This window comes from Streptomyces sp. NPDC048288 (genome assembly GCF_043201555.1).
In the GTDB taxonomy this organism is placed as follows: Bacteria; Actinomycetota; Actinomycetes; order Streptomycetales; family Streptomycetaceae; genus Streptomyces.
This window is the reverse complement of the sequence record NZ_JBICZD010000028.1, coordinates 1-57,671: the sequence shown is the minus strand read 5'-3', so window position 1 is coordinate 57,671 and position 57,671 is coordinate 1. Positions and strand designations below refer to the sequence as shown.

The window sequence follows — 57,671 nt, the reverse complement described above, 5'->3', positions numbered from 1 at the left end:
CCAGCAGGAAGAGCCAGGGGGTGAGGCGCCGCGAGAAGGTCATGACGTCCCCGCCGTCTTCTCCGCCGCGGTCCACTTCTTGCCGAGGTCGCCCAGGAAGCCGTCCAGGGTGCCGCCGCGGGCGCCCCGGGCCAGGTCGACCAGCCGCTGGCGGTAGTCGGGGGCGTAGATGCCGACCTCGGACTCGGAGTCGATCAGTTTGACCCTGGCGCCGGCCGTGTCGTCCAGCTCGATCAGCTTCACCCCGGCGTCCTCGTACGGCTTGAGGACGGCGGGCAGCGGCGCGTTCTTCAGCGGGGAGATCGCCAGGTTGTCCGTGTCGTAGCCGGACTTGTCGGTGAACCAGTCGATCCAGGCGCGGGCGGCCGCCTTGTGCTTCGAGTGGACGTTGACGGCCTGGTTGTAGTCGGGGCCGACGGTCCCGCAGAACCTCCCGTCCGTCTGGGCCGGGAAGGGCATGAAGCCGATGTCGTCGGGGTTCACGCCGGCCTGTTTCGCGGCGTCCTGGAACTGGACGACGGCCCAGGTGCCGAGCCACTGGGTGGCGATCCTGCCCTTGGCGAGCTGGGCCTTGGAGGCTTCCCAGTTGGTGGTGGTCGGGTCGTTCTCTGCCAGCCCGTCGTGGACTATGTCATATAGCACTGTGTCCCCCACCCGCAGGTCCGCCCCCTGCGCCCACGGGTCGCCCGCGGCGAGCTTGGTGGTGGCCCCGGTGTCGCAGTGGACCGAGCCGTTGACGAACGTCCAGGAGGACAGCGGCCACTGGGCGGCGTAGTTCGTGTAGTACGGGGTCGCGTCGGTCTTCGCCTTGATCGCCTTGAGGTCGGCGAGGAACTCGGCGGGGCTGGTGGGCCATCGCGTGACCCCGGCCGCCTTCCAGACGCGCTTGTTGTAGACGAAGCCCGGCATCACGCCGATCGGGCTCTGGCCGTAGACCTTGCCGTCGACGGTGGTGAAGCCGGTGAACCGGTACTTCTTCGAGAGGTCGGCCCGGGTGCCGAGGGAGGCGAAGAACTTCGGGTAGTCGCTCTTCTTGATGACCCCGGGGATCATCAGGACGTCGCCGTAGTTCTCCGTGTTCATCCGGATCTTGACTTCGGTCTCGTAGTTGGTCAGCGCCTGGAACTCGACCTTCACCTTCGGATAGACCTTGTTGAACTCGGCCGCGTATCGGTCCAGCGTGCCGTCCTGCTTGAGGTCGGTCCGCTGGGTGAGGACGGTGATGGTCCCGGTCACCTTCGAGGGATCGTCCGGCGCCTTGGCGTCCGCGCCCTTCGTCGCACCGCCGGTACCGGTACAGGCGGCGAGGAGGAGCGCGGTTCCGGTGGCCAGGGCGGCGAGCGTACGTCCGTTCATGTGCGTCCACTCCGTTCGGCAGAGACGGAAGAGCACCTGCGGGGTTGGCTGATTCGGCACTCTGACAGCGCTTTCCTAGACCGGTAAAGTCCCAATCCCGCCAAGGATGCGGAAGGTACGCCCAGTGCTGGAGTAGACCGGTTTAGGGAGTGCGCATGCTGGAGGTCACGCCGTTCGGCGAGGGTTGGGTCCTGGAGTACGAGGGGGGCGGACTGCCGGCGGCGGTGCCGGGCTGCGTGCATACCGACCTGCTCGCCGCGGGGGTGATCCCGGACCCCTTCCTCGGGCGGAACGAGACCGAGGCGGCCTGGGTCGGGCGGCGGGAGTGGACGTACACGACCGGGCTGAGCGCGCCCTCCGGGCACGAGCGGACCGACCTCGTCTTCGACGGGCTCGACACCGCCGCGGAGATCACCCTGGGCGGCCGACTCCTGGGCCGGACCAGGAACATGCACCGGTCCTACCGCTTCGACGTGACCGGGCGGGAGGGCCGCCTCGCGGTCCGGTTCGCCTCCGCGTACACCGAGGCGGCCGCGGTGCGCGACCGGCTGGGCGAGCGGCCCGCCGCCTACACCGAGCCGTACCAGTACCTGCGCAAGATGGCCTGTTCCTTCGGCTGGGACTGGGGCCCGACGCTGGTGACCGCCGGGATCTGGCGGCCGGTGCGGCTCGAACACTGGTCGACGGCCCGGATCGCCCGGGTCCGGCCGGTGGTGACGGTCCGACAGTCCCTGGGCGTGGTGGAGTTGCGGGTCGACGTCGAGCGCATCCGGGCCGGGGCGGGGCTCACGGTGGCGGTACGGGTGGGCGGGCAGGAGGCGCGGGCCCCGGTCGAGGGGACGGGTGCGGTCGTACGGGCGGAGGTGCCGGACGTCCGGCTGTGGTGGCCGCGCGGCTACGGCGAACAGCCGCTGTACGACGTCGAGTTGACGCTGCTCCACGAGGACCGGGTGCTCGACTCCTGGCGCCGGCGGATCGGCTTCAGGACCGTGGAGCTGGACCGGCGGCCCGACGAGCACGGGACCGCGTTCACCCTCGTGGTGAACGGGGAGCGGCTGTTCGCGCGCGGGGTCAACTGGATCCCGGACGACGTGTTCCCGTCTCGGGTGACCCGCGACCGGTACCGGGAGCGGCTCGGCCGGGCCGCGGAGGCGGGGGTGGATCTCGTACGGGTCTGGGGCGGGGGCCTCTACGAGAGCGAGGACTTCTACGACGCCTGCGACGAACTGGGGCTGCTGGTCTGGCAGGACTTCCCGTTCGCGTGCGCGGCCTACCCGGAGGAGCAGCCGCTGCGCGGCGAGGTGGAGGCGGAGGCCCGGGAGAACGTCGTACGGCTGATGCCGCATCCCTCGCTGGCGCTGTGGAACGGCAACAACGAGAACCTGTGGGGGTTCCGGGACTGGGGGTGGGAGGAGCCGCTGGGCGGGGAGTCCTGGGGCGAGGGGTACTACTTGGGCCTGTTGCCACGGATCGTCGCCGAGCTGGATCCGGCCCGGCCGTACACGGCGGGCAGCCCCTGGTCCGGGTCGTGGGAGCGGCACCCGAACGATCCGGCGCACGGCACGCACCACTCCTGGGAGGTGTGGAACCGGGCGGACTACGCGGAGTACCGCTCCGAAGTGCCGCGTTTCGTGGCCGAGTTCGGGTGGCAGGCGCCGCCCGCGTACGCCACGCTGCGGCGGGCGCTGCCGGGCGAGGAGCTCGCGGCGGACTCCCCCGGGATGCTGCACCACCAGAAGGCGGACGACGGGAACGGGAAGCTGCGGCGGGGGCTGGAACCCCATTTCGCCTTCCCCGACGGGGACTTCGACCGCTGGCACTACCTCACGCAGGTCAACCAGGCGCGTGCGGTGGCCGCCGGGATCGAGCACTGGCGCGCGCACTGGCCGGTGTGCGCGGGCACGGTGGTCTGGCAGCTCAACGACTGCTGGCCGGTGACCTCCTGGGCGGCGATCGACGGGGACGGCCGGGAGAAGCCGCTCTGGCACGAGCTGCGGCGGCTGTACGCGGACCGGTTGCTGACGCTGCGGACGCGGGAGCGGGGACTGGTGCTGGCCGCCGTCAACCAGGCCGCGCGGGCGTGGAACGGCGATCTGGCGCTGCGCCGGATGACCGTGGACGGGGTGCTGGTCGGGAGGGCGTTGCTGCCGTTGGCGGCGGGGGCGCGGGCGGTCGCGGTCGTCGACGTACCGCGGGGGCTGCGGCCCGAGGGACCGGCGGAGTTCCTGGTGGCCGACGCGGACGGGCTGCGGGCCCTGTATTTCCCCGTGCCGGACCGGGAAATCCCTTATCCCAAGCCCGAGTTCGAGGTGACCGTCGCGCCGGGCGCGGTGACGGTGACGGCCCGCACCCTCGTACGGGATCTGCTGCTGCAGGCCGACCGGCTGGACCCGGCCGCGCGCGCCGACCGGGGACTGGTCACGCTGCTTCCCGGGGAACGGGTCACGATCGGCGTGAGCGGCTGGGAGACTCCCGACGTGGCCGCCGCCCGGGCCGCCCTGTACTGCGTGGAGCCCGCCCGATGACAGCACCCCGCGTCACCATCAAGGACGTCGCCGCGCGCGCGGGCGTGTCCAAGGGGGCCGTGTCGCTCGCCTTCAACCACAAGCCGGGGCTCGCGGAGGCGACCCGGGACCGGATCTTCGCGGCGGCGCGGGAGCTGGGCTGGGCGCCGGACACCACGGCCCGCTCGCTGGCCGGGGCGCGGGTGGACGTGGTCGGCCTGGCGATCTGCCGGCCGGCGCGGATGCTCGGCCTCGAACCCTTCTACATGGAGTTCGTCTCGGGGGTGGAGAGCGTGCTGACCGAGCACTCCTGCTCGCTGCTGCTCCGGCTGGTGCGCAGCGCGGAGGAGGAGGCCGGGCTGCTGGACTCCTGGTGGAAGGGGCGGCACATCGGCGGGGCGATCCTCGTCGACTTCCGGGCGGACGACCCCCGGGTGGCGGCGGCGCGGCGGCTGGGGCTGCCGGTGGTGGCCGTGGGGCATCCCTCGCTGACGGGCGGGCTGACGTCCGTGTGGACGGAGGACGGCGATGCCGTCAAGGAGGCCGTGCGGTATCTCGCGGCGCTGGGGCACCGGCGGATCGCCCGGGTGGGGGGCGCGGCGGCGCTGGCGCATACGGCCATGAGGGGGGCGGCGTTTGCCGAAGCCGCGCGGGAGTTGGAGCTGGGCGGGGTGTGGCAGGTGACGACCGACTACTCGGGGGAGGCGGGGGCGCGGGCGACTCGGTCGTTGTTGAGTGCGGCGCCGGACGACCGGCCTACGGCGATCATGTACGACAACGACATCATGGCGGTGGCGGGGCTTTCGGTTGCCGCGGAGATGGGGTTGGGGGTGCCGGGGGATGTTTCCTTGCTGGCGTGGGACGACTCGCAGTTGTGCCGGTTGACTCATCCGACGTTGTCGGCGATGAGTCACGATGTGTATGGGTTTGGGGTGGATGTGGCTCGGACGTTGTTCGGGGAGGTGGGGTCACATCCCGTGGCTACTCCGGTACTGACGCCCAGAGGGTCCACGGCGCCGCCCCGGTGAAGGGGCGCTCCGGCGGGCGGCGTTTCGATGTGACCTTCGCCGCTCCCGCCGTCGGGGCTGGGCAGTCACGTTACTCATAAGTAGCATGGGGCCTGAGCGCGCGCTCAGCGCATGCAGCAGTGCCATCCCGCACCCTGGAGGAGAGCCAATCGTGCCTCGTACCGTCAGGGATGTCGTCTTCGTCGACGGCGTCCGTACCCCGTTCGGCAAGGCGGGCCCGAAGGGCATCTACCACGAGACCCGTGCCGACGACCTCGTCGTGAAGGCGATCCGGGAGCTGCTGCGCCGCAACCCCGGTCTGGACACCAAGAAGATCGACGAGGTCGCCATCGCCGCGACCACGCAGATCGGTGACCAGGGTCTGACCATCGGCCGTACGGCGGGGATCCTCGCGGGTCTGCCGCAGTCCGTGCCGGGCTACTCCATCGACCGGATGTGCGCGGGCGCCCTGACCGCCGTCACCACGGTCGCCGGTTCCGTCGCGTTCGGCGCGTACGACGTCGCCATCGCCGGCGGTGTCGAGCACATGGGCCGCCACCCGATGGGCGAGGGCGTGGACCCGAACCCGCGGTTCGTCAGCGAGAAGCTGGTCGACGAGTCGGCGCTGTTCATGGGCATGACCGCGGAGAACCTGCACGACCGCTACCCGACGATCACCAAGCAGCGCGCGGACGAGTACGCGGTGCGCTCGCAGGAGAAGGCCGCCAAGGCGTACGCCAACGGCAGGATCCAGGCCGACCTGGTGCCGATCTCGGTGCGCCGGACCAACCCGGAGGGCGGCGAGACCGGCTGGGGTCTGGTCACCGCCGACGAGCCGATGCGGCCGGGGACCACCCTGGAGAACCTGTCGGGCCTGAAGACGCCGTTCCGTGTGCACGGGCGGGTCACCGCCGGTAACGCGGCCGGTCTGAACGACGGTGCGACCGCCTCGCTGATCGCCTCCGAGGACTTCGCCCGCGAGAACAACCTGCCGGTGAAGATGCGTCTCGTGGCGTACTCCTTCGCGGGTGTGGAGCCGGAGGTCATGGGCTACGGCCCGATCCCGGCGACGGAGAAGGCGCTCGCCCAGGCGGGGCTCAGCATCTCCGACATCGGTCTCTTCGAGATCAACGAGGCCTTCGCCGTGCAGGTGCTGGCCTTCCTGGAGCACTACGGCATCGCGGACGACGACGAGCGCGTCAACCAGTACGGCGGCGCGATCGCCTTCGGTCACCCGCTGGCCTCCTCGGGTGTGCGTCTGATGACGCAGCTGGCCCGCCAGTTCGAGGAGCAGCCGAACGTCCGCTACGGCCTGACCACCATGTGCGTCGGCTTCGGCATGGGCGCGACGGTCATCTGGGAGAACCCGCACTTCGAGGGGGACAAGTGAGCACCACCACCGAGCTTCTGAAGCAGGCCTCGGACCTGTTCCCCGACGAGGTCGTCACGTCGGCGCACGTGCGCCACTTCGACCTGCCGTCCGGGGCCGGCCGCTTCGCGCTGATCACCCTGGACAACGGCCTGGACCACACCAAGCCGACCACCTTCGGCCCGGCCTCGCTGGCGAACCTCGACACCGCCATCGACCAGGTCGAGAAGGAGGCGGCCGAGGGCACGATCGTCGGTGTCGGCATCACCGGCAAGCCGTTCATCTTCGCGGTCGGCGCCGACCTCAAGGGCGTCGAGCTCCTCAAGGAGCACGAGCACGCGCTGGCCATCGGCAAGGGCGGCCACGAGGTCTTCAAGCGCCTCGCGGGCCTCGCGGTGCCGACCTTCACGTACTACAACGGTGCCGCCATGGGCGGTGGCGTCGAGGTCGGTCTGCACTGCACGTACCGGACCGTCTCCAAGGCCATCCCGGCGTTCTCGCTCCCCGAGGTCTTCCTCGGCCTGGTTCCCGGCTGGGGCGGCTGCGCCCTCCTCCCGAACCTGATCGGCGCCGACAAGGCCGTCTCGGTGATCATCGAGAACAGCCTCAACCAGAACAAGCAGCTCAAGGGGCAGCAGGTCTTCGACCTCGGCATCGCCGACGCCCTCTTCGAGGGTGCCGACTTCCTGGAGCAGTCGCTGATCTGGACCGCCCAGGTGCTGAAGGGCGAGATCGAGGTCGAGCGCCCGGTGATCGACCGCGGCGAGGCCTGGGACCAGGCCGTCGCCAAGGGCCGGTTCATCGCCGACTCGAAGGTGCACGGCGCGGCCCCGGCCGCCTACCGCGCCCTGGACATAATCGCCGCCGCCAAGAACGGCGACCTCCAGCAGGGCTACGACGCCGAGGACCTGGCGCTCGCCGACCTGATCATGGGCGGCGAACTGCGCGCCGGCATCTACGCGTTCAACCTGGTGCAGAAGCGCGGCAAGCGCCCCGCCGGTGCCCCGGACAAGAACCTGGCGCGTCCGGTCACCAAGGTGGGCGTCGTGGGCGCGGGCCTGATGGCCTCGCAGCTCGCGCTGCTCTTCCTGCGCCGCCTGGAGGTGCCGGTCGTGCTGACCGACATCGACCAGGAGCGGGTCGACAAGGGCGTGGGCTACGTCCACGCCGAGATCGAGAAGCTGCTCGGCAAGGGCCGTATCAACCAGGACAAGGCCAACCGCCTGAAGGCCCTGGTCACCGGTGTGCTGGACAAGGCCGAGGGCTTCTCCGACGCGGACTTCATCATCGAGGCCGTGTTCGAGGAGATCGGCGTCAAGCAGCAGGTGTTCGCGGAGGTCGAGGCGGTCGCCCCGGCGCACGCGATCCTCGCCACCAACACCTCGTCCCTCTCGGTGACGGAGATGGCGTCGAAGCTCAAGAACCCCGAGCGGGTCGTGGGCTTCCACTTCTTCAACCCGGTCGCGATCCTCCCGCTCCTGGAGATCGTGCGCGGCGAGCAGACCGACGACGCGTCGCTGGCCACCGCGTTCGCCGTCGCCAAGAAGCTGAAGAAGACCGCGGTGCTGGTGAAGGACGCCCCGGCGTTCGTCGTCAACCGCATCCTCACCCGCTTCATGGGCGAGATCCAGAACGTCATCGACGAGGGCACCCCGGTCGAGGTCGCGGAGAAGGCGGTCGAGCCCCTCGGCCTGCCGATGTCTCCCCTCGTCCTCCTGGAGCTGGTCGGTCCCGCCATCGGCCTGCACGTCTCGGAGACCCTCAACCGGGCCTTCCCGGACCGCTTCACGGTCTCCCCGAACCTCGCGGCCGTCGTCAAGGCGGGCAAGCGCGGCTTCTACGTCTACGACAGCGGGAAGCCGGAGCTGGACCCCGAGGTCGCCGCGCTGCTCAAGCAGGGTGACGTGGTCCTCTCCGAGGAGCAGGTCCGGGACCGCGTCCTGGACGCCGTCGCCCAGGAGATCGGGCTCATGCTCGACGAGGGTGTCGTCGCCGAGGCGCAGGACATCGACCTCTGCCTGATCACGGGCGCCGGCTGGCCCTTCCACCTGGGCGGCATCACGCCGTACCTGGACCGCGAGGGCGTCTCGGAGCGCGTGAACGGCAAGAAGTTCCTGGCCCCGGGCGTGGCTTCGGTCCCGGCGTAACGGCCACACGCTGAAGGGGGCCTCCGCGGCGACGCGGAGGCCCCCTTTCGCATGCCCGCGAGGAGGTCAGGCCGCGCCGACCCACTCGGGGTCGGCGGGGCGGGGTGCCGGGAGGGCGCCGACGGGGCCGGGCGGGGCCAGTTCGGCGGCTGAGGCGGTGCCCAGGGCGTCGATGGCGTCGAAGACGCGTTCGCAGTTGCCGCCGCCGCGGTGGACGAAGAACTCCTCGACACGGGCGCGGTGTTCGGGCTGGACGGTGAAGTCGCGGGCGATGGCGGCGATGATCTCGTCGACGGCCTGGTCGACGGTGCGGCAGACCGGGCCGAAGCCGTCCTCGGCGAGGTTGAAGTAGCCGCGCTTGTAGTGCCGCCCGTAGAAGTCCTCCTCGTCGAAGGGGACGTAGACCAGCGGGATGCCCATGTAGGCCACGTCGAAGAACACCGACGAGTAGTCGGTGACCATCAGCGAGCACTCCTTCATCGCCTGCTGCACATTGCGGGTGTGCGGGTCGGCGACCTGGATGGACGGCGAGGAGAACTGGAAGGTGTGCAGGTAGGGGCGGATCTCGTAGTGCGGGAAGAACTCCAGGTCCACGCCGAAGTGGTCGAGGGCGCGGCCGAGCCGGGGGTCGGAGAGGAGGGTCTTGTAGAAGCGGTAGTACTCGGACTGGGTGAAGCTCGTCCTCGCCGGTCCGGCGGACTTCTTGTAGGAGGCGGTGACGATCCACTGCCGCCAGGTCGGCATCAGCAGGATGCGCGGCTTGTCGCGGCGTTCGCGCTGGAGGGCGTCGAAGCGCGGGAAGCCGACCGGCTGGGCGCGGTCGCCGTAACCGGCCTCCAGGGCCATGAAGTCGCGCTCCTGGCGGCCCGCGGTGACCAGCAGGTCGTAGCTCGCGACGCGCTGGTCGGCGCCGGAGGTCACGTCGTTGTAGGTGACGCCGTGCTGGAGGAAGACCCGCTGGTAGCGGACCAGTTCGCCGAAGCGGTGCAGGAAGAGCGCCTTCTTGTAGCCCTCGGGGACCAGGTAGGACTCGGAGTCGTAGGAGCCGATGAGCTTGGTCGCGTGCAGCAGGTACACGCGGTGTTTGAAGGAGCCGAGCTTCAGGATGTTCCCGAACGGGGCGACCTTGGCGTGGTCAGGGCTGGCCGCGTCGATGACGTAGTACACGTTGCGGCGCCTGCGGTGCAGCCGGGCCCATTTGAAGAAGTGGTACGAGTTGTCCTGCGCGGTGTCGGAGCGCTCGCCGACCAGCCAGATCTCCTTGCCGTGCAGGAAGGGGTGGGTCAGCCAGTAGGCGAGGCGCATCCGCCAGCCGGGGTTGCGGGTGCGCAGGATGCGCAGTTCGCGGCCGGTCCGCCACAGCGCGTGGCGCAGCCGGGCGGTGCGGCCGGGGGCGACCAGGCGCAGATGCAGGGCGTCCTGGGCGCCGATGGTCAGCATGTACGGGTAGCGGCCGACCCTGCCGGGGCCCTTGAGGCGGTGCAGGGCGAGGCGGGCCTTCATGACGACGTTGCGGTGCCGGGTGCCGTCCGCGCGGTGCACCCGCAGCCGGAAGTCGCCGACGCCGAAACCGGTCCCGGCGAGCTTCGCGGCGGGGATCTCCGCGTACCAGCCGGCGTACAGGTCCCGGTTGCCCCGGGCGTTGTACAGGTCGCGGCGGTAGACCTGGGTCAGCGGGACGGTGACCTTGGTGTCGCGGACCTGGTAGACGAGTTCGAGGCGGTTGGCCGTCGGGCCCGCGAGGTCCAGGCCGGGGAAGGCCATACAGCCCTCCAGGACCAGCACGTCGTCGCGGGTGCGGACGCTCTCCACGACCACGTTGGGGTCCTTGACCCGGGCCGCTGCGCTGTGCAGCCGGCCGCCGGGGAAGGTGCGGTAGAAGCCGTCGTCGTCGATCTCCACCGCGGGCGGGGCCTCGGCCAGGGCCGGTTCGGGGTCGGCGAACAGCGCGAAGTTGCCGGTCCGGGCCGCGTAGTGGTCGAGCTGCTGGGCCGGGCTGGTGACGAACTCGGTGATGACGTCGTCGGGGATCTGCGCGTAGTGCCGGTGCAGGTCCGGGAACATCTCGGCGAGCTGGGTACGGCCCATCACGTTGCGGGCGTTGCACAGGAAGCCCTTGTAGGTGCGGGCGGCGTAGCGCTGGAACATCCGGCGGATCTCGGGGCGTTCCTCGCCGCTGTAGTGCAGCAGGAAGTGGTTGAGCCGCAGGTGGTCGCGGTAGTTGGCGGGCTTGCTCCACAGCGAGTCCATGATGGACGAGCCGTCGGGGCGGCCCCGGTACCAGTAGACGGGCCGGTCGACCAGGCTCAGGGTGCGGGCGCGGAGCATCGCGGGCAGGGTCAGCCAGGCGTCCTCGAAGTGCACGCCCTCGCCGAAGCGCAGGCCGAGGCGGCGCAGCAGGTCGGTGGAGAAGAGCTTGTTGCAGGCCGAGCCGCTGAAGATCATGTCGGGGATCTCGGCGAAGTCCGTGATCAGCCGGTCGCCCCGGCCGAAGTAGTCCTTCCAGGGGCCGTAGGGCCGGTCGGGGAAGTTGACCAGGTCGCCCATGACGACCTCGGAGCCGTCGCGGCGGGCGGCTTCCAGCAGCGCGGCGAGGGCGTCCTCGCCGAGGATGTCGTCGGAGTCGAGGAAGGTGACGTACGGGGCGGCGACCTGGTCGAGGCCGGTGTTGCGGGCGTTGCCGAGGCCGCCGTTGCGCTGGTGGACGACGGTGACGTTGGCGTAGTGGGCGGCGAACCGGTCCAGCATCTGCGGCGTCTCGTCGGTGGCGCCGTCATCGACCAGGATCACCTGGGTGGTGGCGAAACCGCGCTGGGCGGCGAGGGAGGCCAGGCAGTCGTCGAGGTACCTGGCCACGTTGTAGCAGGGGACGACGACGGCGAGGTCGAAGGGGCCGCTCGGCCGCCGGACGGGCGGGTGGATCCGGTCGCGCCACCACATCCAGGGGGCGTCCGGGTCGTTCTGCTCGGTCTCGAAGGTGCGGCGGCCCGCGGTGGCGGAGCGCAGGGCGAGGTTGCCGCTGACGGTGCGGTAGCCCTCGTACTCCTCGCCGTCCCGGTCGAAGGTGAGGCCGTCCAGGGTGATGTCCCGGACGCTCAGCGCGGAGCGGGAGCGGCTGCGCTTCCACTCCACGACGACCGAGACGTTCCAGACGGTGGCGTCGGCGAGGTCGTCGCCGAGCAGCTTCACCAGGTCGACGCTGCCCGCGAAGGCCAGCAGGCGTTCGTCGACCTCGACCTCGGGGACCGGGACGACCACGTCCTTCTTGGTGTGCCGGTTGCGGACGGCCAGCGAGAGGGAGACCGGGTCGCCGGCACCGATCCGGCCGAAGCGGTTGACGAGTTCACCGGTGTACGACAGCTCGGTGCGCTCCACGCGCCAGGAGTTGAGCTGGGCGAAGAGCGGGAGCTGGGTGACCGGGGCGGCGGCCAGGCCCAGCTCGGTGACGTCCAGCATGCGGCGGGCGTCCGGGAGGTGCAGGTGGTCGGCCGACCAGTAGACCCGGCCGTCCTCCTCGATCAGGTGGGAGGAGAAGACGCTCTTTCGCCGGGTGTAGTCCAGCGTGGTGAGGGCGGCCTCGATCTCCTCGTACATCAGGAAGTAGGCGCGCACCCGGTCCACCGGGCCGCACAGTTCGAAGGCCTCCTCGCTCAGCGAGAACAGGTACGAGCTGACGATGTCGGCGAAGCGCTGCTGGAACCCGGCGTCGCCCTCGGCGAGGGCGCGCATGTACAGCCGCAGGTCGTGGGCGAGGAACTTGGCGTCCTTGCGCACCTTCAGCTGCCACAGCCCGCGCTCCAGCAGGAACCGGTCGGTGGCCCGGTGCACCGCGATCCGGTCGGTGATGCTGCGCAGTTCGCCGGTGCGGCCGGTGATGGAGCTGCCGTCCGGCTCCCACATCCAGCGGTAGACGGGCTCGGTGAGGACCGTGATGCCCCGGGCCAGGCAGCCGGCGACGGTGGAGAAGTAGGTGTCCTCGTAGAAGACGCCCTCGGGGAACCAGACGCCGCACGAGCGCAGGAACTCCACGCTGTAGAGCTTGGCGGCGGCGATCGGGTCGGAGAGCAGCAGCGGGAACTCCTCCAGGGAGGAGACGGTCCGGCCCATCGCGTAGACCTCGGGGGCCCAGGGCTCGGCGTCACCGGTGGCCCGGTTGACGCGGACGGCCTTGCCGGCGGTGATGTCGCTGCCGGTCTCCAGGGCGCTCGCGACCAGCCGTTCGCAGGCGCGGGGCGGGAGTTCGTCGTCCGCGTCCAGGAACATCACCCAGCGGCCCTCGGCCTGGGCGATGCCCCAGTTGCGCGGGGCGCCCACCCCGCCGCTGTTCTCCTTGCGGCGCAGGACGCGGACCCGGGGGTCGGTGCCGGCGAAGTTGGCGACGACCTCGACGGTGCCGTCGGTGGAGGCGTCGTCGACGACGATCACCTCGACCGGCTCGTAGGTCTGGTTCAGCGCCGACTGGAGCGCCTTGCCGATCGTGGTGGCCGCGTTGTGGGCCGGGATGACCACGCTGACCCAGGAGTTGCCGCCGTCGTACGCCTCGTGGGCTCTCATCAGTGGTTCTCCCGGCCCGCCGGGGCCCTTTGTGCGGTATGCGCCTGTCCGACCTGGGTGAGCGGCATGGTGTCGCCGTGCGGCACGGGAATGTGCGGGAGTCCCCCGGCCACGGGGTTCGGCTGCGGGTACGGCCGGAAGAAGGGGTCCTCCTCCGGCTCCGGGGCCCGGTAGCGCTCGTCGGCGAGCAGGGCGTCGGCCGCCGCACGGCGGTGGCGGCCCCGGTGCAGCTGCGGGGCGATGGTGCCGCCCGCCGGGCCGGAGTCGGGGTTCAGCGCCTCCATGACCTTGGTGAAGTCGCGGGTGGAGAGCCAGAACTTGTACATGATGACGAGTTCGAAGAGCACCAGCACACCCGCCGAGATCGCGGTGGTCCACAGGATCTGGCCGATCAGCGGGCCCACGATGAAGACGAACATCTGGAACTCGATGCCGCTGAACAGATGCGGGCGGATCCGGGTGCGCAGCATGGTCCGGCGGATCCGGGTGTACCAGGGGAACTGGTCGCGGAACTGCTCGTGCAGGTCGACCACGTTGCCGGCGCCGGACTCGGCGCGGAGGGTCTCGGCGGGGGTGTGGGGGTTGTCGCGGAGCAGGTCCTCCATGAAGACGACCGGTGCGTCCTCCTTGGAGGAACGTTTCGCCTCCACATCGGCCCGGGTGACCTTCTCGATCTTCGTCCGCATCGCCATGCGCATCTTGTAGATCTGGAGCGCGTCGACGTAGCGGAGCATGTCGAGGAAGACCACGACCAGGGCGGCCACCAGGTAGCGCTCGTCGTCGTGCGGCAGGAACTGGCCGCCCATCAGGGCGAGGGCGCAGAACAGCACACGGATGCGGTCGAAGACGTAGTCGAGCCAGCCGCCGAAGACGGTGCCGTTGCCCTTGAGGCGGGCCAGCTTGCCGTCGATGCAGTCGAGGATGAAGCTCACGTGGTAGAGCAGGGCGCCGATGATCAGGGACTGCCGGTCGCCCTCCAGGAAGAAGCCGCCCGCGGCCAGCCCGACGAACAGCGCGGCCCAGGTGACCCGGTTCGGCGTGATGAAACGGAACCGGGCGACGACCAGCAGCAGTCGGGTGGCGACGGGGTCGACGAGGAAGACCGTCCACCAGGCGTCTCGCTTCTTGCAGGTCAGTTTCTGGACAGCCCGCAACGAAAGCCTGGCCATAACCCCCCAGTCACCCCTTAAACAGGACACATCGCCTGTTGCATTCACAGGCCAATCACATCAGCGACCCGAACTTTAACAATCCTTCACTTAAGTGTCGACACGCATTGACCTGCGGTTGACCGCGACGTGGATCACAGCCTTCCCGTACAACCCTTTGCGATCTTCACACTGTGAAACCGTGACGAACCCTTGGTGCTCGCTTGGCTCATGCCTTGCGATCGGGCACCAAGGGCGCATCGAGGGTAGGAATCCAGCCATCCGCTTGGCAGTTCGGCAGACCTGGCTCAGCCGCCCACCGCGCGCCAGCCGTCGAGCACGAGCCCGTCCCGGCTCTCGTCCCGGCGGGCCACCAGCAGCCGCCCGCCGGGCAGCCGGGTCGCCACGGCGAGTCGCCCGCTGCGGCCGACGGCGGCGGCCGGGGCGCCGAACGAGGGGGCGCCGGCCTCCTGCCACCACACGCCCGTGTCGGGCCGGCCGGCCGGATGCGCGCCGAGCGCACAGGTGCCGTCGGTCCCCCGGCCGACCAGTACGGAGTAGCCCCAGCCCGCGAGTTCGACACCCCGGGCCGCGGACGGCGCGCCGGACCCGCTCTCCGGGTCGTCGAGCGGATAGGCGCCGGGGGCACCCGGCCGCCAGAAGCAGGTCCGGCCGGTGCGGGCGTCGCGGAACAGGACCGCGCCCGGCTCGGCGGCCGGGGCCAGGCTGCCCGGGCGGGCGGCGAACGGAAGACCGCGGTCCTCGCGCCAGCTGCCGTCCGGGCCCTGGCACCAGCGCAGCACCGCCGAGGTGTCCCGGGCCCGGGCGAACAGTTCGACCCCGCCGTGCTCGGCGGTCACCGCGACCAGGTCGTCGGCGACCCGCACCCCGCTCAGGTGCTGCCACGGCGTCCACCCGCCGTCGGCCGACCGGCGGCGGTGGCTCACGCTGTGCCCGAAGTTGCGCACGAAGACCCAGAGGTCCCCGGCGGCGTCGAACGCGGCCGCGGGAAAGCCGACTTCGCGTCCCTTGCGCCAGGCGGCGGCGTTCGGGCCGCCGAGGGTGGACCAGGGGGCGAGCGGCCGTCCGGTGCGGTACTGGGCCGTGTGCACCACCTCGACGTCCACCCCGCCGTCGCCGCGCGCGGTCCGGCGCAGCCCGAGCAGATGCGGCAGCCCGTGCGGATCGCGGACCACGAGCAGGCCGGGCAGCAGCCCCGGTCCCTCCAGCAGTTCCGGGCCGCGCCACCGGCCGCCGGGCAGTTCCTCGTACCAGCGCACCACGCCGGCGGCCGTGGGCCAGAACGCGGTGAGCCGGCCGTCGAAGCCGGCCGACAGCCAGTTCACCGGCGCCGGGTGGCGGACGGCGGCGGTGCCCCCGGGGCCCTGTTCGGCGCGCAGGCAGTCCACGTACAACGGCCGCCCGGTCTCGGTCTGGTGGGCCCGGGCCGCGGCGAGCGCCACGGCGGCGGTCTCGGTGTGCGCGTCCGGCACCCCGTAGGAGGGCACTCCGCTCGCCTCGTCCATCCCGGTGTGCACGGGGTCCGGGTCGAGGGTGTGCAGCCGTTCCGGATCGAGCGCGCGCAGTTCCTCCCGCAGGGCCGGCAGCGCGTCCGCGGGATCGACCCCGAGCACCCGGGGACCGCCGTGCGCGCGGCAGCCGCGGCTCTCGGCCGCCACGAGCGCCCGGTCCAGCGCCGCCCGGCCGTCCTTGGCACCGGCCCGCAGACAGACCACCGCGATCCCACTACCGGCCACCGCCCGTTCCACCACCGCCACCGCGTCCCCCGGCTCCGGCACGACGACGGCGACCAGATGCCCACGACCATCCGGCGTCCCACCGGAACCGACGGGGCCGGATACCCCGGTGGGCCTGGTGCCGTCGGACCTGCGTGTCATGTCCTCACGTCCTTCGGCCGGTGGCTGTTCACAGCGGGCTCCAGTCGCCCAGGGTCAGTCCCGGGCCGTTGTCCTGGCGGGCCAGTGCGAGGCCGCCGTCCTCGGTGTGGGCCATCAGGACGACGCGGCCGAGGCCGTCGTGGGCCAGCACCGGATCGCCCTGGCAGACGGTGCCGGTGTCGGTCCACCACACCCCGTGGTGCTCCGCCTCGGCCCCGCAGGCGCCCAGCACGAGGCGGCCCTCGGTGTCCCGGTGGGCCAGCACCGTGCAGGGGTGGCCGTCGAGGGTGGTGGCGAGAGCCGCGTGGCGTCCGTCGCCGGGGTTCCCGCCGAGCGGCACCGGCCAGTTGCCGGGGCGGACGGCGACGGCGCCGCCGCCCACCGCGTCGGTCAGGTAGAAGGTGGCCCGGCCGGGCGAGGTCTCCAGACCGCACGCCGAGCCGGGCAGCGGAACGACGCCCGGATCGGGGCCCCGCTCCGGGACCGCGCCCGGCCTCGGCTGACACCAGGTCAGGGCGCCGGTGGCGGTGGGGGCGAGGAGATGCGTCTGCCCGGTGGAGGTGGCCACGGCGGCCGGTGCGTCCAGGACGGCCGCGACCTTGAGGTCGAGCCAGGGCTCCCAGCGGCCCCGGGCGTCCTCACGGCGCAGGGCCAGCCGCCCCTCGGCCGTGGCGACCAGGATGTGCAGGGCGCCCGAGGTGTCGACGACGGCCGTCGGGGCGCCCATCTGCGCGGTGCGTTCCCGCTTGGCGTGCGGGTTGCCCGCGGACCGCCACTCGCTCAGCGGGCGGCCCGCCTGGTACTGGATCGCGTAGACCAGGTCCACGGCAGGCGCCGTCTCCCCGGTGCCGCGCACCCGGCGGCCGACCAGGTGGGCGTAGCGGTTGCGGCCCTGGGCGACGGTGAGTTCGGAGACTCCCTCGACCGGCAGCACGTCCGGGCCGAGCCAGTCGGGGCCGCCCGGGCGGGCCTCGGTCCAGCGCAGCACGGCGCCGTCGACGTGCGCGTAGGCGAGGAGCCGGCCGTCGTGCCCGGTGAGGAGCCAGGGCCCGGACCGCACGGTGCGGCCCGCCGGGATCCCGCCGGACGGCCGCGCCGCGGCGACCCGGTCGCGCACGGAACCGGCCATCAGCGGCGGGCCTCCGGGTGGCGCAGGCACCAGCCCGCCCAGGCCGAGGTGACCATGGCACGGGCGTCGTGGCGGGCCGTCCAGCCCAGTTCGGCGCGGACGCGGTCGGCCGAGGCGACGACCCGCGCGGGGTCTCCGGCGCGGCGCGGGGCCGCGACCGGGGCGGTCGCCGGGCCGTAGCCGGTCACCTCGCCGATCAGGGTGATCATCTCGCGGACCGAGACCCCCTCGCCGCGGCCGATGTTGACCGTCAGGTCGCTGCCCGGTTCCCGGCCGGGCAGCGCCCGCGCGGCGGCGAGATGGGCGGAGGCGATGTCCTCGACGTGGATGAAGTCCCGTACGCAGGTGCCGTCCGGGGTCGCGTAGTCGTCGCCGAAGATCACCGGGGCGCTGCCCGCGGTGAGCTTCTCGAAGACCATCGGGACGAGGTTGGAGACGCCGGTGTCCGCGAGGTGTCCGGCGGCCGCCCCGGCGACGTTGAAGTACCGCAGGCAGGCGGTGGTCATCCCGTGCGCCCGGCCGGTGGCGCGCACCAGCCACTCCCCCGCCAGCTTGGTCTCGCCGTACGGGTTGAGCGGGACGCAGGGGGTGTCCTCGGTCACCAGGTCCACGTCGGGCATGCCGTAGACGGCCGCGGAGGACGAGAACAGGAAGTGGCGTACGCCGGTCCCGGCGGCGGCCTCCAGCAGGGTCCGCAGGCCCTGGACGTTCTCGTGGTAGTAGTGCAGCGGCCGTTCGACCGACTCGCCGACCTGCTTCTTGGCCGCGAGGTGGACCACACCGTCGATCCGGAGGTCGGTCAGGGTGCGCCGCAGGAGGGTGCCGTCGAGCACCGAGCCCTTGACGAAGGTCACATCGTCGGGGACCCGGGCGGGGTCGCCCGTCGAGAGGTCGTCGTACACCGCGACCCGCTCGCCGGCGGCGAGCATCGCGCGGACGACATGGGCGCCGATGAAGCCGGCACCGCCTGTTATCAGCCACGTCATGGCGCGCATACTATTTCTTTGGCTGCTGTTTACAAATACATCACCGGTTGGGCATGATCGTGCGGTCGTCTGCCCCTTGTACGGTTTGCCCGTACGGTTTCGACCGGGCAGCACCACCGGGACCGGCCACCCCCCACCCGAGTCCTCACCCACCGCACCGCCCCGCCGGGGCACGACCTTTGAGGACTCGAAGCAGGATGAGCCATGTCCCGACGCCCAAGCGCGAGCGCACCGGCAAGCGCCGGACCGGCCGCTGGATCCTGCTCGCCCTGGCCGTTCTGGTCATCGCCGGAGCCGGTACCGGTTACTGGCTCTACAGCGGCATCGACGGCAACATCAAGGGTGTCGACATCGACCGGGCGATCGGCGACGACCGCCCGGAGAAGCTGCCCACCTCGGGCCAGAACGTCCTGATCCTGGGCTCGGACTCACGGGCCGGCGCCAACGCGAAGCTGGACGGCGCCTTGGTCTCCGGCGCCCGTTCGGACACCGCGCTGGTGATGCACATACCCGAGGGCCGCAAGAAGGCCGTCGCGATCAGCATCCCCCGCGACACCCTGGTGACCCGCCCGAAGTGCACCAAGGCGGACGGCACCGAGGTCGCCTCGGCGAAGCGTGTGATGTTCAACTCCATCTACTCCCAGGTCGGCCCGGCCTGTGTCGTCAAGACCGTGGAGCAGATCTCGGGGGTCCGCATGGACCACTACGTCGAGGTGGACTTCGCCGGCTTCAAGGACCTGGTGGACGCGATCGGCGGGGTGACGATCACCGTCGACCAGGACATCCACGACTCCTCCAGCGGTCTGAACATCACCAAGGGCACCCACAAGCTGAACGGCACCCAGTCCCTGCAGTTCGTCCGCACCCGGCACGGCATCGGCGACGGCAGCGACCTCGGGCGGATAGGCCTCCAGCAGCAGTTCCTGATCGCCCTGCTCTCGGAGATCCAGAAGCAGGACCTGCTGGGCAGCCCGGTCAAGGCGTACAAGATCGCCGACAAGCTCACCGCGGCCCTCACCACCGACTCCGACCTCGCCTCGCTCACCAAGCTCGCCGAGTTCGGCCGCAGCCTGAACGGCGTCAACCCGTCCACCATGGAGACGATCATGCTCCCGGTGGCGTACGACAAGGTCGACCCGAACCGCGTGGTGGCCGCCGAACCGCAGGCGTCGACGCTCTGGAAGGCGATCCGCACCGACTCCACGATCCCCGAGTCGGCCAAGAAGTCCCCGGCCACGGGCGGAAGCTGACGGCACATCGGGCCGGTGCTTCAACCGGTCCTTCAGACCGGTGCTGCAGACCGGTGCTTCAGACCGGTCCTTCAGACCGTGCCCCCAGCCAGACACGTCAGGCCTCGCGCCAGGCCTCCAGCGCCAGCCCCGGCTCGTCCTTGCGGCGGGCCAGCAGGATCTGCCCGGTGGACGGCGACCGGGTCGCCGCGGTCACCCGGCCGTCCCCGTCCGTGGTCAGGGCGACCGTCGCGTCCGCCGGGAGCTGCGGTCCGGACTCGGTCCACCAGGCGCCGGCCCGCTCGTCCTGCGTCGGATACGCGGCGAACGCCACCCGGCCGCTCGCCGAGCGCTGGGCGAGCAGGGTGCAGTCGTAGCCGTCGAGTTCGCAGCGGACCGCGGCGACCGGGCCGGGCCCGGCGGAGGGCAGCAGGGTGTACGGCTTGCCGCCCGGCCGCCAGGCGCACAGGTCGCCGGACTCGTCGGTGTAGTAGACGGTCGTGCTCTCGGCCGAGGTGGCGAGGGCGGTGAGGGTGCCCGGGCGGACCGGGGACTCCAGTGCCTCCCGCAGCACCGGCGGCTTGCCCGCCGCCTCCTGGCGCCAGTGCACGATCCCGCCGGGGACGGCCGCGTACAGCTCCACCCGCCCGGACTCGCCCGTCACCGCCGCCAGCCCGTCCTCGACCAGCCGGCCCTTGAGATCCCGCCAGGGGTCCCAGCCGCCCTTCTCCTTCTGCGCGATCATGCCCACCCCGCGCCCCCGGTTGCGGACGAAGACATGGGCCCGGCCCTGCGCGTCCACCGCGACGGCCGGGGCTCCGGTGACCTGGCCCTTCCTGCTCGGGTGGCCGATCGGCTTCCAGTCCAGGGCGGCCAGGTGGGGCCGGAAGTGCGTGGAGTGGACGAGCCCCGACTCGCCGTCCACGGTGGGCCGCCAGGCGACCAGGTGGGCATAGCCGTCGGCCCCCTGCCCCACCGCGAAGCCGGGGAGCAGCCGCTGGTCGCCGCCCACTTGCCGGGGAGTGCCCCAGGGGCTGCCGGGGCCGCGCTCGGCCCGGCACAGCACGGTGTCGCCCGACGGCAGATAGACACTGAGCCGGCCGTCACGGCCGCGGAGGAGCCAGTCGCCGTTCACCGCTTCACTCTAAGCGGGGCCGTTCGGGGCAGTGGCCCGGCCCCGGGCATGCGAGGCTGGGGGCATGGAAGACGAAGCTCCCCTGCTGGTCATCGTCGACGGCGCGAACGTCGTCGGGTCCCGGCCGGACGGCTGGTGGCGGGACCGCAAGGGAGCCGCGGAGCGGCTGCGCGACCGGCTGGCCGAGCAGGGGCTGCCCGGGCATCCGACCCCGGTGGAACTGGTGCTCGTCGTGGAAGGCGCGGCCCGTGGAGTGGAGTCGGTGGCCGGGGTGCGGGTGGAGTCGGCGCCCGGCAGCGGCGACGACCGGATCGTGGAGCTGGCCGCCGACGACCCCGGCCGCCCCCGCCTCGTCGTCACCGCCGACCGCGAACTGCGGCGCCGGGTGACGGAACTGGGCGCGGAGGTGGTCGGGCCGCGCTCGGTGCTGGGCTAGGCCCCGCCCCCGGACGGCCGCCGGCGCTCACGGCACCCGTGCGTACAGCACCGCCCCGTCGACCTCGCCCACCTGCTCGTACCGTGCCGCGAGGAAGCGGCGCAGGCTGGGGACGCGGTCCGGGCCGTACCGCTTGCCCCGGGAGTCGTCAATCACCAGGGCCGGGGCCCGGTCGGCCAGTTCCGCGCGGAAGACCGGCCAGCTGCCCTCGACGGCGTACTTCTCGCCGACCTGGGGGCCGTCCCGGCCGCCGCTGAAGTTGGTGAGGAGACCGGCGGTGAGATAGCGGGTGGCGGGGGCGCGGTCGGCGAGCCAGTACGTCTCCGGGTGTATGCCCCACACCAGGACCGGGTCGCCGGGCGCGGTACGGCGGTCGAGGGTGACCGCGAGCCGCTGGGCGTGCGCGAGTTCGGGCCGGGGGGCGAGGAATCCCCAGGTCAGGAACAGGACGCAGGCGCAGGCCGAGGTGAGGACGGCGGCCGAGGTCCGCTCCCGCGGCAGGATCTGCAGCGCGGCCGTGGCCAACAGGGCGACGGGCGGGGTGAGTTGCAGGAAGTAGTGGCCGAAGAAGTGAAAGCCTAGGGTGACGGCGACCACCGACGCGGCCAGCCACAGCCACAGGTCGGCGGCGCCGGTGCGGGCGATCCGCAGGGCGCGCGCGATCGGCCGCAGCAGTCCGGCGCAGGCCGCGGCGAGGATCGCGGTGTTGGTCAACGCCCGGGCCAGGACGTGGAGTTCGGAGCCGGTGAAGGAGGCGTAGGCGCCGGAGCCGGTGACCGTCCAGAAGGCGAAGCCGGCCGGGTCGGTGACCAGGGCCACGCCGAGCACGGGCAGGACGACGCCGGCGGCCAGCCGCGGCAGCGCGCGGCCGGGGGCGCCGTACCGGTGCAGCAGGAAGAGCACCGGCACCAGCACCGCACCGCCGGTCTGCTTGGTGAGGAAGGCGCAGGCGACGGCGGCCCCGGCGGCGCCCCAGCGGCGGCGGTCGGCGCACCACATCGCGGCCGCCGTGCACGGCAGCATGAACACCTCGAAGGTGGCCGCCTGCGCGTCCTCCGGATTGAGCCCCACCGAGACCAGCAGATACAGCACCCCGGCGCTGCGGCCCGCGCGGCCGCCCCAGCGGCGCCGGGCGATCGAGGCCAGCAGCACCGCGGTGGCCAGCTGGGCGAGCACCGCCAGCCCCCGGACCGGGGTGAGCGACCCGGACCCGAAGACCGCGAACACCCCCTCGTACAGCCAGGGCAGCAGCGGCGGCTTGCGGTCCACCACCGTCTCGTACAGCTGTCCGCCGCGCGCCAGTATGCGGGCCTGTACCGCGAGATAGCCCTCGTCCGGGTTCCACAGCGGGCGCAGGAAGGACGGCACCCGGGTCACACAGGCCAGCAGCGCGAGCAGCGGCAGCAGCCGCGCCCAGTACCCCTTCCCTGCGACTACGGACCGTGGCGGGACGAGGGGTGCGACAAGCATGGAGAGCACGCTATCCGGCCCCGCAGTCCCATCCGGACGGGACATACGGGGCCGGAGTGGCGAGCCTGGTGTTCACGGAGCGTCCACCGGTGTCCGCTCCTGTCCGGCGAGACGGCTGTGCGAGCGGCCGTAGAGGAAGTAGACGACGAAGCCGATGACCATCCAGATGGCGAACCGCAGCCAGGTCTCGGCGGGCAGGTTGAGCATCAGCCACAGCGAGGCCAGCACGGACACGATCGGCAGCACCGGCACCCACGGGGTGCGGAAGGAGCGCTCCAGGTCGGGGCGGGTGTTGCGCAGGATGATCACGCTGATCGCGACGACGATGAAGGCGAAGAGCGTGCCGATGTTCACCAGTTCGGCGAGTTCGCTGAGACTGGTGAAGCCGGCGACGATCGCGATGACGACACCCAGCAGGATGGTCGGCCGGTACGGGGTGCGGAACCTCGGGTGGGTGTGCGAGAAGAACCTCGGCAGCAGCCCGTCCCGGCTCATCGCGAAGAACACCCGGGACTGGCCGAGGAGCAGGATCATGCAGACCGTGGTCAGGCCGATGGCGGCGCCGAAGCTGATCAGGCCCGCGAACCAGGGGTGCCCGGTGGCCTTGAAGGCGTCGGCGAGCGGGGCGTCCACGGACAGCTCGGTGTACTTCTGCATGCCGGTCACCACGATGGCCACGGCGACGTACAGCAGGGTGCAGATGATCAGGGAGCCGATGATGCCGCGCGGTACGTCCCGCTGGGGGTTGCGGGTCTCCTCGGCGGCGGTGGCGACCACGTCGAAGCCGATGAAGGCGAAGAAGACGACCGACGCGGCGGTGAAGATGCCCATCACACCGAAGTTGGAGGGGGCCCAGCCGAACATCAGCTGGATCAGCGGTGCCTTGAGGTTGCCGCCGGCCGCGACGGGCTCCTTGGGCGGCACGAAGGGGCTGTAGTTGCCGCTGTGGATGAAGAAGGCGCCCGCGACGATGACGACCAGCACGACGGCGACCTTGATGGCGACGACGACCGAGGTGACCCGCGCGGAGAGCTTCATGCCGACGACGAGGATCGCGGTGAGGACGAGGACCAGGGCGGCGGCGAGGATGTCGAAGCCGAAGCCGTGGGCGCCGTCGCGTCCGCTGAGGTAGGCGGGCAGGTGCCAGCCGGCGTTGTCGAGCAGCGAGTGGATGTACCCCGACCAGCCGACGGCGACCACCGCCGTGCCGAGCGCCAGCTCCAGCACCAGGTCCCAGCCGATGATCCACGCGGGGAACTCGCCGAGCGAGGCGTACGAGAAGGTGTACGCCGAACCGGCGACCGGGACGGTGGAGGCGAACTCGGCGTAGCAGAGTGCGGCGAGGCCGCAGACGACGCCGGCGACGACGAAGGAGAGCGCGACGGCGGGGCCCGCGGTGTTCTTGGCGGCCGTGCCGGTCAGGACGAAGATGCCGGTGCCGATGATGACGCCGACGCCGAAGACCGTGAGGTCCAGGGCCGACAGCGACTTCCTGAGCGCGTGTTCCGGTTCCTCGGTGTCCTTGATGGACTGTTCGACGTTCTTGGTCCTGAAGAGCGTGCTGCTCACGTGCCTACCTCCCGAGAGGGCCGGGGGTGCGTATGCCCGGCAAAGGCAGGTTCACGCAGATGGGCCGGTCTCGCCACCGGAGAGGTGAGACCGGCCCATCGGGGTGGTTTGGGATTCGTCGGGGAGCGCGGGCCGGATGTGGCTGGTCGCGCAGTTCCCCGCGCCCCTAGAGGGGCGCTCCGGCTAGGGGCGCCTCAAGAGCATCAGTCCCTTGCGGGCTCCACCGAGTCGACTTCCGTGGTCGTGCCGTCCAGCTTGGCCACCAGGCCGGTGACCTGGCGGGCGATGTCCGGGGCCGTGAGACCGATTTCCGCCATCACCTCGGCCCTCGACGCGTGGTCGAGGAAGCGGGGCGGGATGCCGAAGTCGCGGAGGGGGACGTCGACGCCGGCGTCGCGCAGGGCCTGGGCGACGGCGGAGCCGACGCCGCCGACGCGGCTGTTGTCCTCGACGGTGACGACCACCCGGTGGCGCTCGGCGAGCGGGGCCATGGCCTCGTCGACCGGCTTGACCCAGCGCGGGTCGACGACGGTCGTGGAGATGCCCTGTCGGTCGAGGAGGCCGGCGATCTCCAGGCACATGGGGGCGAGGGCGCCCACGGAGACGAGGAGCACGTCCGGGGTGTCGGTGCCGGGCTCGCGCAGGACGTCCATGCCGCCGACCTTGCCGACGGCGGGGACGGCGGGGCCGACCGCGCCCTTGGAGAAGCGGACGACCGTGGGGGCGTCGTCGACCTCGACGGCCTCGCGGAGCTGGGCTCGGACCTGCTCGGCGTCGCGCGGGGCGGCGAGCCTGAGGCCGGGGACGACCTGGAGGATCGACATGTCCCACATGCCGTTGTGGGAGGCGCCGTCGGTGCCGGTGACGCCGGCCCGGTCCAGGACGAAGGTCACCCCGCACTTGTGCAGGGCCACGTCCATGAGGACCTGGTCGAAGGCGCGGTTGAGGAAGGTGGCGTACACGGCGAAGACCGGGTGCAGGCCCGCCGTGGCGAGGCCGGCGGCGGAGACGGCGCCGTGCTGCTCGGCGATGCCGACGTCGTAGATCCGGTCCGGGAAGGTGTCCGCGAACTTCTTCAGGCCGACCGGCTGGAGCATGGCCGCGGTGATCGCGACGATGTCCTTGCGCTCCTTGCCGAGTTCGACCATCTCGTCGCCGAAGACGGAGGTCCAGTCGGCGCCGGAGGCCTTGACCGGCAGGCCGGTGTCGGGGTGGATGGGGCCGATGCCGTGGAAGCGGTCGGCCTCGTCCTGGAGGGCGGGCTGGTAGCCGCGGCCCTTCTCGGTGAGGCAGTGCACGATCACCGGGCCGCCGAACCGTTTGGCCCGGGCAAGCGCCGACTCCAGGGCCTCCATGTCGTGGCCGTCGATCGGGCCGACGTACTTCAGGCCCAGGTCCTCGAACATGCCCTGCGGGGCGATGAAGTCCTTCAGCCCCTTCTTGGCGCCGTGCAGGGTGTCGTAGAGCGGCCTGCCGACGACCGGGGTGCGCTCCAGCAGGTCCTTGCCGCGGGCGAGGAACCGCTCGTACCCGTCCGTCGTGCGCAGGGTCGCCAGGTGGTTGGCGAGGCCGCCGATGGTCGGGGCGTAGGAGCGCTCGTTGTCGTTGACGACGATGACCAGCGGGCGGTCCTTGGCGTCGGCGATGTTGTTCAGCGCCTCCCAGGCCATGCCGCCGGTCAGGGCGCCGTCACCGATGACGGCGACGACGTGGGCGTCGCGTTCGAGCAGCTGGTTGCCCTTGGCGATGCCGTCGGCCCAGCCGAGGACCGTGGAGGCGTGGCTGTTCTCGATGACGTCGTGCTCGGACTCGGCCTGCGAGGGGTAGCCGGACAGGCCGCCCTTCTGCTTCAGCTTCGAGAAGTCCTGCCGGCCGGTGAGCAGCTTGTGCACATAGGACTGGTGGCCGGTGTCCCAGAGCACCTTGTCCTTCGGGGAGTCGAAGACGCGGTGCAGGGCGATGGTGAGCTCGACCACGCCCAGGTTGGGACCGAGGTGTCCGCCGGTCTTGGAGACCGCTTCCACGAGGAAGCTCCGGATCTCCTCTGCCAGCTGGACCAGCTCCTCGGGGCTGAGCCGGTCCAGATCGCGCGGTCCCCTGATACGGGTCAGCAGCGGCACCCGTGCCTCCTTGCAGTAGAGCTGATCGAGCTGTTGCCGGGCTCGTCGAGTCTAATGTTCCGCCCGGGCGGGACGACGCCGGGCTGTACGTCATACGTCACGCGAACGGCCGTACCCATCGAAAGGGTTCCTGAGACACAGCTGTGCCCGGTGCCTTTTCGGACACCGGGCACAGCTGTGCTGGCTCGGAGGCGCTATCCGCGCCCGGCCGCCTTCTGGCTCTTGCGGGAGACCGAGTCGATGACGACGGCACCCAGCAGAACACCACCGGTGATCATGTACTGGATCGAGGTGTTCATGTTCAGCAGGTCGAGGCCGGTCTGGATCGACTGGATGACCAGCATGCCCAGGAGGGCCGACCACACCGTGCCGCGGCCGCCGAACAGCGACGTGCCACCGATGACCGCCGCCGCGATGGCGAGCATCAGCGTGTTGCCGCCACCGGCGTTGAGCGTGGCGCTCGCGGTCTGACCGGCGAAGAACATGCCGCCGATCGCCGCGAAGCCGCCGGAGATGGCGAAGACCGTGATCCGGACCAGCGGCACGCTGATACCCGCACGGCGGGCCGCCTCGATGCCGCCGCCGACCGCGAAGACCTTGCGGCCGAAGGTCGTACGACGGAGCACGAAGTCGACGACGACCAGGGAGGCCAGGAAGATCACCAGCGCGTTGGAGACACCGGACGCGTTGTTGAGGACGGCCGCGGCCACGAAGGACGCGATCGCCAGCAGGGCGACGCGGATGGCGATCTCGCTGGTGGGCCGGAACGGCACACCAGCGGCACGGCGCCGGCGCTGCTCGTTGAACTGGCCCAGCGCCGAGAGCACGACACCGAGGCCGGCCAGCAGGTACGCGCCGATGATGGCCTGGTCCATGAAGAAGGAGGACTGGCCGAGGATGTGCACCGGACCGCTGTCGGCCGGGATGTTGATCGTGCCGCTGTCACCCAGCAGCCACAGCATCAGACCGTTCCAGCCGAGGAAGCCGGCCAGGGTGACGACGAACGCGGGTACGCCGATCTTGGCGAAGAACCAGCCGTGCAGCGCGCCGATGCCGATGCCCGTGATGATCGTGAGGATCAGGGCCAGCCACTGGTTCATTCCGTGGTTGACCACGAAGACGGCGAACACGGTGGAGGCGAGTCCGCTCACCGAGCCGACGGACAGGTCGATCTCGCCCAGCAGCAGTACGAACACCAGGCCGATGGCGAGCATGCCGGTGGCCGCGAGGAAGTAGCTGATGTTGGAGAGGTTGTCCGCGCTGAGGAACAGGCTGTTCTTCACCTGGAAGATGGTCCAGATGATGATCAGGCCGATGACGACCGGCAGCGAGCCCAGCTCACCGCCGCGCACCCGGCGCTTGAACTCCGTGAGGTAGCCCTTGAAGCCCTCCTCACGGACCAGCAGCCGCGGGTCGACGACCGTGACCGGCGCGGCCGTGGGGTCGTCGGCGGGGGCCACCGTGGTCGGGGCGGCCTCGGCCACCTCGGTCTTGCCGAGCTCGGGCGACTCTTCGCCCTTCACGGTCTTGGACGTCTCGCTCACTTTGCCGCCTCCGGAGTGCGACGATCCGCACGACGGGTCACGGCGTTGTCCGTGGCGCCCGTGATCGCGGCGATGATCTCTTCTTGGCTGGTGCTCTTCACGGGGAAGAACCCGTTGTTCCTGCCCAGGCGCAGCACGGCGACGGTGTCGGCGACCGCCTTGACGTCGGCCATGTTGTGGCTGATCAGGATGACGGCGAGGTTGCGCTCGCGCAGTCGCTCGACGAGGTCGAGGACCTGCGCGGTCTGCTCGACACCGAGGGCGGCGGTGGGCTCGTCGAGGATGACGACCTTCGGGTCGCCGATGAGGGCGCGGGCGATGGCCACGACCTGGCGCTGACCGCCGGAGAGGCTGGCGATCGGGATGCGCACGCTCGGGATGCGGATGGAGAGCGTGCTCAGCAGCTCGCGCGCCTGCTTCTCCATCGTCACCTCGTCGATGACGCCCCGGTGCAGGAGCTCACGACCGAGGAAGAGGTTGCCGACCACGTCGAGGTTGTCGCAGAGCGCGAGGTCCTGGTAGACCGTCGCGACGCCGAGCCCCTGGGCGTCGTGCGGCTTGTTGATGCTGACCGGGTTGCCCTCCCACTCGATGACGCCCTCATCGATGGGGTGCACACCCGCGATCGTCTTGACCAGGGTCGACTTTCCTGCGCCGTTGTCGCCCACCAGGGCGACCACTTCTCCGGCGTGGACCTCCAGGTCGACATCGGTGAGGGCCTGGACCGCACCGAATCGCTTGGAGGCTCCGCGCAACGCCAGCACGGGCGTAGCGGACACGTGAACCATCTCCTTCGCCGCCTGACCGGCGGGGATGCCGCGCTTGTTGATCAGGCGCGGAGGGTCGTGCGGTACCTCGGGGTGTCGTCGGTGTTCGCACGCGGTTTACAAGATGAACATGCGCGAATCCGTCACGCTTGGCAACGGGTCCGTCCGACGCCCGCTCCGGCAGCGGGGTATGAAGGCCGGAGCGGGCGTCGGAGGGGTTTCGCGAGACCGCCGGACGGGGTGGGCACCTTGCGGAAGGGCCGTGCACGTCGGGCGGCCGGGGCCCGGGTGTCGTACTGCGATCACCCGGGCGCTGGCGGCCGGAGCCGTACGGCTCCGGTGCTGACTACTGCAGGCCGGCGGCCTTGCAGGCCTTCGCGAACTCGGCGGTGCAGATGTCCGCGACGGTGTACAGCTTGTCCTTGATCACCGTGTCGTTGATGTTGGCCTTGGTGACCGACACCGGGGTGAGGAGCTGCGAGGGCACCTTTTCGCCGGAACCGCTGGTCTGCGTGGTGGTGGCGAGCGAGGAGATGCTCTTGCCCTCCAGCAGGTCCACGGCGATCGTGGCGGCGGCGTCGGCCTCCGGCTTGAACGCCTTGTAGACGGTGGAGGACTGGGTGCCGGCGACGATGCGCTGGATACCCGCGAGCTCCGCGTCCTGACCGGTCAGCGGGATGCCGCTGATGCCGGCGCCCTTGAGGGTGGTGGCGATACCACCGGCCATGCCGTCGTTGGCGGAGTAGACGCCCGCGATGTTCTTGGCACCGAGCTGCGTGATGGCCGCCTTCACCTTCTGCGCGGCGACGGTGTCCTTCCACAGGCCGGACTGCTCGTAGGCGATGTCGACCTTGCCGTCCAGGGCCTTGTGGGCACCCGCCTTGAACTGGGCGGCGTTCGGGTCGGCGTCGTCACCGTTGATCATGACGATCTTCGACTTGGTGGTCGCCTTGGAGCCGAGGGCGGACAGCAGGGCCTCGCCCTGGAGCTGGCCGACCTTGACGTTGTCGAAGGAGACGTAGGCCGAGACCTTGCCCTGGGCGAGGCGGTCGTACGCGACGACCTTGATGCCCTTGGCGACGGCCGCGTCGATGGAGGACTTGATGGCAGCGGAGTCCTGGGCGGAGATCACGATGACCTTCACGCCCTTGGTGACCATGCTGCTGACCTGCTGGGCCTGCTTGGCCGCGTCACCGGCAGCGTTCGCGTACTCGACCTTGCAGTCGGCACACAGCGAGCTGACCTGCGCCTCGAAGTACGGCTTGTCGAACTTCTCGTAGCGCGCGGTCACGCTGTCGGGGAGCAGCAGGCCGATGGTCTTGCTACCGGAGGAGCTGCTGCTCGACGAGTCGCTCTTCTTGTCATCGCCGGCCTTGCCACAGGCGGCGAGCGACAGCGCCATGGAAACCGCGGCGGTGCCGATCACGACTCTACGCATCGTTGCGTTCATTGGGGGTGCCTCCCTGACAGGGCCGCAACGCTGCGGCCGAGGTGGCTCGAAGTCAACTCGGCCGAAAGTTCGACGTCAAGAAGTAAATACTTAACGAGATGGCAACGGCGCCATTCGTTCTCTAAGTGAAGGCAGGTGTGGCGGCCGGCAACGACCCGTCCAAAAGGGTCGAATCGCCCATCTCACTGAGCGCGAGAGCAAGCGCTCCGAGCACCTCCGCACGGCCACCGAGGGCCCCCGGGAGCACCGAGAGCTGCCGGGCCGCACTGGGGATCGCGTAGCGGCTCACGGACTCCCTGATGGGCCCCAGGACCAGCTCTCCGGCCTCGGCGAGGTCGCCGCCGAGCACCACCCGGCTGGGATTCAGCAGGTTGCAGAGATTGGCCACACCACTGCCGATGTGACGGCCGACGTCGGCGATCACCCGACGGCAGCCCGCGTCGCCGTCCCGGGCCAGCCGCACGACACCCTCCATGGTCAGGTCGGGACCGTGACCGGGCTGGAGGAGCGGCAGCACGTAGCGGGCCGCCGCGAAGGTCTCCAGGCAGCCGCGGTTGCCGCAGCGGCAGACCGGGCCGGACTCGTCGAGTGTAATATGCCCTATTTCGCCCGCCGTGCCGCCGGGACCCCGGTAGATCATCCCGTTGATCACCAGACCGGCGCCGACACCGCTCGCGACCTTGATGTACGCGAGATCGCGGACGCCCTTGCCGCTGCCCCAGACCAGCTCGCCGAGGGCGCCGAGGTTGGCGTCGTTGTCGACGTGGACGGGGACGCCGAGGCGGAGCCTGAGCTCCTCGGCGGGTCTCGCGCCGATCCAGCCGGGCAGGATCGCGCTGGAGCCGAGGGTGCCGGACTCGACGTCGATCGGGCCGGGGACGCCGACACCCACGCCGGCGATCTTCGAACGGTCCACGCCGGTCGCCGCGATCAGGCGGTTGACCAGTTCCTCCGCGCGGTCGAAGCCCTGGCTGGACGACGCGTCCACGTCGAGGGGCTCGGACTCCTCGGCCAGCACCTGGTGGGCGAGGTTGCCGATCGCGACGCGCAGGTGGGTGTGGCCGAAGTCGACCCCTATGACGATCCCGGCGTCTCCGCTGAGGCTCACGCTGCGGGCCCTGCGGCCGCCCGCCGACGTGGGCGTGACCTCGACGGTTCCGCCGTCCTTGAGTTCGCGCACGATGTTGGAGACCGTCGCCGCCGACAGGCCGGTCGTGCGCGCGATCTCCGCCTGCGTGAGCGATCCGGCCAGTCGTACGGCCCGTACGACACGTTCCAGGTTGGCTCGGTGCAGCGACGACTGCGACCCCGGAGTCTCCATCGACCCATCCACTCCCGCCATCGGAGGCGGCCACGATGCCGCCAACGTGACCCAGGTCACATCACTGGAACCGGGTCACTTACAAGTTATGAACTCCAAGCTCTGCTGAACGGGTTACCGCCGTCAAGACCTTGACAGAAATCGTTCGCGGTTCGGGGGTTGCCTGAGGGACATGCTTTCGACATGTCTAGGCCACTGGCCAGCAGGGCGGAGGGCTCATGTGGAGTGTGGGCGCGGCGCCGTCGTGGCTGGTCGCGCAGTTCCCCGCGCCCCTTTCGGGGCGCAGACGTTCCGCTACTTCAAAGCACCGGCGGTCAGACCCGCCACCACCTGGCGCTGGAAGATGATGTATGCGGCAAGCACCGGGAGCATGGCCATCACCAGGCCCGCGAAAAGACCGGACCAGTCGCCCTTGTAGCCCTGGCTGACGGCCAGCTGGACCAGGCCCTGGGTGAGGACGTGCTTGTCGGGGTCGGTGTCGAGGACCGTGGGGAGCATGTACTGGTTCCACTGGCCGAGGAAGTTGAAGATCCCCACGCTGATGAGGCCGGGCTTGGCCATCGGGAGCATGATCTGGAAGAACGTGCGGGAGTGCGAGGCGCCGTCGACGAAGGCGGCCTCGGCCACGGAGGTGGGGAGCGTACGGAAGAACGCCGTGAGGAAGAAGACCGTGAACGGCAGCGAGTACGCGATGTAGACCAGGATCAGGCCGTGGATCGTGTTCAGCAGGCCCAGGTTGTTCACGACGTAGAACAGCGGGACCAGGGCGAGCATGATCGGGAAGCTCATGCCGCCGACGAACAGGTAGTAGATGAAGCGGTTGCCCGGGAAGTCGAAGCGGGCGAGGACGTAGGCCGCCATCGAGCCGAGGACCAGGGTGCCGATGAGCGAGCCGCCGACCACCAGGACGGTGTTCAGGAAGTAGTCGCTCATGTTGGCCTGGGTCCACGCCCGCGACCAGTTGTCGAAGTGCAGCTTGTCGGGCAGCGCCCAGGGCGAGCTGAAGATCGACTTGTCGTCCTTGAACGAGGTCATCACCGCCCACAGCAGCGGTGTGACCACCATCACGGCCCAGATGACCAGGACGCCGTGCGAGAAGACGTTGAGGACCCCGCCCTCGCGCCTGGGCCGGGGCGGCTTCGACGCGGGGGGCTCGACCTTGGTGACAGTGACATCGGTCTCGGTCGTCGTCATCGCTTCAGTACTCCAGCCGCTCGCGACGGCCCAGCCGCATCACGATCGCCGCGAAGGCGAGGGTGACGACCAGCAGGGCGACGCCGATGGTGGTGGCGTAGGCGGCCTGACCGTCCCGGAACGCCTTCTGGTACACGTACAGGACCATCACGGTCGTCGAGTAGTCCGGGCCGCCCGGTCCGGTCGTCATGATCTGTACGACCGCGAACGACTCGGCGCCGAGCGCGAGGATGCCCATGTAGACCCAGCCGGACTGCACCGTGTCCCACAGCAGCGGCAGGGTGATGCGGAAGAAGGTGGCGGCGCGGCCGGCGCCGTCGAGCAGGGCGGCCTCGTAGAGGTCGGTGGGGATGGACGCCATGCCCGCCGAGAAGAGGACCACGAAGAAACCGACCGTGGACCAGACCAGGACGGCCATCACGCACCACAGGGCGAGGCTCGGGTCGCCCAGCCAGAGTGGCTGGATATTGTCCAGGCCGATTCCGCGGAGCAGTGAATTGATCGCGCCGCTGTCCGGGTTGTAGGCGAAGGCGAACAGCAGCGAGACGATCGCGATCGAGAGCACCTGCGGGAAGAAATAGACGATCTTGTAGAAGGAGGAGCCCCGGACCCCGGAGATGACCGGGCCGCCCCTCCTTCTCCGGCCGCCGACATTGATCATGAAGGCGAAGAACAGCGCCAGGCTGATCGTCACCAGCGGCAGCACGAGCGCGAACATCAAGCTGTGCTGCAAGGACTTCCAGAAGATGTCGTCGTGCAGCATCCTCCGGTAATTGTCCAGGCCGACCATCTTGAATTCGGGGCTCAGGCCGGTCCAGTCCGTGAACGAGTAGTAGATGGACTGGATGAACGGCCACACCACGAAGAGCGCGTACAGTCCGAGGGGCAGCGCCAGAAACCCCACAATGAACCGGTACTTGCCGTGCTGCATCGCCACTCCGGTGCCGTCGGGTTTCTGGTTACTGGTGCTTGTAGTGCTTGATCGAGCTGTCCTTGGCGGCCTCGTCGGCGAAGCCCTGGATCTTCTTGACGGCCTCGGCCGGGGTGAGCCGGCCGGCCATCATCTCGCCGAGGCCGGAGACTCCGATCTTCTCCTTCTGGAGCTGCACGTACCAGTCCTGGAGCCGCGGGTTGACCACGTTCGAGCCGGCCAGTTTCAGCGCGGCGACACCCGAGGTGAGGCCGGGGGTGAGGGTGATGCCGTCGGTGCCGCCGTTGTACGCGGTCAGCGACTTCACCTTCGACGTGAAGTTCTTGGAGGAGGCCTCGCTGAGCATGATGCGCAGCTGCTCCATGCCGCCCTCGGCGTTCGCGGCCTTGGCCGGGACGATGAACGGCTCGCCGCCGGAGGCCCAGATGGTGCCGAACGGCATCTTGTCGTTCTTGTCGATGCCGGTGGGCGCGGAGACGGCGAGGTTGAAGTCGGAGGGGATGACGTTCGCCGACTCGTTCTCCACCCAGGAGCCGTTCGGGATGAACAGCGCCTTGCCCTGCGCCCAGGCGGTCTGCGACTGGATGTGGTCCAGGCCCGGGGTGCCCTTGAGGATGTAGCCCTTCTTGTAGAGCTCGTAATAGGCCTCGAAACACGCCTTGACGGCCGGGTGCTTCCAGGCGTTCGGCTCCAGGTTGTCGATCGCGTTCAGGACCTCGACGCCGCCGACCTTGCCGATCATCGGGTACAGCGAGAAGGGGAGGTAGTACGGGTACTTGCCGGCGTAGGTCCAGCCGGCCATGCCCTTCTTCTTGGCCTTCTCGCAGACGGCGATCATCTGGTCCCAGGTCTGCGGGTACTCCGCGTCCAGCGAGTCCAGGGCCTTCTGCGAGTACCAGACGCCGTAGACCGTGTAGGCGTAGTACATGATCCAGACCGGGTCGCCGTCGAACTGGCCCATCTCGACGATCCCGGGCCGCAGCGTGTCGCGGACCTTCTTGTTCGGGTCGTCGTACGACGGCGCGTCGAGCAGCGGGGTCAGATCGGCCAGCTGGTTCTTGCCGACGAGGACGCCCATGTCCATCTGCTCGGCACCGGAGTTGTCGATGAGGTCCGGCGGGGTGCCCTGGTTGAAGCGGGGCTGCAGGGTGGACTGGATCTTCTGGGTGGCGGAGAACTTGACCTTGGCCTTCGGGAAGTCCTTCTCGTAGATCTTGACCGCGTCCTCGGCGTACTCCTTCCCGAAACCGCCGTCGAAGAGGACGAATTCCATCTGCGCGGTGTCGTTGACGCCCAGCGGGTTCTTGGTCGTCTTCTTGCCGGCCTTGTCCTTGGACTGGCCGCCTCCGCCGCTGCTGGCGCAGGCGGAGAGGAATCCGACGGTGGGGACCGAAACCAGGCCGAGTGCGGCCGAACGCTTGATCAGATCGCGGCGGCCGACACCCTCGGAACCGTGGTTCGCTGCGGAAGTGGATCCCATGCTCAAGTCCTCGCCCTCTCCAGGACTCAGGCGGTGAACCGGATCCTCCCCGGCACCGCGGTCGGGTAGTGCTGGGTCGTGCAGGAAGTCATGCGGGAAACGCCGACAGGTATAGTCCACTTCCCGCCAGCGGGGCAAGATCGAATGCAAGGTTCGCCGTCGGTCTTTTCCTAGTTGAGACCTGTCGGAAATATGAGCGACCTGTGTACGCCTTGCCGGAAAAAGAGCCGACATAGCCCCCTGAATGCCGCAGCCAACACCCTTGACATCACGGGTCACTTGACCACCTACTGGTTCCTGCGCCACGCAGCTGACAACGTTGTCTCATGTGGCAGGGAGGGTACCCGTTGTGATGCAGCGGACAACGCAGCGAAGAACAGGACACAGATCTGGTACGGCGGTCGTGATCACGGCCGCCGTAGTCATGACCCTGGGCTCCCAGGGTGCCGCGGTCGCCCTGCCGGACCGGGCGCCGGCCGCCGCGACCCAGTTCGCCTCCTCCTTCGAGTCCGGCGATCCGTCACCCGACTGGACCGACACCGTCGACACCGACCCGGGCGGCGCCCCGCGCGCCTCGGGCGTGGACGGCGGCTACAGCACCGGCATCCCGGGCAACGTCACCGACCATGTGACCGACGAGCGGGCGAGCGGGGAGAACACCGGCGCGGGCGAGGTGAAGGAGAACCTCGTCGACGGGGAGCCGGGCACCAAGTGGCTGACCTTCGAGCCCACCGGCTGGGTCGAGTTCGACTTCGACAAGCCCATCAAGCTGGTGACGTACGCCCTCACCTCGGCCAACGACTACGACGAGCGCGACCCCAAGGACTGGACCCTGCGGGGCTCCACGGACGGCAAGGACTGGAAGACCCTCGACACCCGGACCGACGAGACCTTCGCGGAGCGGTTCCAGACCAGGTCGTACGATCTCGCCACCCCCGCCGAGTACCAGCACTTCCGGCTCGACGTGACGCGGAACAACGGCGCCTCCGACATCCTGCAACTCGCCGACGTGCAGTTCTCCACGGGCGGCAGCGGTGGTCCCGTGCCCCAGGACATGCTCTCGCTGGTCGACCGGGGCCCGAGCGGCTCGCCGACCGCGAAGGCGCGGGCCGGGTTCAGCGGGACGCACGCGCTGCGCTACGCCGGACGGCACACGGCGAGCGGCCGGGCGTACTCGTACAACAAGGTCTTCGACGTGGACGTGAAGGTCGGCCGGGACACGCAGTTGTCGTACCGGATCTTCCCGTCCATGGCCGACGGCGACCTGGACTACGACGCGACCAACGTCTCCGTGGACCTGGCCTTCACCGACGGCACCTATCTGAGCGGCCTGGGCGCCATGGACCAGCACGGTTTCGCGCTGTCCCCGCGCGGCCAGGGCGCGTCGAAGTCGCTCTACGTCAACCAGTGGAACAACGTGTCGTCGGTGATCGGTTCGGTCGCGGCCGGCAAGACCGTCGACCGGATCCTGGTGGGCTACGACTCCCCCGCCGGGCCCGCCAAGTTCCGCGGCTGGATCGACGACGTGTCCCTGAAGCCGGTCGCCCCCGAGAAGCCCAAGGCACACCTGTCCGACTACGCGCTGACCACCCGCGGCACCAACTCCAGCGGCAGCTTCTCGCGCGGCAACAACTTCCCGGCGACGGCGCTCCCCCACGGCTTCAACTTCTGGACGCCGGTGACCAACGCGTCCTCGGAGAGCTGGCTGTACGAATACGCCCGCGCGAACAACGACGCCAACCTGCCGACGATCCAGGCGTTCAGCGCGAGCCATGAGCCGAGCCCCTGGATGGGCGACCGGCAGACCTTCCAGATGATGCCGTCCGCCGCCTCCGGCACCCCGGACACCGGCCGGGAGGCACGGGAACTGGCCTTCCGGCACGAGAACGAGACCGCGCGGCCCTACTACTACGGGGTGCGGTTCGAGAACGGGCTGAAGGCCGAGATAACGCCGACCGACCACGCGGCCGCGCTGCGCTTCACCTACCCGGGCGACGACGCGAGCGTGATCTTCGACAACGTGACCGAGCAGGCGGGCCTGACCCTCGACAAGGAACACGGCATCGTCACCGGCTACTCCGACGTCAAGTCCGGGCTGTCGACGGGCGCCACCCGGCTCTTCGTCTACGGCGTCTTCGACAAGCCCGTGACGAACGGCGATTCCAGCGGGGTCAAGGGCTACCTCCGCTTCGACGCGGGCGCCGACCACACCGTCACCCTCCGCCTGGCCACCTCCCTCATCAGCGTCGACCAGGCCGAGGACAACCTGCGCCAGGAGATCCCGGACGGCACCTCCTTCGACAAGGTGAAGGCGCAGGCGCGGAAGGTCTGGGACAAGCTGCTCGGCAAGGTGGAGGTGGAGGGCGCCACGGCCGACCAGCTGACCACCCTCTACTCCAGCATGTACCGGCTGTACCTGTACCCCAACTCCGGCTTCGAGAAGGTCGGTTCGACGTACCAGTACGCCTCCCCGTTCTCGCCGATGACCAGCCAGGACACCCCGACGCACACCGGCGCGAAGATCGTGGACGGCAAGGTGTACGTCAACAACGGCTTCTGGGACACCTACCGGACCACCTGGCCGGCCTACAGCCTGCTGACGCCCGCTCAGGCCGGTGAGATGGTCGACGGGTTCGTGCAGCAGTACAAGGACGGCGGCTGGACCTCGCGCTGGTCCTCCCCCGGCTACGCCGACCTGATGACCGGCACCTCCTCGGACGTGGCGTTCGCGGACGCGTACGTCAAGGGCGTGCACTTCGACGCCAAGGCGGCCTACGACGCGGCCCTGAAGAACGCGACCGTCGTACCGCCCTCCTCGGGCGTCGGCCGCAAGGGCATGTCGACCTCCCCCTTCCTCGGCTACACCAGCGACGACACCCGTGAGGGCCTGTCCTGGGCGATGGAGGGATACGTCAACGACTACGGCATCGCCGAGATGGGCAAGGCGCTGTACAAGAAGACGGGCGAGAAGCGCTACAAGGAGGAGTCGGACTACTTCCTCAACCGCGCCCAGGACTACGTGAACCTCTTCGACTCCGAGGCCGGCTTCTTCCAGGGCAAGGACGCCCGGGGCGACTGGCGGGTGGACTCGTCGTCGTACGACCCGCGTGTCTGGGGCTACGACTACACCGAGACCAACGGCTGGGGCTACGCCTTCACCGCCCCGCAGGACAGCCGGGGCCTCGCCAACCTGTACGGCGGCCGGTCCGGCCTCGCGGACAAGCTCGACGAGTACTTCGCGACGCCCGAGACCGCCTCGCCCGACTTCGTCGGCTCCTACGGCGGGGTCATCCACGAGATGACCGAGGCCCGGGACGTCCGGATGGGCATGTACGGGCACTCCAACCAGGTCGCGCACCACGTCATCTACATGTACGACGCGGCGGGCGAGCCCTGGAAGGCGCAGGCGACCGTCCGTGAGGCGCTCTCCCGGCTCTACCTGGGCAGCGAGATCGGCCAGGGCTACCACGGCGACGAGGACAACGGCGAGCAGTCGGCCTGGTACCTCTTCTCCGCCCTCGGCTTCTATCCGCTGGTGATGGGCAGCGGCGACTACACGATCGGCTCCCCGCTGTTCAAGAAGGCGACCGTGCACCTGGAGAACGGCCGCGACCTGGTGATCCGGGCCCCGCAGAACAGCGCGCGGAACGTGTACGTCCAGGGCGTCAGGGTCAACGGCCGCATCTGGACATCGACCTCGCTCCCCCACTCGCTCATCTCCCAGGGCGGTGTCATCGACTTCACGATGGGCCCGAAGCCGTCGACCTGGGGCACGGGCAAGAACGCCGGCCCGGTCTCCATCGCCCAGGACGACAAGGTCCCGGCCCCTCGCGCCGACGTCCTCAAGCCCGACGGCTCCCTCTTCGACAACACCTCGGCGACCCAGCAGACCCTGACGTCGGTGGACCTGCCGGTGACCAAGTCGGCCAAGGGCGTCCAGTACACGCTCACCTCACCGTCGGACCACACCAAGGCCCCGACGGGCTGGACCCTCCAGGCCTCGGCGAACGGCACCGACTGGAAGACCGTGGACCGCCGCTCGGGCGAGACCTTCGCCTGGAACCTCCAGACCCGGGCCTTCACCATCCAGAAATCCGGCACGTACACCCACTACCGGCTCGTCCTGGACAGTGAATCGACCCTCTCGGAGGTGGAGTTGCTGGCCTGACACACCACCGGCACGAAAGGGGGCGGGCCCGGAGGACACTCGGGCCCGCCCCTCTCGTCGTTCAGACCTCCGGGATCTCCCCGTCGATCAGCGGCAGCACGCGCCGCAGGGCCGCACCCCAGGCCGGTGTACAGGTCCTCGATCCAGACGTCCCTTCTTCCCAGGGTGCCGTCCGGATCGACCGACAGCAGACCCGTGACCATGCTGTACTCACGACCGGCGAAGTACCAGAGCCGCACCGCCAGGTCGCCACGCCGGAACACCAGACCGAGGCCGTCGTCCTCCGGCTCCGAGAAGCCCTCGGTCTCGGTGAGGTACGCGAAGGCCGTGCGCGCTTCCGACCGGAACTCCTTCGGCAGGTCGGGTCGCTTGCCCATCCGGTGTTGGTCCCAGGCAGGGTGGTGCCCCGGCCAGTCGGGAACCGGCCGGGGCGGGCGGGGGGCTGTTCAGCTCACTGCGAGGGTGAAGACGTGCAGGTCGCTGTTGTCGGGGAGGCGGATGGTCTTGATGGTTTTGCCGGCCGGTGCCTCGAAGGGCTTCGTGGCGAAGACGTAGGTCGCCACCGGGTCCTTGTCGGCGCCCGCGACGTTGCGGTACGCGCTCCTCGCCACGATCTGGTTGCCGTACTGGACGGTGCCGCCTCCGCCGCCGATGGTCCAGTCGGTGAAGGAGAGGTCGAGGGGGGCGGTGGTGCCGTCGGTGTAGGTGACGGTCGCGGTGGTGGACTGGTTGCCGTTGGTGGCGCTGCCGAGGAAGGACAACGCGGATGCGGGGGTGGGGAGTTCGATGGTCTGGGCGGCTGCCGTCGCGTTGTCGGGGCGGCCGGCGGGGGCGTCGGGCCAGGTGTAGGTCAGGCCGTTCACCGTGCCCTGGCCGCCCGCGGTGAGGCCGGCCGCCGCCAGGGCCTGGCGGGAGTAGCTCCAGCCACCGCCGTCGAAATCGGCCTCGTCGTGCTCGCCGGAGTCGTCGGAGACGCCGGTGTTGTCGTAGGCCGCGAGGAGGGTGCCCGGTGCGGCGACGGTGAGGGCGACCGGCTGGGAGTAGGCGGTGTGGGTGGAGGTCACCGTGACCTTGACGTCGTAGTAGCCCTGCGGGGTGCCGGAGGTGGTGGCGAGGGTGATCCGCTGGGCGCCGTCGGTCACCGTGCCCTCCGCGGGGGTGGCTTCGACGCCGTCCGGGGTCTCGACGTGGAAGCGGACCTCCGGGCCGGTGCCGCCGGTCAGGGACAGCGCCCGGATGTCGACCTCGGTGCTGTCACCGGGGGCCACCGTCGCGGTCGTCGGGCCGACGCCGATCTGGTACGGCTGCTCGCCGGTCCGGAAGGACGGCGGCGCGGAGGACGTGCCCCAGGTGCGGTTCGGGGTGGCGGAGAGGGTGTAGTCCAGGCGGCCGCCGTCGCGGACGAAGGAGCTGTCGAGCCAAGGGCGGTCGCTGGTACGGCCGTCGACCCTCAGGGACTGGACGTAGGGCGCGTCCGCCGCCGCTCCCGGCGCGTGGATCGAGATGTCGTTGCCGCCCGGGCGGTCGATCTCCACACGCTCGAACAGGGGTGAGGCGAGGACGAGTTCGGCGCGGGACGGGACCTGGGGGTACATGCCGAGCGCCGAGAAGACGTACCAGGACGACATGGCGCCGAGGTCGTCGTTGCCGGGGATGCCGCCGGGCTGCGTGGACCAGAGCCGGGTCATCGCCGCGCGGACGGTCTCCTGCGTCTTGTAGGGGGCGCCGGCGTAGTCGTACAGGTAGGGCACGTTGAGCGAGGGCTCGTTGTCGAGTTCGGACTTGTCGCCGCCGCTGCCGGTGAACGCCCAGCTGCCGTCGCTGTTGTGGAAGAAGGCGTCGAGGCGGGCGAGGGCCTGCTCGGTGCCGCCCATCGCGGCGAAGAGTCCGGCCGGGTTGTGCTGGACCATCCAGGTGTACTGGGCGGCCGTGCCCTCGACGAACCCGTTGCCGGTGGCCGGGGTGAACCCGGTGACCCAGCTGCCGTCCGCCTTGCGGTTGGCGATGTATCCGCCGCTGGGGTCGGCGGCGATGTTGAAGTTGTTCTGCCACCACTGGGCGCGGTCCGCGAAGACGGCGGCCGTGTCCTTCTCCCCTGCCGCCGCGGCGAGTTGGGAGAGGGAGAAGTCGGCCGTGGACATCTCCAGGGTCTCGGCGGCGCCGCCCCAGGCGTTGGACACGGACGGCATGTAGTGCTTGTCCAGGTACTTGTCGAGGGAGGGGCGCTGGCCGACGGAGAGCACCGGCTTGCCCGCGGCGGACAGGTCCCGGTCCGTCGGGACCGTCGCCGCCTTCACCAGCGAGTCCAGCGCGCCCTTCAGGTCGAAGCCGGTGCCGCCGAAGGCCCGGATGCCGGCGAGGGCGGTGGGCGCGGGGTCGCCGTTCATGACGTGGGTGCCGCTGGCGCCGTGCAGCCAGCGGTCCCAGACCCCGCCGTTCTGCCGGGCGAGTTCGTACAGCGACTGGGCGATGTCCGAGCCGGTGCGCGGGTCGAGCAGGGTGAGCAGCTGGACCTGGTCGCGGTAGACGTCCCAGCCGGAGAAGGTGCCGTACTGCGCCCGGTGGCCGCGGGCGACCCGGTGCACCTTGTCGTCGCTGCCCCGGTAGCGGCCGTCGGCGTCGCTGATGACGTTCGGGTGGAAGAGCGCGTGGTAGAGGGCGGTGTAGAAGGTGGTGCGGTCGGCGTCCGTGCCGCCGCCGACCCGGATGGCGTCGAGGCGGTCGCGCCAGGCGCGGTGGGCCGCGTCCCGGACGGCGTCGAAGGAGCGGCCGGGCGGGTTCTCCGCCCCGAGGTTGGCCGCGGCGGCGGCCTGACTGACGTACGAGATGCCGACCTTGACGTTCACGGGCCCGGCGCCGGGCGCGAACCGGACGTACCCGCCGGCCCCCTTGCCCGCGACGGGCCGCCCGCCGGTGGCGAACCCGCCGGTGCCGCCGGAGGCGGTGGTCGAGCCCGGGCTCAGCCGGTCGTCCTGCCAGGTGCCGGTGGCGGTGAAGGCGCGGTCGAAGCGGGCGGTGAAGTAGAGGGTGTAGTAGGCGCGTTGGCCCTCGGGGTCGAGGTAGCCGCAGAAGTCGCCGGAGGTGACCGAGCCGGAGACCGTGCGGGTGTCCGGGTCGATGGTGACGGTCGAATCGGCCGAGCCCACCTCGGAGTTGGCGGTGCGGACCAGGAGTGAGGCGGGCTTGTCGGCGGGGTAGGTGAAGCGGGCCGAGCCGGTGCGGGTGGTCGCGGTGAGGTCGGCGGTGACGCCGGAGGCGAGGCCCACCTTGTAGTGGCCGGGTTCGGCGGTCTCGTCGGCGTGGCTGAAGTCGGAGGCGTAGACGGCGTCCTTGGTGTCGCTCGCGGGCGACGAGGTCACCTCGCCCGCGTACGGGAAGAACGGGATGTCGCCGCTGCCGCCCGCGCAGCCGGTGCCGGACATGTGGGTCAGGCTGAAGCCGCGGATGCGGGTGGCGTCGTACTGGTAGCCGCCGGGCGCGGCCGTTCTGGTCGCGTCGCCTCTGGTGTTCTCCGGGCTCCAGGAGAGCATGCCGAAGGGCAGGACGGCGCCCGGGAAGGTGTTGCCGCCGTTCCTGCTGCCGATCAGCGGATCGACGTACGCCGTGGGGTCCTTGACCAGTTCGGGGGGTGCGCTCGTGGTCGTCGCCGCGAGGGCGGGGGTGGAGCCGACGGCCGCGAGTACCGCGGCCAGCAGCAGGGACATGGGTCGGAAACGCATGACGCGGCCCTTCCTCCTCCGGACGGGTCGCGCACCACAGGTCGCACAAGCCGCAGGGACAGTAACGTGCGCCACCGGTAACACGGAAGACCGCGTGGGCCCGTGTGAGCCGGGGCAGGCACCGACGCGTTTCACCCGGTCGGGCTACCCCAAGTGGGTTGACATCGTTGTCGGTTGAGGCGGTAGAGTCATGTACGGACCATCAGACAACGTTGTCGCCTGTCACGGCGTCGACACAAGCCGAACCACTTCCCCCCGGACAGGCAGCCCATCCCCCCTCGCCTGCCCGGCTCGCGGACCCGGTGCGCACCGACACCGGGTCCGCCCAGAGCGGTCACCAGGGTCAACCGACCTGACAGGGCAGGTCGGTCGCGCTGTCCCCGCCGTCGCCCTGGACGACGTAGCCGAAGGTCGTGCTCTGCCCGGGACTGAGCGAGCCGTTCCAGTCGACGTTGTGGACCATCACGTCCTGTCCGCTGTAGGTGGCGTTGCCGTTCCAGAGGCTGGCCACCGACTGGCCGACCGGGAGCGTCCAGTCGACCATCCAGCCGAGCATCGCCACATCACCGCTGTTGGTGACGGTGACCTGGGACTGGTAGCCGCCGGGCCAGCTGTTGGTGGTGGTCCGGGTGGCGGTGCAGGTGCCGGGCGGGGGTTCGGTCGGGTTGCCCGGGTCGTGGATGCCGGTGACCTCGCCGTTGCCGCCGTCGAAGACCACGTCGGAGCAGGAGTAGAAGGTCTCCGTGCTGTCCGAGCGCTGCCACACCATGTAGATGATGTGCCGGCCGGTCTTGTTCGCCGGAAGCTGCCCGGTCCAGGAGTAGTTGGCCTCGACCGTGCCCGGGGTGCCGTTGAGCGGCGGGTGGTCGACGGTCAGGAACGGGGTGTCCTCCATGTCGCCCCAGGTGAGCGGCCGGGTCGGGTCGTAGCCGTCCTTGGTGACGTAGACATAGAACCAACCCGGGTGCGCCGCCCAGGCGTTGTAGGAGAAGTCGACGGTCGCACCGGAGGTGAGGTGGGTGACCGGCCAGTCGTCGCGCGGCAGGTCGAAGCCGGTGAAGTTGGGGTTGCCGCCGCTGCACAGCTGCCCGTCGGGCACGAAGCCGCGGGTGCGGCCCGCGCCGTCCGAGCGCAGCACGGAGAACCAGTTGTAGAACGGCGTGGTCCCGCTGACCTGCTGGGCCGCCTTGCAGGCCGGGTTGACGGGCTTGATCTCACCGGTGTCGGTGAGCCCGTCCTGCCAGCACAGGAAGGTACGGCTGCCGGGTTTCATGGGGGTGCCGTGCGCCTGGGCCGGAGCACCGGCGGCCAGGATCAGGGCGAGGGCGGGGACCGTGGTGAGGAGGGCGAGGAAAGCGAGGAAGAGGGCTCGGCCTCGGGTGGGGAGGGGTAATCGGGGTTTTCTTGTCATAGCCATGACAGACAACTCCCTCGGTGTGGGGTGCACGGTCGTGCGCGGGTCGGAGAGATGAACGCGGGGCGGGAGCGGACCCGGCACGCCGGGCGGGTTCCGGTCCGCCGAGGCTTGATGGGAGCGCTCCCACCCCACTCTCCTGTGAAGCTAGCGCGGACGGGGGCGGGTGTAAACGGCGCGGCATGGCTTCACCGCTTCGGGTGGCGATACCTTCGTACAGAGGATCACGACGCGTCACCGCGTCCACACTCTCGCCCATGGGAGCAGTGATGACGACACGCCAGCAGGGACCGGCCAACGAGGACAACTGGATGTTCCCGCCTGCTGACGGCTGGACATTCGATCAGGTCAAAGACCTGGAACTGCCCTTCGACTGGGAACTCGTGGACGGGTGGATCGTGGTTAAAGGGCAGCCCAGGTTCTGGCACAACGACGTACGGGACGGCATCGCCGACGCCCTCAAGGCGGCCCGCACGAAACCGTGTCGGGTTCTGAGCGAGCAGTGTGTGATGGTGGACGAGCAGAATGTCGTGAAACCGGACGTGATCGTCTTCGACCCTCGGAACCTTGACTACTTCGAGGTGGAGTGCATCCCGACGTCACACCTCACCCTCGTCGTCGAGGTCGTTTCCCCGGGCTCCCGCCGAGATGACCGCGTGAGCAAGCCCGCACAGTTCGCCGCCGCCAAGGTCCCGTGCTACTGGCGAGTCGAACTCGACCGGGACCACAGGCTGACCGTGCACGAGTACTGGCTCAACGCGGACACCCTCTCGTACATCCCCGCCCCTCTACACCCGATCCACCGCGACAAACTCGTCACCGAGCTGCCGTTCCCTGTCCAGATCGACCTCGCCGCCCTCGTCGGATTCTGATCACCCTCCCGTCCGGCGCGGCGCTTCCTAGACCGATGCCGGGCGGGCCCGTACCGCCGTGTCCGTGGGCGGGAGTTCGGCGATGGGCAGCTCGATGGTGAACTCCGTACGGCCCGGCGCGCTCTGTACGTCGATGCGGCCGCCGTGGGCCACCGTGATCGCGTCGACGATCGCGAGGCCGAGGCCGGAGCCGCCCTCCAGGACGCCGGTGCGGGTGCGGGAGGAGTCGGCGCGGGTGAAGCGTTCGAAGACGGTGGGGAGGAGGGCGGGCGGGATGCCGGGACCGTCGTCGCGGACGCGGATCATGCAGGCGGTGGGGGTGGCCTCGACCGTGGCGGTCACCGTCGTACCGGCGGGGGTGTGGACGCGGGCGTTGGCCAGCAGGTTGGCCACCACCTGGTGCAGACGGGCCTCGTCGCCCAGGACCAGTGCCGGGCCGCCGTCCAGCTTGAGTTCGAGCTGCCAGACGTGACCGGCGCCGGCCGCCCGCGCGTCCCACACCGCCTCCGCGACCAGCGCGGCCATGTCGACCTCGGCGGACTGCAGCGGGCGGCCCTCGTCGAGGCGGGCCAGCAGGAGCAGGTCCTCCACCAGGCTGCGCATCCGGGCCGACTCGGCGTTGACCCGGCGCCAGGCGAGACCCGGCTCGATGCGGTCCGTGCCGCGGTTCATCAGCTCGGCGTACCCGGCGATCGAGGCGAGCGGGGTGCGCAGTTCATGGCTGGCGTCGGCCAGGAAGCGGCGCATGCGCTCCTCGCTCCGGCGCATCTGCTCCTCGCTGCGCTGGCGTTCGGCGAGCGAGGCCTCCACATGGTCGATCATCCGGTTGAGGGCGGCGCCGACCTGGCCGGCCTCGCTGCCGGGGTCGGTGTCCCGGTCGGGCACTCTGGTCAGTCCGGTGACCTGGCCCCGGCCGAGGGGCGCGTGGGAGACCTCCACGGCGGTGGCGGCGACCCGGCCGAGGGGGCGCAGCTGTCGTCGTATCACCACCGCGCAGACACAGCCGGCGGCGGTGAGACCGAGCGCGGCCACCACGGCCTCGATCTCCACCAGGCCGCTGATGGTGTTGAGCACGTCGTCCATCGGGAGGCCGGCCAGGACGCGGATGCCGCTGGCGTTCAGGGCGGTGACCCGGTAGGTGCCCAGGCCCGGGACCTGGCGGGTGTGGGTGGAGCCGTCCGGCACGAGGCCCTGGAGGGCGGCGGTCTGGGCGGTGCTGAGCGGGGCCGGGGGCGCGTCCTGGGTGACGACGGCCGCGCTGAGGATGTTGCCGTCGGCGTCGAAGCGGGCGGCGAGCATGCCGGCCGGGTGGCCGCTCTCGTTGAGGAAGGTGAGGTCGCGGGTGAGCTGGGGGTGCAGGGCGGCGCCGCCGACTCCGCGCTCGGCCGCGTCGCTGACCTGGTTGTCCAGGCTGCCCATCAGATAGGCGCGTTGGGCGAACACCGTGGTCAGGGCCATCGCGGCGCAGACACAGACCAGGACGGCGGTGATGAGGACGAGCAGGCGGGTGCGCAGCGACCGGCTCCGCAGCCGGGCCGCGGCCGAGGGTCGCCCGTTCGGCCGGGTCGCGCCCGGTTGCCGCTCATTCGGCGGGGTCGCACCCGACTGCAGCTCGCTCGGCGGGGTCGCGCCCGACTGCAGCTCGTTCGGCCGGGCCACGCCCGACTGCAGCTCGTTCGGCGGGGCCGTCGGCCGCCGCTCGTCGGACCGGGGAGTCGTCTGGCGCTCGTCGGACCGGGGAGTCGTCTGGCGCTCGTCGGGCCGGGCAGTCGTCTGGCGCTCGTCGGACCGGGCCGTCGTCTGACGCTCGTCGGACCGGGTCGTCGCCTGGCGGCCGCGGAGCCGGGTGGTCAGGTGTCGGCCGCGCAGGCGGGTGGTGAGCTGCCGGCCGCTGAACCGGGTGGTCATCTGCCGTCCTCCACGGGCCTCACGACGTAGCCCATGCCACGCACGGTGTGGATCATCGGCCTGCGGCCCCGGTCGAGCTTGCGGCGCAGGCTGGAGATGTAGACCTCGACGAGGTTGCCGCCGCCGTCGAAGGAGGTGCTCCAGACGTGTTCGAGGATCTGGGCCTTGCTGAGCACCTGGCGGGGATGGTCCAGCAACAGGCTGAGCAGGTCGAACTCCTTGGCGGTCAGCTTGATCGGGGTGCCGGCCCGCTGCACCTCGCGGGACTCGCCGGTCAGCACCAGGTCGCCGAGGACGCGCACGGAGTCGTCGGCGGGGGCCTGTTCGGTGCCGGCCCGGCGCAGCAGCCCGCGCACCCGGAGCACGACCTCCGCCACGGAGAAGGGCTTGGTGACGTAGTCGTCGGCCCCCGCCTCCAGGCCGTCGATGCGGTGTTCGACGGCGTCGCGGGCGGTGAGCATCAGGACGGGCAGCTTCGGCATCTCGTAACGGAGTCTGCGCAGCACCTGGAGGCCGTCGAGGTCGGGCAGCATCCCGTCGAGGACCACCGCGTGCGGGGCGCAGCCGCGGGCCAGCCGCAGGGCCGTCTGTCCGTCGAGCGCGGGGTAGGGGCGCCAGCCCGCGTCGGCGACGGCGGCGGAGAGCAGCTCGGTGAGAGCGGGCTCGTCGTCGACGATCAGGACGCGGACTCGGCCGGTTCGGGACCCTGCGATGGCAGACATGTATCAAGTCTGTGCCGGTTGGCTGGGGGAACCCTGTGTTCCGACTGAGCCTGGGCGATGTCACGGGCGGACAACGCGCACCGGGGACGGTGGGAAAGGCGAAGGGCCGCGCCCCCGTTGACCGGGGACGCGGCCCTCACAGGCCTCTTCCGCCTACTCGCGGATCGGACTGTCTACTTGCGGATCAGGCTGCGCAGCACGTACTGCATGATGCCGCCGTTGCGGTAGTAGTCGGCCTCACCGGGGGTGTCGATCCGGACGACCGCGTCGAACTCGACGCCCGTGTCGGTGGTGACCTTGACCGTGCGCGGGGTGGTGCCGTTGTTGAGCTCCTCGACGCCGGTGAAGGAGAAGGTCTCCTCGCCGGTCAGGCCGAGGGACTCGGCGGTGGCGCCCTCCGGGAACTGGAGCGGGAGGACGCCCATGCCGATGAGGTTCGAGCGGTGGATGCGCTCGTAGGACTCGGCGATGACGGCCTTGACGCCGAGCAGCGCGGTGCCCTTGGCGGCCCAGTCGCGGGACGAGCCGGAGCCGTACTCCTTGCCGGCCAGGACGACCAGCGGGATGCCCTGCTCGATGTAGTTGCGGGAGGCGTCGTAGATGAACGCCACCGGCGCGTCCGCCTGGGTGAAGTCGCGGGTGTAGCCGCCCTCGGTGCCCGGCGCGATCTGGTTGCGCAGGCGGATGTTGGCGAACGTGCCGCGGATCATGACCTCGTGGTTGCCTCGGCGGGAGCCGTAGGAGTTGAAGTCACGACGCTCCACACCGTGCTCGGTGAGGTACTTGCCGGCCGGGGTGTCGGCCTTGATGGCACCGGCGGGCGAGATGTGGTCGGTGGTGACCGAGTCGCCGAGCTTGGCGAGGACGCGGGCGCCGGCGATGTCGGTGACCGGGGCCGGCTCGTGCTGCATGCCCTCGAAGTAGGGGGGCTTGCGGACGTACGTCGACTCGGCGTCCCACTCGAAGGTGTTGCCGGTCGGGACCGGGAGGGACTGCCACTGGGCGTCACCGGCGAAGACGTCGGCGTAGGACTTGTTGAACATGTCCTCGCCGATCGCGTTGGCGACGACGTCGTTGACCTCGGCCTCGGTCGGCCAGATGTCCGACAGGTAGACCGGCTTGCCGTCCTGGTCGGTGCCGAGGGCGTCCTTGGTGATGTCCACCTTCATGGAGCCCGCGAGCGCGTAGGCGACCACCAGCGGCGGGGAGGCCAGGTAGTTCATCTTGACGTCGGGGTTGATACGGCCCTCGAAGTTCCGGTTGCCCGAGAGGACCGAGGTCACGGCCAGGTCGTGGTCGTTGACGGCCTTGGAGACCTCCTCCGGCAGCGGGCCGGAGTTGCCGATGCAGGTGGTGCAGCCGTAGCCGACCAGGTTGAAGCCGACCTTGTCGAGGTAGGGGGTCAGGCCCGCCTTCTCGAAGTAGTCGGTGACGACCTTGGAACCCGGGGCGAGGGTGGTCTTGACCCAGGGCTTGCGGGTCAGGCCCTTCTCCACGGCCTTTTTCGCGACGAGCGCGGCGGCGACCATGACGTACGGGTTCGAGGTGTTGGTGCAGGAGGTGATGGCCGCGACGGTGACCGCGCCGTGGTCGATCTCGTACGTGGTGCCGTCGGGGGCCGTCACGGTGACCGGGTTGGTCGGGACGCCGTTGGTGGTGGCCGGGGCGTCGGAGGCCGGGAAGGACTCCTTGCCGGCCTCGTCGGCGGTGTCCACGTAGTTGCGGACGTCGGTCTTGAACTGCTCGGCGGCGTTGGCGAGGACGATACGGTCCTGCGGGCGCTTCGGGCCGGCGATGGAGGGGACGACCGTGGAGAGGTCCAGCTCCAGCTTCTCGGAGAAGTCGGGCTCGGCCTTCGGGTCCAGCCAGAGGCCCTGCTCCTTGGCGTACGCCTCGACGAGCGCGACCTGCTGGTCGGAGCGGCCGGTGAGGCGCAGGTAGTTCAGGGTCTCGCCGTCGATCGGGAAGATCGCGGCGGTGGAGCCGAACTCGGGCGACATGTTGCCGATGGTGGCGCGGTTGGCGAGGGAGGTGGCGGCCACGCCCTCGCCGTAGAACTCGACGAACTTGCCGACGACGCCGTGCTTGCGCAGCATCTCGGTGATCGTGAGGACGAGGTCGGTGGCGGTGGTGCCGGGCTTCAGCTCACCGGTCAGCTTGAAGCCGACGACGCGCGGGATGAGCATGGAGACCGGCTGGCCGAGCATCGCGGCCTCGGCCTCGATGCCGCCGACGCCCCAGCCGAGGACGCCGAGGCCGTTGACCATGGTGGTGTGCGAGTCGGTGCCGACCAGGGTGTCGGGGTAGGCCTGGCCGCCCCGGACCATCACCGTGCGGGCCAGGTGCTCGATGTTCACCTGGTGGACGATGCCGGTGCCCGGGGGGACGACCTTGAACTCGTCGAACGCGGTCTGGCCCCAGCGCAGGAACTGGTAGCGCTCCTTGTTGCGGCCGTACTCCAGCTCGACGTTCTGCTTGAAGGCGTCGTTGGTGCCGAACTTGTCGGCGATGACGGAGTGGTCGATGACCAGCTCGGCCGGGGCCAGCGGGTTGATCTTCGCCGGGTCGCCGCCCAGCTCCTTGACGGCCTCACGCATGGTGGCGAGGTCCACGACACAGGGGACGCCGGTGAAGTCCTGCATGATCACGCGGGCCGGCGTGAACTGGATCTCCTGGCTGGGCTGGGCCTGCGAGTCCCAGCCGCCGAGGGCGCGGATGTGGTCGGCGGTGATGTTCGCGCCGTCCTCCGTGCGGAGCAGGTTCTCCAGCAGCACCTTCAGGCTGTACGGAAGGCGAGCCGAGCCTTCCACCTTGTCCAGCCGGAAGATCTCGTACGACTCGTCGCCCACCTGCAGCGTGCTGCGGGCGTCGAAGCTGTTCGCCGACACGACAGTCTCCTTCATTGATGTGCGCGTACCACCACGATCCTGCCGCCACGCCGACTTGGCCGATCCACTAAGGTAAGGCTAAGTTAGGTAACCCTCACTGGGGTGGCGGTCACGGTGCGCCTGGCAGATATCTCGATGTCGAGATAACTCTAGTACACGGGGGCCGGATGGTCATGCCCGGACCACCGTCCGACGGAGTTTCGGGACCAGCACTCGACCGAAACTGCCACATATGACGACACACCGGATATTCCGATGCTCGACCAGCCCTACCACGGGGCCCCGCTGACGGCCCGTCACTCGAACGGCCCCCTTACCGGGCACCATCTCATATCTGAGATAACCTCGGTCCCATGTCAGACGACTACCTCGTACGCATCGGCAAGCTCATCCGTGACGCCCGGCAACACCGCGGCTGGACACAGGCACAGCTGGCGGAGGCGCTCGGCACCAGTCAGAGCGCTGTCAACCGCATCGAGCGCGGCAATCAAAACATCAGCCTTGAGATGATCGCCCGAATCGGTGAAGCCCTGGACAGCGAGATCGTCTCACTGGGCTACGCGGGCCCGATGCATCTGCGGGTGGTCGGCGGTCGCCGGCTGTCCGGCGCGATCGACGTGAAGACCAGCAAGAACGCGTGCGTGGCCCTGCTGTGCGCCTCGCTGCTCAACAAGGGGCGCACGGTGCTGCGCCGGGTGGCGCGGATCGAGGAGGTGTACCGCCTGCTGGAGGTGCTCAACTCCATCGGCGTGCGCACCCGCTGGATCAACGACGGCGTCGACCTGGAACTGGTGCCGCCGGCCGACCTCGACATGGCGTCGATCGACGCCGAGGCCGCCGTCCGCACCCGCTCGATCATCATGTTCTTCGGTCCGCTGCTGCACCGCATGGACCACTTCAAGCTGCCGTACGCCGGCGGCTGCGACCTCGGCACGCGAACCATCGAACCGCACATGATCGCGCTGCGCCGGTTCGGCCTCGACATCGCGGCGACCGAGGGTCAGTACCACGCGCAGGTCGACCGCGCGATCCGCCCGGACCGCCCGATCGTGCTGACCGAGCGCGGCGACACGGTGACCGAGAACGCGCTGCTGGCCGCCGCCCGCCACGACGGCGTCACCGTCATCCGCAACGCGTCCTCCAACTACATGGTCCAGGACCTCTGCTTCTTCCTGGAGGCGCTCGGCGTCAAGGTCGAGGGCATCGGCACGACCACGCTGACCGTGCACGGCGTCCCGACCATCGACGTGGACGTGGACTACTCCCCCTCCGAGGACCCGGTCGAGGCGATGAGCCTGCTGGCCGCCGCGGTCGTCACGGAGTCGGAGCTGACGGTGCGCCGCGTCCCCATCGAGTTCCTGGAGATCGAGCTGGCGGTCCTGGAGGAGATGGGGCTCGACCACGACCGCAGCCCCGAGTACTCCGCGGACAACGGCCGCACCCGCCTGATCGACCTCACGGTCCGCCCCTCCAAGCTGGAGGCGCCGATCGACAAGATCCACCCGATGCCGTTCCCGGGCCTGAACATCGACAACGTCCCGTTCTTCGCGGCCATCGCGGCGGTCGCGCAGGGCAAGACCCTGATCCACGACTGGGTCTACGACAACCGCGCGATCTATCTGACCGACCTGAACCGCCTCGGCGGCCGTCTGCAACTCCTCGACCCGCACCGGGTCCTGGTCGAGGGCCCGACCCGCTGGCGCGCCGCCGAGATGATGTGCCCGCCGGCACTGCGCCCGGCCGTCGTCGTCCTCCTCGCCATGATGGCGGCCGAGGGCACCTCCGTACTGCGCAACGTGTACGTCATCAACCGCGGTTACGAGGACCTCGCGGAGCGCCTGAACACCATCGGGGCACAGATCGAGATCTTCCGGGACATCTGAGGCGCGAGCGCCGCCGCACCCTGTCTGACGTGCTGTTGAGCGGGCCAGGATGGGGTGCGGCGGCGTCTCCGGGATTTCTCTGGGACTTTGGGCCTGCTGTGGGCCGCGGGCCACAAGCTCTGCCGACCGGTCGCAACTGCGCGAAGATCGCGTCGATAGCGGTGCCGACCCGTGCGCCGGCGCGGGGCGACAAGTGGGAGCACTTCCGCAGCGTGAACCTGGGGTTGGAGTGCCCCATCCGCCGTGCCCGGGAGACGATCGATTCGTCGGCCGCCAGTTCCTCGGAGGCGATGAAGCAGCGCGCCAAAAGGTTCTAGGTCCCCGGCCGCCAGTGCTCGGCCTCCACTGGCATCTCCGGCGGAGTCGGAGTGCCCCAGGGCCGCATGACCGGCACCGGCGCGAACTCCTCGATGTACTGCTGTATTGCTCGGGCCACGCTTGACGTCAGCGGCACGTCCCTGACCTCGCGGCACTTGGGAAGCGCGAAACAGAACTTCGCCCGCACCATCTTGACCTGCCGCCGCACATGGACGGCCTCCTTGGCGAAGTCGATGTCCTCCAGAGCAAGCCCGAGCGCCTCCCCCTGCCGGAGCCCAAGCCCCGCGCCGATCACAAGAAGGAGCCGGTACCGGTCGGGCAGTGCCTCCCGTACCGCCGGCACTGGTTCGGGCGGCCCCGCCTCGACCCTGCCGGGTGTGGCGCGACCGTGCTGGATCGACATGGATCGCGTCCCAGGCGACGGCCCTCGACGGCGGCCCGAAGGGCGCTGGACAACGTTGCCCGGACCAGACTGATCGAGGTCGGACCGAGGTCCTTCTCCAACCCCTTTTTCCAGTGACGCAGGTCTTCCGCACCGATGGCGTTGAGCGGCTGGGCGTCCAGGTGCGGAACGATGTGCCGCCGTCCCCCTCTGCTCGATCCGATCGATTTGCTAGGTATGGCCGACGGTGGCGGTTTTATGTAAGCGTGTTATGGAGAGGTTTAGTGCCGTAAAGCCGTTCGGTGGGGGTCTGATGGCTGGACAACGTCCTGGTCCTGACGGACAGAAGTTCGCTGGACATCCTGGAAGCCTCTCGGGGCTGGCTTTCTGCGCCGAAGATCTGCTCGCCAGCGCGGGTGACAATGCGGTGCGGTTGTGGGACTGCGCAGAGGGACGGCTGGAGGCGGTACTTCCCTGTCACCGCGCGTTCATACGGGACATCGCTGCCAGCAGCAACGGCCGGATGCTGGCCAGCGTCTCGGGCGATGGAGAGATACGGCTGTGGGATGTGCCGGAGCGGGAGCTCAGGCAGGTGGCACACACGGAACGGTCCCGGCCTGCGTGGTCGGTGGCTTTCAGCCCCGACGACCAGATGCTCGTAGTGGGCGAGGACGAAGGGCAATGGAGTGTATGGGACGTGCCGTACCTGTCCCCTCTCAAGAGCCTTCCCCAGCTGCCAGGAAGCGGCATGGTTCAGGGCGTGGCCTTCCACCCCGACGGAAACCGGCTCGCCGGAGCGAACATGCACGGCAAGGCCTGCGTTTCCGCGGTCGACGGCAACCAGCACCTGATCGAGATGACCCATCCGGAACGGTGGCCCAGGGCCGTGGCCTTCAGCCCAAAAGGCGATCTTCTAGCAGCGGGCGGGGAGAGCCCGGGCATCCGCTTTTGCGACATCCAGGACGGCTCGACTCACTTTGAACTCCCACAGAATTGGGGAGAGCGGAGGAGACACTTCGAGGGCGTCTGGTCGATTGCCTTCCATCCCCACCACTCCTTGCTGCTCGCAGGCGGTGCTGGAGATGAGTCCAGTGTCTGGCTCTGGGACTACGACCGGAGGGAATGCGTCGCCGTGCTCGGTGGGCATGCGGATGAACGCGTCGCCCGTGTTGCCTTCAGTCCAAGTGGCCGGACCTTCGCGAGCGCGGGCATGGACGGGACCATCGGGCTCTGGGACACCGGCACACATGAGCGACGCCACACCATCGTCGGCGACATCGGCCGCGTGACGAGTGCCGCGTTCAGCCCCGACGGTCGGCTGCTGGCCACCGGATCCAGCTCCGGGACGGTGCGGGTGTGGTACACGGCATCCGGCGCTCAGGCGTTGCGCCTGTCGGACGAGCATCTGAATGATCTCGCCCATGCCTATTCCAGCATCTCGGACTTGGCCTTCGACGGATCGGGCGAGCGCCTGGCGTCGACCGGAGGCGGCGGGATGACAAAGGTGTGGGACCTGCGGACCGGTGAGCCCCTTGTGACGCTCACCCCCTCGATCAGCCGCGGCCAGAGTCCGCCGTCATCCGTGGATTTCATCGGGGCGACGCTGATCATCTCTGGAGGCGAAACACTGCAGTTGTGGAACGGGGCGGCGGACGAGCCGACCTCCATTCTTCAGATGCCTGGGAAGATTCACGCGGTGCAAGGTCAGGACGGCCAAGGGATCGCCGTCGTGGCCGGCGCGAAGCTCCGTCGCGCGCAGTCCTTTTCGGCGCTGGAGAACGCTCCCGACATCGATCTTCCCTGCCAGCCGAGGCACGCGGCCGTACACATGGACAGCGAGCGCACAACAGCACTGATCCCCGGGTACGAAGGACTGGTGTTGCTCGATGCCCACAGTGGTGAGCCACTCCTGGAACTGGCACGTAACCTGCCGGGAGAGCCCTCCGGGAGTGCAACCGCCGTTGCGCTTAGCCCCGACGGGACTCTTTGCGCCACAGGGGCCGAAGACGGGTATGTGCGGGTGTGGTACAGCGCGACAGGCAAACGTGCCACCGGCTTCCAAGCCCATGTCGGACGGGTGAACGTCCTGTGCTTCGAGCCGGGTAGGTCCGTCCTGGCGACCGGCGGCGACGACGGCTCTGTGCGCCTCTGGCAGGCGCACAGCGGTCAACAGATCGGCGGCACCGATGTGCCACCGCTGCGGGCGCCCAACGTGACCAGCATCCACCCGGATCAGCCCACCGCCGATGACCTGCTGGGAAAGGCACGCCACGTAAGAACCCTCACAAGTCTGGTGTGTGCTCGCGACACCGATCCGCCCCTGGCCATCGCGCTGCTCGGAGGGTGGGGGGAGGGAAAGTCCAGTGTCATGCTGCAGATGCAGAACCGGGTACGGGAGCTGGCCGAGCGTTCGTCAGCCGCTAGGGGAAACAGCGGCCAGAGCGCCTTCGTGTCCAATGTGCGCCAGGTGACCTTCAACGCCTGGCACTACAGCGACGACCGGCTATGGGCTGGGCTCGCCACCCATCTCTTCCGCGCCCTCGTTGAGCCGGACCGCCCAGACGGGCTGGAGTCCTCCACGGACCAGGCCGAGGAACGACGTCACGAGCTCCGCAACGAGTTGGCCTGCTACAAGGCCAAAGAAGCCGAACTCGAATTGATGATTGATGGAGGCGACACACCGGCATCGCCGGTCAATATGTGGCGGCGGCTGAGGGTAGCCGGCCCCCACGTCCTTCGTGCACTGGCAGGATGGGGTCTACTGGCCGCTGCCGGCTACGCCGGATACCACTGGCTCGACTCGGCCTATGCCCCTGCAGGTGCCGCCGCCCTGGCCCTGTTCAGCGCCCTGCGGACCATCGGCAGTATCGCGTCGGAACTCCAGTCGGTCACCAGCCCGTTGACCAACATCGACTCCGTGCAGAAACAGCTCAGCGCGCAGATCGCCAAGACCGAGGACAGACTGGCTCAGGCAGATGCAACCGTACGCCTCTCCCGACTGCTGGAGGATCTCGGCAATTCCAGCGCCTATGCCGCCGACCGGGGGCTGCTCGGGCGTATCCACCAAGACCTCGAGCACTTACAGGATGATCTCGACCGGGCCCGTCGGCAGTGGTCCAAATACCCGACCGGGCAACCACCCCTCGAAAGAATCATTCTCTACATCGATGACCTCGACCGCTGCCCGCCCACGCGGGTTGTCGAGTTGCTGGCCGCAGTACACCTCATGCTGGCACTGCAACTTTTCGTGGTCGTGGTTGCCGTGGACCCACGCTGGTTGCTGGGAGCCCTGGAACATCACTACCGCGAACTCTTTCCAGGTGAGAACACCACAGATCGCACGGGAACATCGCCTTCGGTCACCCCGCTCGACTACTTGGACAAGATCTTCCAGATCCCGTGGACCGTACCGACCAGCTCGCAGGAAGCTGCCGAGAGTTACATCAGGACACTGCTCACCGACCACCAGGCTCCGCCACCGGGTACGGAGCGGACCGGAGAAAACGGCAGCACCCACCCGATGGCACCGTCTCCCGGACTCGAAGAGCAACGTCCCTACTCGGCCCCTTCCCCGGTCTCACCGGATGAGCCCGTTCACCACAGCACTTCACGGTTGTCCGGTCATCCCGGACCCGGGTGGACGCCGCTGGAGGTCCAGCCGTCACCGCTGCGTCTGACCGAGGCAGAGATCATCTCCCTGGCCGCCCTCGCCCCTCTGCTTCCTACTCCGCGCGCCGCGAAGAAGCTGGTCAACCTCTACCGACTGATCCGCTTCGGCATACCGGAAGCCGAACTCCCGCGTTTCCTGGACTCCCACGAGGAGCACTCCGACCACCGGGCGGTACAAGTTCTCCTGGCCCTCCTGGTAGGCCATCCCAATGCCGCCCCAATCTTCCTCAAGGCCATTCAGGAGGCCGACCCGCAGGACGATCTCACGACGTTGCTGGAGGCTGCCGGCTCTCAAGGCAGCAATGCCGTGCACGCCCTACGGCAGATCAGCAACCGACAGAGATTCCCCTCCATGGCTGGCCCGTATCAGAGATGGTGCCGCGAAGTCAGCCGCCTGAGCTTCCACACCTGGGAGGGATCGCGTCCCGGCCACTGAGCCCTGCCGCCTCTCGGTCACGTCCGCCGGAGTGGTGTATCGACGGCCCTTCGGTGATCTCTTTCTGAGGCTGTACGGTCAGTTCGGCGGACAGGCGGGTCTAAAGGCTGTCCCACAATGAGCGACCCGCGGTGCAGGGGAGCGATCGTCACGCCTCCTGGTAGAGGTTCACGATGTTGCCGTCCGGGTCGCGCAACCAGACCGAGCGGCGTCCCCAGGGCTGAGTTGTCGGCGGCTTGAGGATCTCGATCCCCCGTGCCAGGAGGCGTTCGTGGCGTGCGTCCACGTCGGCGACCTGGAACTCCAGGGTGAAGCCTCCGCTCGCAGCGGCGGCCATCGATCCGGGCACCATCGACTCCATGCCCTGGGTGGAGAAGAACGACAGGACGGCGCCGGGGACCGTCACCCGGGCGAAGGGGTCGCTCCCTTCCACATCTGCGTCCAGGACCGCGGCTTAGACGCCATTTCATTTGGTGAGTCGGCGGTGACATATGAGGGTCGCGGCGATGGCGGTGAAGGCGAGGAAGTGTTCCGGCTTGCGCTCGTAG

The 57,671-nt window shown here is 69.8% G+C and carries 35 protein-coding genes (1 of these 35 running past the window's edge); 10 read left to right on the top strand and 25 right to left on the bottom strand.

Annotated features, from left to right (window positions below; translation table 11 throughout):
* A protein-coding gene (locus ACGFZS_RS49035; RefSeq protein ID WP_393800719.1) for a carbohydrate ABC transporter permease crosses the window boundary here: on the bottom strand, nucleotides 1-43 show its 5' end (the start). Its footprint begins 824 nt before the window's first position; only the first 43 of its 867 coding nucleotides appear in the window; it begins with the start codon at nucleotides 41-43; its stop codon lies beyond the left edge, outside the window.
* A complete protein-coding gene (locus ACGFZS_RS49030; RefSeq protein ID WP_393800718.1) occupies nucleotides 40-1,356 on the bottom strand; it encodes an extracellular solute-binding protein in 1,317 nt (438 codons plus the stop codon). The genes ACGFZS_RS49035 and ACGFZS_RS49030 overlap by 4 nt, the downstream gene beginning before the upstream one ends.
* A 155-nt stretch (nucleotides 1,357-1,511) precedes the next feature.
* Between ACGFZS_RS49030 and ACGFZS_RS49025 the strand changes: the two genes are divergently transcribed.
* The 4 genes from ACGFZS_RS49025 (at nucleotide 1,512) to ACGFZS_RS49010 (ending at nucleotide 8,383) form a co-directional block, all read left to right on the top strand.
* Nucleotides 1,512-3,881 carry a glycoside hydrolase family 2 protein gene (locus ACGFZS_RS49025; protein ID WP_393800717.1) on the top strand — a complete coding sequence of 790 codons (2,370 nt, stop codon included), beginning with the start codon at nucleotides 1,512-1,514 and terminating at the stop codon, nucleotides 3,879-3,881.
* Entirely contained in the window at nucleotides 3,878-4,888 is a 1,011-nt protein-coding gene (locus ACGFZS_RS49020) for a LacI family DNA-binding transcriptional regulator (RefSeq protein WP_393800716.1), read from the top strand. The genes ACGFZS_RS49025 and ACGFZS_RS49020 overlap by 4 nt, the downstream gene beginning before the upstream one ends.
* 151 nt (nucleotides 4,889-5,039) lie before the next feature.
* Complete coding sequence (locus ACGFZS_RS49015; protein WP_393800715.1) at nucleotides 5,040-6,257, top strand: thiolase family protein; 1,218 nt, start codon at nucleotides 5,040-5,042, stop codon at nucleotides 6,255-6,257.
* A complete protein-coding gene (locus ACGFZS_RS49010; protein WP_393800714.1) occupies nucleotides 6,254-8,383 on the top strand; it encodes a 3-hydroxyacyl-CoA dehydrogenase NAD-binding domain-containing protein in 2,130 nt (709 codons plus the stop codon). Before ACGFZS_RS49015 ends, ACGFZS_RS49010 begins: the two co-directional genes overlap by 4 nt.
* Nucleotides 8,384-8,449: 66 nt before the next feature.
* Here ACGFZS_RS49010 and ACGFZS_RS49005 read toward each other — a convergent pair whose 3' ends face one another.
* From ACGFZS_RS49005 to galE, 5 genes are all read right to left on the bottom strand, one after another.
* Nucleotides 8,450-12,937 (bottom strand): glycosyltransferase, encoded by a 4,488-nt coding sequence (locus ACGFZS_RS49005; RefSeq protein ID WP_393800713.1) that lies wholly within the window; start codon nucleotides 12,935-12,937, stop codon nucleotides 8,450-8,452.
* Complete coding sequence (locus ACGFZS_RS49000; protein ID WP_393800712.1) at nucleotides 12,937-14,106, bottom strand: CDP-alcohol phosphatidyltransferase family protein; 1,170 nt, start codon at nucleotides 14,104-14,106, stop codon at nucleotides 12,937-12,939. Before ACGFZS_RS49000 ends, ACGFZS_RS49005 begins: the two co-directional genes overlap by 1 nt.
* A 287-nt stretch (nucleotides 14,107-14,393) precedes the next feature.
* A complete protein-coding gene (locus ACGFZS_RS48995; protein WP_393800711.1) occupies nucleotides 14,394-15,983 on the bottom strand; it encodes a hypothetical protein in 1,590 nt (529 codons plus the stop codon).
* 28 nt (nucleotides 15,984-16,011) lie between these two features.
* Entirely contained in the window at nucleotides 16,012-17,112 is a 1,101-nt protein-coding gene (locus tag ACGFZS_RS48990) for a hypothetical protein (RefSeq protein WP_393800710.1), read from the bottom strand.
* Nucleotides 17,112-18,098, bottom strand: coding sequence for a UDP-glucose 4-epimerase GalE (galE, locus tag ACGFZS_RS48985; protein ID WP_393800709.1), 987 nt, complete (start codon nucleotides 18,096-18,098; stop codon nucleotides 17,112-17,114). Before galE ends, ACGFZS_RS48990 begins: the two co-directional genes overlap by 1 nt.
* Before the next feature lie 197 nt (nucleotides 18,099-18,295).
* Between galE and ACGFZS_RS48980 the strand changes: the two genes are divergently transcribed.
* Nucleotides 18,296-19,348, top strand: a complete 1,053-nt coding sequence (locus ACGFZS_RS48980) for an LCP family protein (protein ID WP_393800708.1) — start codon at nucleotides 18,296-18,298, stop codon at nucleotides 19,346-19,348.
* Nucleotides 19,349-19,445: 97 nt separating this feature from the next.
* Here the strand turns inward: ACGFZS_RS48980 and ACGFZS_RS48975 are convergent, their stop codons facing one another.
* Nucleotides 19,446-20,462: a hypothetical protein gene (locus ACGFZS_RS48975; protein WP_393800707.1), complete on the bottom strand. Its 1,017-nt coding sequence runs from the start codon at nucleotides 20,460-20,462 to the stop codon at nucleotides 19,446-19,448.
* A 64-nt stretch (nucleotides 20,463-20,526) separates the two neighbouring features.
* Between ACGFZS_RS48975 and ACGFZS_RS48970 the strand changes: the two genes are divergently transcribed.
* Nucleotides 20,527-20,898: an NTP pyrophosphohydrolase gene (locus ACGFZS_RS48970; protein WP_365685773.1), complete on the top strand. Its 372-nt coding sequence runs from the start codon at nucleotides 20,527-20,529 to the stop codon at nucleotides 20,896-20,898.
* A gap of 27 nt (nucleotides 20,899-20,925) precedes the next feature.
* On the opposite strand, the gene ACGFZS_RS48965 is transcribed toward ACGFZS_RS48970, so the two are convergent.
* The 10 genes from ACGFZS_RS48965 to ngcE all read right to left on the bottom strand — a co-directional run bounded on the left by ACGFZS_RS48965 (nucleotide 20,926) and on the right by ngcE (nucleotide 34,744).
* Nucleotides 20,926-22,368, bottom strand: coding sequence for a glycosyltransferase family 39 protein (locus tag ACGFZS_RS48965; RefSeq protein WP_393800706.1), 1,443 nt, complete (start codon nucleotides 22,366-22,368; stop codon nucleotides 20,926-20,928).
* Nucleotides 22,369-22,440: 72 nt separating this feature from the next.
* Nucleotides 22,441-23,937, bottom strand: a complete 1,497-nt coding sequence (locus ACGFZS_RS48960) for an amino acid permease (RefSeq protein WP_393800705.1) — start codon at nucleotides 23,935-23,937, stop codon at nucleotides 22,441-22,443.
* Between the two features lie 203 nt (nucleotides 23,938-24,140).
* Complete coding sequence (dxs, locus tag ACGFZS_RS48955) at nucleotides 24,141-26,057, bottom strand: 1-deoxy-D-xylulose-5-phosphate synthase (protein WP_393800704.1); 1,917 nt, start codon at nucleotides 26,055-26,057, stop codon at nucleotides 24,141-24,143.
* Between the two features lie 194 nt (nucleotides 26,058-26,251).
* A complete protein-coding gene (locus tag ACGFZS_RS48950) occupies nucleotides 26,252-27,601 on the bottom strand; it encodes a sugar ABC transporter permease (protein WP_393800703.1) in 1,350 nt (449 codons plus the stop codon).
* Complete coding sequence (locus ACGFZS_RS48945; protein WP_355724003.1) at nucleotides 27,598-28,389, bottom strand: ATP-binding cassette domain-containing protein; 792 nt, start codon at nucleotides 28,387-28,389, stop codon at nucleotides 27,598-27,600. The genes ACGFZS_RS48950 and ACGFZS_RS48945 overlap by 4 nt, the downstream gene beginning before the upstream one ends.
* A gap of 325 nt (nucleotides 28,390-28,714) precedes the next feature.
* Nucleotides 28,715-29,806 (bottom strand): substrate-binding domain-containing protein, encoded by a 1,092-nt coding sequence (locus tag ACGFZS_RS48940; RefSeq protein WP_359217176.1) that lies wholly within the window; start codon nucleotides 29,804-29,806, stop codon nucleotides 28,715-28,717.
* A gap of 133 nt (nucleotides 29,807-29,939) precedes the next feature.
* Nucleotides 29,940-31,139 (bottom strand): ROK family transcriptional regulator, encoded by a 1,200-nt coding sequence (locus ACGFZS_RS48935; protein WP_393800702.1) that lies wholly within the window; start codon nucleotides 31,137-31,139, stop codon nucleotides 29,940-29,942.
* Nucleotides 31,140-31,433: 294 nt separating this feature from the next.
* Nucleotides 31,434-32,333 carry a carbohydrate ABC transporter permease gene (locus ACGFZS_RS48930; RefSeq protein WP_393800701.1) on the bottom strand — a complete coding sequence of 300 codons (900 nt, stop codon included), beginning with the start codon at nucleotides 32,331-32,333 and terminating at the stop codon, nucleotides 31,434-31,436.
* Nucleotides 32,334-32,337: 4 nt separating this feature from the next.
* A complete protein-coding gene (locus ACGFZS_RS48925; RefSeq protein WP_359217185.1) occupies nucleotides 32,338-33,264 on the bottom strand; it encodes a sugar ABC transporter permease in 927 nt (308 codons plus the stop codon).
* A gap of 28 nt (nucleotides 33,265-33,292) precedes the next feature.
* Nucleotides 33,293-34,744: an N-acetylglucosamine/diacetylchitobiose ABC transporter substrate-binding protein gene (gene ngcE, locus ACGFZS_RS48920; RefSeq protein ID WP_393654519.1), complete on the bottom strand. Its 1,452-nt coding sequence runs from the start codon at nucleotides 34,742-34,744 to the stop codon at nucleotides 33,293-33,295.
* 424 nt (nucleotides 34,745-35,168) lie between these two features.
* On the opposite strand from ngcE, the gene ACGFZS_RS48915 reads away from it, so the two are divergent.
* Nucleotides 35,169-38,912 carry a GH92 family glycosyl hydrolase gene (locus ACGFZS_RS48915; RefSeq protein WP_393800725.1) on the top strand — a complete coding sequence of 1,248 codons (3,744 nt, stop codon included), beginning with the start codon at nucleotides 35,169-35,171 and terminating at the stop codon, nucleotides 38,910-38,912.
* A 446-nt stretch (nucleotides 38,913-39,358) separates the two neighbouring features.
* Here the strand turns inward: ACGFZS_RS48915 and ACGFZS_RS48910 are convergent, their stop codons facing one another.
* Nucleotides 39,359-42,631, bottom strand: a complete 3,273-nt coding sequence (locus ACGFZS_RS48910; RefSeq protein WP_393800700.1) for a GH92 family glycosyl hydrolase — start codon at nucleotides 42,629-42,631, stop codon at nucleotides 39,359-39,361.
* Between the two features lie 343 nt (nucleotides 42,632-42,974).
* On the bottom strand, nucleotides 42,975-44,042 hold the full coding sequence (locus ACGFZS_RS48905) for a lytic polysaccharide monooxygenase (protein ID WP_393800724.1): 1,068 nt from the start codon (nucleotides 44,040-44,042) through the stop codon (nucleotides 42,975-42,977).
* Between the two features lie 260 nt (nucleotides 44,043-44,302).
* Here ACGFZS_RS48905 and ACGFZS_RS48900 point away from each other — a divergent pair, with 260 nt between their 5' ends.
* Complete coding sequence (locus tag ACGFZS_RS48900; RefSeq protein WP_393800699.1) at nucleotides 44,303-44,917, top strand: Uma2 family endonuclease; 615 nt, start codon at nucleotides 44,303-44,305, stop codon at nucleotides 44,915-44,917.
* Between the two features lie 27 nt (nucleotides 44,918-44,944).
* On the opposite strand, the gene ACGFZS_RS48895 is transcribed toward ACGFZS_RS48900, so the two are convergent.
* From ACGFZS_RS48895 to acnA, 3 genes are all read right to left on the bottom strand, one after another.
* A complete protein-coding gene (locus ACGFZS_RS48895) occupies nucleotides 44,945-46,825 on the bottom strand; it encodes an ATP-binding protein (protein ID WP_393800698.1) in 1,881 nt (626 codons plus the stop codon).
* On the bottom strand, nucleotides 46,822-47,547 hold the full coding sequence (locus ACGFZS_RS48890; RefSeq protein WP_393800697.1) for a response regulator transcription factor: 726 nt from the start codon (nucleotides 47,545-47,547) through the stop codon (nucleotides 46,822-46,824). The genes ACGFZS_RS48895 and ACGFZS_RS48890 overlap by 4 nt, the downstream gene beginning before the upstream one ends.
* A gap of 173 nt (nucleotides 47,548-47,720) precedes the next feature.
* Complete coding sequence (gene acnA / locus ACGFZS_RS48885) at nucleotides 47,721-50,435, bottom strand: aconitate hydratase AcnA (protein WP_355724233.1); 2,715 nt, start codon at nucleotides 50,433-50,435, stop codon at nucleotides 47,721-47,723.
* 353 nt (nucleotides 50,436-50,788) lie between these two features.
* Here acnA and ACGFZS_RS48880 point away from each other — a divergent pair, with 353 nt between their 5' ends.
* On the top strand, nucleotides 50,789-52,318 hold the full coding sequence (locus ACGFZS_RS48880; protein WP_393654536.1) for a helix-turn-helix domain-containing protein: 1,530 nt from the start codon (nucleotides 50,789-50,791) through the stop codon (nucleotides 52,316-52,318).
* A gap of 313 nt (nucleotides 52,319-52,631) precedes the next feature.
* Here ACGFZS_RS48880 and ACGFZS_RS48875 read toward each other — a convergent pair whose 3' ends face one another.
* Entirely contained in the window at nucleotides 52,632-53,039 is a 408-nt protein-coding gene (locus tag ACGFZS_RS48875) for a hypothetical protein (protein ID WP_393800696.1), read from the bottom strand.
* Between the two features lie 292 nt (nucleotides 53,040-53,331).
* On the opposite strand from ACGFZS_RS48875, the gene ACGFZS_RS48870 reads away from it, so the two are divergent.
* Nucleotides 53,332-57,123: a P-loop NTPase fold protein gene (locus ACGFZS_RS48870; protein ID WP_393800695.1), complete on the top strand. Its 3,792-nt coding sequence runs from the start codon at nucleotides 53,332-53,334 to the stop codon at nucleotides 57,121-57,123.
* A 148-nt stretch (nucleotides 57,124-57,271) separates the two neighbouring features.
* Here the strand turns inward: ACGFZS_RS48870 and ACGFZS_RS48865 are convergent, their stop codons facing one another.
* On the bottom strand, nucleotides 57,272-57,556 hold the full coding sequence (locus tag ACGFZS_RS48865; protein WP_393800694.1) for a VOC family protein: 285 nt from the start codon (nucleotides 57,554-57,556) through the stop codon (nucleotides 57,272-57,274).
* Between the last annotated feature and the right edge of the window lie 115 nt (nucleotides 57,557-57,671).

Excerpts from the sequence above, each read along its gene's own strand:
- ACGFZS_RS49030 (WP_393800718.1), bottom strand. The coding sequence starts at position 1,356 with ATGAACGGACGTACGCTCGCCGCCCTGGCCACCGGAACCGCGCTCCTC.
- ACGFZS_RS49025 (WP_393800717.1), top strand. The coding sequence starts at position 1,512 with ATGCTGGAGGTCACGCCGTTCGGCGAGGGTTGGGTCCTGGAGTACGAG.
- ACGFZS_RS49020 (WP_393800716.1), top strand. The coding sequence starts at position 3,878 with ATGACAGCACCCCGCGTCACCATCAAGGACGTCGCCGCGCGCGCGGGC.
- ACGFZS_RS49005 (WP_393800713.1), bottom strand. The coding sequence starts at position 12,937 with ATGAGAGCCCACGAGGCGTACGACGGCGGCAACTCCTGGGTCAGCGTG.
- ACGFZS_RS49000 (WP_393800712.1), bottom strand. The coding sequence starts at position 14,106 with ATGGCCAGGCTTTCGTTGCGGGCTGTCCAGAAACTGACCTGCAAGAAG.
- ACGFZS_RS48995 (WP_393800711.1), bottom strand. The coding sequence starts at position 15,983 with ATGACACGCAGGTCCGACGGCACCAGGCCCACCGGGGTATCCGGCCCC.
- ACGFZS_RS48990 (WP_393800710.1), bottom strand. The coding sequence starts at position 17,112 with ATGGCCGGTTCCGTGCGCGACCGGGTCGCCGCGGCGCGGCCGTCCGGC.
- galE (WP_393800709.1), bottom strand. The coding sequence starts at position 18,098 with ATGACGTGGCTGATAACAGGCGGTGCCGGCTTCATCGGCGCCCATGTC.
- ACGFZS_RS48980 (WP_393800708.1), top strand. The coding sequence starts at position 18,296 with ATGAGCCATGTCCCGACGCCCAAGCGCGAGCGCACCGGCAAGCGCCGG.
- ACGFZS_RS48970 (WP_365685773.1), top strand. The coding sequence starts at position 20,527 with ATGGAAGACGAAGCTCCCCTGCTGGTCATCGTCGACGGCGCGAACGTC.
- ACGFZS_RS48965 (WP_393800706.1), bottom strand. The coding sequence starts at position 22,368 with ATGCTTGTCGCACCCCTCGTCCCGCCACGGTCCGTAGTCGCAGGGAAG.
- ACGFZS_RS48945 (WP_355724003.1), bottom strand. The coding sequence starts at position 28,389 with ATGGTTCACGTGTCCGCTACGCCCGTGCTGGCGTTGCGCGGAGCCTCC.
- ACGFZS_RS48940 (WP_359217176.1), bottom strand. The coding sequence starts at position 29,806 with ATGCGTAGAGTCGTGATCGGCACCGCCGCGGTTTCCATGGCGCTGTCG.
- ACGFZS_RS48935 (WP_393800702.1), bottom strand. The coding sequence starts at position 31,139 with ATGGAGACTCCGGGGTCGCAGTCGTCGCTGCACCGAGCCAACCTGGAA.
- ACGFZS_RS48930 (WP_393800701.1), bottom strand. The coding sequence starts at position 32,333 with ATGACGACGACCGAGACCGATGTCACTGTCACCAAGGTCGAGCCCCCC.
- ACGFZS_RS48925 (WP_359217185.1), bottom strand. The coding sequence starts at position 33,264 with ATGCAGCACGGCAAGTACCGGTTCATTGTGGGGTTTCTGGCGCTGCCC.
- ngcE (WP_393654519.1), bottom strand. The coding sequence starts at position 34,744 with ATGGGATCCACTTCCGCAGCGAACCACGGTTCCGAGGGTGTCGGCCGC.
- ACGFZS_RS48915 (WP_393800725.1), top strand. The coding sequence starts at position 35,169 with ATGACCCTGGGCTCCCAGGGTGCCGCGGTCGCCCTGCCGGACCGGGCG.
- ACGFZS_RS48910 (WP_393800700.1), bottom strand. The coding sequence starts at position 42,631 with ATGCGTTTCCGACCCATGTCCCTGCTGCTGGCCGCGGTACTCGCGGCC.
- ACGFZS_RS48905 (WP_393800724.1), bottom strand. The coding sequence starts at position 44,042 with ATGACAAGAAAACCCCGATTACCCCTCCCCACCCGAGGCCGAGCCCTC.
- ACGFZS_RS48900 (WP_393800699.1), top strand. The coding sequence starts at position 44,303 with ATGGGAGCAGTGATGACGACACGCCAGCAGGGACCGGCCAACGAGGAC.
- ACGFZS_RS48895 (WP_393800698.1), bottom strand. The coding sequence starts at position 46,825 with ATGACCACCCGGTTCAGCGGCCGGCAGCTCACCACCCGCCTGCGCGGC.
- ACGFZS_RS48890 (WP_393800697.1), bottom strand. The coding sequence starts at position 47,547 with ATGTCTGCCATCGCAGGGTCCCGAACCGGCCGAGTCCGCGTCCTGATC.
- ACGFZS_RS48880 (WP_393654536.1), top strand. The coding sequence starts at position 50,789 with ATGTCAGACGACTACCTCGTACGCATCGGCAAGCTCATCCGTGACGCC.
- ACGFZS_RS48875 (WP_393800696.1), bottom strand. The coding sequence starts at position 53,039 with ATGTCGATCCAGCACGGTCGCGCCACACCCGGCAGGGTCGAGGCGGGG.
- ACGFZS_RS48870 (WP_393800695.1), top strand. The coding sequence starts at position 53,332 with ATGGCTGGACAACGTCCTGGTCCTGACGGACAGAAGTTCGCTGGACAT.